The organism is Wolbachia endosymbiont (group A) of Cydia amplana, from assembly GCF_964028495.1.
Lineage (GTDB): Bacteria > Pseudomonadota > Alphaproteobacteria > Rickettsiales > Anaplasmataceae > Wolbachia > Wolbachia pipientis.
In genome coordinates this window covers 1-57,671 of sequence record NZ_OZ034792.1, presented here as the reverse complement: position 1 = coordinate 57,671, position 57,671 = coordinate 1, and the positions used below count along the sequence as shown (strand labels likewise).

Below are 57,671 nucleotides of genomic sequence, written 5' to 3'. Positions count from 1 at the left end.
ACTTTTTTTAAGATCACTTTTTTAACAATTTATCACGTGCCGCATTTAGCTTTTGCGCAAAATATTCCGAGCCTCCCTTATCTGGGTGAACTAATTTCATTAAATTTTGATATGCTTTATTGATTTCATTTTGACTTGCCTCAGGATTCAGCCCCAGTATCTTTAATGCTTCATCCTTGGACATGTTATCACCAGTGTAATTTTCAGTATAACTTCTACTGCTACTAAATTCGTTCAAAAACTTACTCAATATAGAGTTCATCATGAAACTCATATTATTTTTTTTTGTCAGGAAAAGAAAAAATATAACAACGCTAGGCAAGACAAATGTAACTACTATGAATATCAAAAAAAGGAAAAAGATGAATGACATGTATATTTTTTTATCATTTTATGATTAAATAGTAACAATTATAATCGTCATGGTAAATAACATGTTCATTCAGATTGAAGAAACACCTAATCCAAACACACTGAAATTTCTCCCTGGATTTGCAATTCTAAACGAAGGAGAAACGGCTGATTTTTCAAATGCAAATGAGATAAAAAATTCTAAACTAGCAGCAAATCTTTTTCAAATAGAACATGTGGTAAGAGTGTTTTTTGGTCATGATTTTATTTCAGTAACAAAATTGGGTGAAATTAATTGGGATACATTAAAAGTAGAAATTTTAACTAAAATCATGGATCACTTTACTTCAGGTGGAAAAGCGCTAAATAAAGAAGGAGTGAATGATAATAACATACCAAATGAGGAATTTTTTGATGAAAGTGATATAGAAATTGTAAATAGAATAAAAGAATTGATGGAAAGTTATATCAAACCTGCAGTTGCTCAAGATGGTGGCGATATCAAATTTCGTGGCTATAAAGATGGAATAGTTTATGTTGAATTACAAGGAGCTTGCTCTGGATGCCCAAGTGCTGCAATTACTTTAAAGCAAGGAGTGCAGAATATGCTGAGCTACCACATACCAGAGGTTGCAGGTATAGAGACCACACTATGACTAATCAAACAGTTAGAGGAACGAAAGACCTTCTATTTGATGAGTGGTATAAGTTTAAATACATTCAGCAAACAGCAAATAGAATCTCAAGTCTATACGGCTTTTTGCCCGCCCAAACTCCAATATTTGAGTACACGGAGGTTTTTACAAAAACTTTAGGTGATAGCTCAGATATCATCACTAAAGAGATGTATAGCTTCAATGATAAAGGGGGAAAGAGCATAACTTTACGTCCTGAGTTCACTGCAGCGATTGTCAGGCTATTAATTGAAAAAAAACTGCAAACGCCGATAAAATTATTTTCAACAGGGCCTGCATTTCGCTATGAAAGACCGCAAAAGGGAAGACAAAGGCAATTTCATCAGATAAATTTTGAGGTTTTTGGCATAGAAGATCCAAAAGCCGATGTTGAATTGATATCACTCGCTCAGCACTTACTAACTGAATTTGGCATCAATAAAAATGTAAAGCTGGAAATCAACTCTTTAGGTGATGGTGAGACAATAACTAAGTATAGAGAAGCTTTGATCTTATACTTTACAAAGTATCAAAATGATCTATCAGAAGATAGCAAAAATAGGTTGATCAAAAATCCACTCAGAATACTAGATTCTAAGGATGAGAAAGATAGATTAATAATCTCTGATGCGCCTAAAATCAGCAATTATTATACGAAAGAGTCCTCAGATTTCTTTGAACAAATACTAAATGGATTAACAATTCTTGATATACCTTATACCGTAAACAATAAACTAGTTCGAGGTTTGGATTATTATTGCCACACAGTGTTTGAGTTTGTTACAGAGGATTTAGGTGCACAAGGGGCAGTTTTTGCCGGTGGAAGATACGATAATTTAGTATCTTCAGTAGGTGGAAAACACACTCCAGCAATAGGATTTGCAGGGGGTATTGAGCGCATAATGGAGTTAATCAATTATTCTCCGAAAGAAGAGCGACCTATTTACCTAATTCCAATCGGTAGAGAGGCTGAAAAACATGCTTTAACACTTGCAAATGAATTGCGCAGAAATAGTTTATATGTAAGTTACGAACACAGTGGAACAGTTAAAAATCGCATGAAGAAAGCAAGTCAAGCAAATGCTAAAATTGTATTGATCTTTGGGAATGATGAGTTAAACAACAATACTGTTAAAGTAAAAAATATGGATACAGGTGAAGAAAAAATAATTGCTCGCGATAACACAATAGAAAACATCTAATTAGGAGCAATGCAAATGTTTTTCTCAGTCAGCTATAGAAGAAAATTCGTCTGCACAAGAATTTTTCATAGCATTCAATGTATCATAATCTGTAAAATCTAATTTTACTGGTGTGATAGTAATAAATCCTTCTTTTATTTTATTTATACTACCACTGCCTGAGTGCTCTCGAGACCAATTTAAGCTAAAAGAGCCATTCGAATTTTCAGTAAAAATTAAATCCCCATCAATGTTATATTCACCTTGTTCAGCAAATTCTACTCCTTTTACTTTTTCCGTAGCAGGAAAATTTACACTCATCACTATGTTTTTAGGCCAACCAACCTTAACTAGCTTGGCAATAACCTTTGGTGCAAAAACCTTTGTATTGTGCCAGTCTATTTTATCATGATAAACTTGGCTCAGTGCAATAGAAGGTATAGACCTTGCAGCACCTTCCATTACAGCACCAATTGTTCCTGAATAACAAATATCGTCCCCAACATTTGATCCAATATTTACTCCGGACAATATTAAGTCTGGTTTTTTATTCATAACTTTATTTAGCGCAATAATGACACAATCTGCAGGAGTACCAGACACACTAAATTCCCTTTCACTATGTTGGTTTATTCCAATAGATTGTTTCACTGGATAATCAAGAGATCTTGCAGCCCCGCTTCTATCAGTATCTGGTGCCACTATCCATATTTCTGACGCAAAATTCCGTGCAATCTCTTTGAGTAATTTTATTCCTTCACTTCCAAAACCATCATCGTTTGTTATTAATATTATCATATACAATACTCAGCTATACAGCTCCAAATTATGTAAACCACTGGCTGTAAATAAACTCATGAGGCTTTAAGTTTCTTTGCATAACTACGAACTGTAACAAAGAACCTGCTGTAAATCAATAGATTTCTTGCACAGGCCATAACTGTCATTACAATAGAAACGAAAAAACTTGCTTGACAAACTCCGCCAGCCCCCTTATTATAGTGTTAAGGGTATTTATGACTCAAAACTTGTTTTTGACCTGCAGGCTCAATGACAAAATTCAGTAAAAACTCAGGGTATTTTTTGGCGGATTACATAAAATTATAGCGGCTGCATGTCTTTTAAAATTTTTCTACATTCAGCCAAATCGCGCTTATTTTAAGCGTTAGCACATTATTACAGCGCCACTTACAGTAATAGAGAGTCAAAACTCGCACTACGGGGCTTCTTTTGCCTTTTTTTTCATTTGGTAAATTTCTTAATGTTTGTAGCTAAACGACAACCGTCATCCCGCTGCTTGTTAGCGGGATCTCTTGTTAGCGCCGCGGCGGTATGACGGTTCGTGGCGGCGTGACGATAAGCTCGTCATCCCGCTGCTTGTTAGCGGGATCTAGAGATACCGCGAATGAATCGCGGTATGACGTAGGACTGCTGTCATTCCAGTGCTTGGCACTGGAATCCAGCCTTTCTGCAATCTCATCGAAAATGTTGTAACCACTTTCTGTGCTAGTTTGCTTGCCCACAAGCAAACTTTCCTGGATCCCAGTGTCTGGGCACTGGGATGACACCCTTTTGGATAGAAACCAGTGTCTGGGCACTGGAATGACACCGAAGGGGCTACTGCTGTCTTGGATGGAAACCAGTGTCAGCTACTTTCATGACACCCTGACCTCGTCATCCCGCTACTTGTTAGCGGGATCTAGAGATACCGCGAATGAATCGCGGTATGACGGTTCGCGGTGGCATGACGTAGGACTGCTGTCATTCCAGTCTGGAATCCAAAAAAAAGGATGACACCTCTGGGCGCTGGGATGACAGGAGAAGGAGGCTACTTTCATGACACCATTCTTTTTTCTGGATCCAAGTAGTCAAGCTACTCGGATGACACCCCACTGGTGGCCCACACTACAATGTTCGTACAGTTATGAAATGAATCGCGGTATGACGTGTTGCTTGGGTCAGCTATAGTATTTCTTAAAATTAATAATAAATTTCTTGGCTAGCAAGAAGCTGTAAATTTTTTTGCGAGACCTAAGCCGCTTTTGATATAGCTAAAGGTTTACTGATGATTTGTCTCATTCCACTACCTGCTGACTTACTTTCTGCTTAGCATATCCATCAAATCAGATTCTTTGAGTTTACTATGGTCAACTTTACTGAACTTATTTACCATAGAGCTCATTTGATTATACTGCTTAATTAGAAGATTAATGTCAGTTACAGTTGTTCCGGACCCCTTAGAAATTCTAAGTCTTCTTTTGCCATTTAAAATATCTGGATTTTGCCTTTCTTTTTCAGTCATTGAGTTTATGATGGCTATATATTTTTTCACTTTATTGTCATCTGGCACACTGCTACTTAGCTTTTTTGTAAATGAACTAGGAATGAATTTCATTATGTTGCTAATGCCATCCATTTTACTCAGAGTTTTTAACATTCCCACTAGGTCGTTTAGGTCGAATTTACCTTTTTTCACTTTCTTTTGTAACTTATCAATTTCTTCCTGACCAACAATCTCAGCAGCTTTTTCAACCAATGAGACAACATCACCCATGCTAAGTATTCTTTTTGCAATTCTATCTGGATAAAAATCATCGAGGTCACTTAATTTTTCACCACAAGCAATAAATTTAATTGGACAATCGGCGATCATTTTCATAGAAAGAGCAGCACCACCACGTGCATCACCATCAACACGGGTAAGAATAATGCCGGTTACACCTATTACCTCATTGAATGATTTGGCAATGTTGACCGCATCCTGGCCTATCATTGCGTCGGCTACTAAAATAACTTCTGCAGGTGAAGCTATTTCCTTTACGGCTTTCAACTCATTCATCATATTATTGTCAATATGAAGCCTGCCTGCGGTATCTAGTATTAATACATCACAATTATCGTTCTTTGCTGTTGCTAGTGCCCTTTTTGTAATTGTAATGGGCTTCTCGTCTATTACTACAGGTAAAGTTTGCACATCTATTTGTTTACCTAGCACTTCAAGTTGTTTTTGGGCAGCCGGCCTATAAATGTCTAAAGAGGCAAGCATCACTTTTTTCTTTTGCTTTTTTAGCTTTAAAGCAAGCTTTCCTGAGGTGGTTGTTTTACCTGCACCTTGTAAGCCCACCATCATAATCACAGCAGGGGGTTTAACTGCTAGATTTAAGTCACTTTTCTCTGATCCGAGAACTGCAACTAAATTATCCTGCACAATTTTAATTATCATTTGTGCTGGAGAAACACTTTTTATGACTTTTTCCCCAATCACTTTATCTTTAATGTCATTGATGAATTTTTTTGCAACTTCAAGTGAAACGTCAGCTTCAATTAAGGCTATGCGTATTTCACGCATGGCAAGATTAAAATCATCTTCAGAAATGATCGACTTTCCTCTTAGTTTACTAAATACAGAATTTAAACTTTCGGTTAACGACTTAAACATAATAGCATTAGTAGAATACTCATTAAAAAGAGAGAAGAAGCTGAAACAAAACTCACTGAGTTATAACCCAGCACTTCCTTAAGTTTAGTAATATTATCAAAGTATAAACTAGTAAGTGAATTAGTCAAGTTTTGCAGTACGTTGGCAGACATTTCTCTCACTTTAAAGACCAATTGATTGAACAGCAAGATAATATAGGGTATGAAAGCTCTAAAAATCCAATCAACATCCATTTTAAAATTTATTCTCGGGTAAAATAACTTGCGTAAAAGAATGAACAATAAAGTGGTACATAATAACAAATTAAATTGCGACAAAATATTTTTTGTGTTGTACACAAAATCGAAAATCGAAGGTTTATTGTAAATAGGTAAGTAAGGGTTGCCAGCAATTACGCATATAAATGCTAAAATAATCATAGTCATTTTGCCTCCCCTCTCTGCTAAAGGTTTTGACTTACTTTTTGCAATAAATATGTAGTAAAGAAACTTGAGCCCCACGCTTAAATAAAGCAGTAAATTTAGAATCTTGTATAAGTTTTTATACACTTCTAAATTAGCACCACTTGCTTCAATCTCGGCTGTAATGTATGATTTGCTAATAAATCCAGCGGTTCCAGGAAATGCAGCCATTGTAAGTATTGCGATTATAGCACACATGCCTTCCACTGACATCAGTTTGCCTACTCCATTAAAACTAATTGTTTTTGTTCGTGAAATAATCGAATTGCTGACTACAAACAATAATGATTGATAAACAAGAGAGAAGATTATATGCAGTATCAAAATTGGTATTGCCTTTTCCGAAGGGCTGAGTAAACCTCCTGCAATAATCAGCAAGCCCATTTGTCCTACAACGTTATAGCATAAAAATCTACGAATATTTTGCTCGAGAGAAGCAAATATAATGCTGTAAATTGCAGTGATGGTGCCTACAAGCGCTAATATTTCAGTACAATCTTGCCATAGGTTATAAGTGTGTAAAAGCATCACTAAAAAAGAGACTTTAGTGGTAAATAAAGAGAGATATGTGGTGCCATGTAGCGATGCAGCAGGATATGCATCAACAACCCAAAATGAAAAAGGAAAACAAGCGCAGTTTATCAATAAACCCAAAATTATCAGGTTAGTGCTTTGAAGTGCCAATCCTGCTATTAATATAACTCCAACGAAAAAGTGTACACAAGCGTACCTTATTGCAGGTCCACTATCTCTACAGCTAGCTGCGATAATAAAAAATGCACTGATGGTCATTAATTCACAGAATATTATAACCAATATCATATGTTCAGATAAAACTGCATAAAGTGAACTAATAGTGTAAGCAGCAAAAGATAGCATCTCTGAAAAAGTCAAATTTTGTGCTGGTAGAACAGCTAAAAATGCAACTGATAAAAAAGATATTAGTATGGTACGAAAAGATAAATCAAAATCTAGAATTGGGAGAGACCAATTTACTGCAATGCTCAAATTTTCAGGTAATTTTAGGACTATAACTATTAATACAGTCAGTAGAAGTAACAGTGACGATTTATAAAGTTGCACAATAATTAAAACCAATATGGTTTATGCTATCTCAATATATGAATAAAATCAATTTGCATATTAACCACTAATTAAACTAATTATCATATAATTATATCAGAGTTTAGAGGGTTATAGAGAAACCGGTCAGATTAGGTTTTTAATCTAATCTGACCGATAGCTTTAATAGTGAGGTAAGCTTTAATATAGCACTCCTAATTCATAACGCTACACTCGTGCATAATTTATTTTTAATTTGTGCACGAGCGTTAGTAAATTATTTACTTTTTGAAATAAAATTTGACATCACTTTAATATTGAGACTTAGTAAACCTCAGTAGGTCTGCCAGTTGGGCCCATAAGAATTATTTGCTCGCCTTCTCTTAAGTGTCTGCATAAATTAGTGGAGCCGCCGATTTCCAGCACAATAGTGGAAATAATTCCTTTTTTTTTGTCTACTTCAGTGCCGGTTACGGCTATACCTTCCATAGCAAGGTTTGTATTATTGGCTTTTCTGCCATTGGTTTCAAAATTTTGCAATCTAAAGAATTGCCCAGGCTTAAAATTCTTTGCCGCAAGTGGTGCTTTGATCACTATTTCCACAACTTTGTCTGTTAAATATTGAACTTTTATAACCTTTGCAGTGAATTGCTCTTTGATTCTATTAAATAATTCTTTATTAGCCAGGTCTTCAACACTTGGCCACGCATTTTTTTTCTGGCCCACAACATCACACACTGGAATGACAGAAACGAAGCTATTAACTCTATTCAAAAGCTGGGAAATAATAGGGTAGCCGTTCTTAGCACTTGCCATAGCTTTCACAACGCTGCCGCTATACGAAGGATGAAGATCACCAAAAAAGCTGATTGTTTTATTGCCTTGCTTATACACTAATATTCTATCTTTATTTTGCATTTTTGGAGAAAATATTGGATCTATTTCTTTTCCCAATGAATTCAATTGAGTAAAATACCCATTACTTAATTTAAAATGCTTTTTATCTTCTGTTGCAATAACTGTATTTGGCTCAGTACCTGCTGCTATAAAAATAGAACGTGCTTTTATACGTTTGATTTCGCCGGATTTTGTGTCTATCAGTTTTATTAATTCAGCATGGTTATATTTATCCGTCACAACTTCAACTGGCTCTAAGTTTTCAATAAAGTAAATCCCTTCTGATAATGCGTTTTGCACCTCTTCGCTATTTAATCGATAACTTGGTGAATCTTTTAGCTCTTTTCTATATATAACTTTCACTCCCCCGAGGCTCTGCATTAACTCTAATATTTTTATTTCTCTATTCTCTTTTTTTGCTAACTTTTGCTTTTCTCGGATCAATTGTGCGTGCGATATAAACTCATTCGCAATTTCGCGCTCTTCTTCTGTCCAATCTTTTTCAACACAGTCCTTTCCATACTTATCAACTAATATCTCATAACGAAGAAGAAATTTTTCTACTTGAATTGGATAATACGCTAAAGCTTCAGTGGCAGTGTCAATCGCAGTAAGCCCCGCACCTATGACAACTATCGGCATACGAACTTGCAGATTTGCTATAGAATCGAATTTAAGAGCGCCAGTCAGTTGTAACGACATCAGAAAATCAGATGCCATGCGTACTCCACGAGCTAGTATGTTTTTTATTTTGATCATTCGTGGCTTACCAGAGCCAAGTGCTAGGGCGATGTGATCAAAACCCAAGTTGAACGCGTCATCAGCATTAATCGTGCCACCAAAACGAATGCCTCCATAAAGTACGAAATTCTCACGTCTTTCCAGCAGTAATCTAATAATCTTTAAGTAATTCTTATCCCACCGAGAAGTAATACCATATTCTGCCACCCCACCAAACCCTCCTGCCATGCGTTCACTCAATTTTTCGTGTTTGAAATCTTTAATTAGCTGGAAATTATCGATCAAAGGCTCAATTTTTAGTCCATCAATGGCAATAACGTTATGCCCATCATTCAACAAATGATGAGCTAAATTAAAACCAGCAGGACCAAGGCCTACAACTAGAACGTTTTTTCCAGTGTTTCCTCTTGGCAATGAACGCTGAAAATTTAAAGGATTCCAACGGCTGAGCAGAGAATATATTTCAAATCCGTACGGTAAACTGAGCACATCATCCAGAATCCTTGTTTCAATTGCTGGCACATTTACGGGTTCTTGTTTTTGATATATGCACGAATTCATGCAGTCATTGCATATTCTGTGCCCAGTGGCTGCGCATAATGGGTTATCTATCATCACAATTGCAAGACTTGCTATGCTGTACCCTTCGCTTTTCACCAGATTCATTTCTGATATTTTCTGCTCTAGTGGGCAGCCGTGCAGTTCAACTTTTAGTGGAGATTGTTTAAAAGTATTGTCGTTATTAATTAGCCCCTTTGAGCAGCTGTCCTTACTTTGCTTATGACAAAATATGCAGTAGTGAGCATTATCTAGTGCTTTATTCAAACTCACCTTTTTGCTTGTTAGATCAAAACCGTATCGTCTTTTTACTTCATTTGAATACAGCACTTCAACTTTGTCCACTTCTTTTTTAGAAAATGGTATGAGGTTTTCGTGGTCGATTTTTTTATGAATACTGAATAATATACTCTGTTTATTTTTTACTCTCCACACTGCATATTGTGCTGCAAGTTCTATTTCTTCTTTGTGATTTTCTTTATCTTCAAACCAATGCATCACCTGCTCAGCAAAATTTTTTTCTGTTGTTGGCAAAGTGAGAAAATGACTTAGTTTGTTAGTAATATCTATATTCGCCACATTAGTGTATTTCTTCAATGCATAGCGTTGGACAAATAACCTTTTGCATTTATATATTACAGCAAAGTCGTTGTGCTTTTTCTTTAGCTCCTCTATTTCTTTTTCAACATTGAAAAGTTTTGCAATAAATTCATCAAGTAAATATGAGAGGTCTACTATTAACTGACTATCTGTCATCCAAGTAGCTGACCGTCCTTCTTGTTTTCTAGATCCCAGTGTCAAGCACTGGGATGACGGGGGGTGACACTGGGATGATGGGAGGTGACACTGGGATGACATCGAAGAAGAAGCTGCTTTTTCTCTTGCTTCAATTAATGAACAAAACAAGCTCTCATCACATGATTTGATATAATTCAAAAATGTCTCATCTAATTTTATTAATCCATTGCGAGTATATAGATTCGAAAATGAGATTTTGAAATTCAGCTTCATTGCTATACTATACAGTGTACATGCTGTTTCTTACAGATGAAGATTTTATTTATTTTGCAATACTGCTGAGATTGTTGCTTCTGCAACTTTTTCTTCGCTAACAGATGCAATACACCTAAATTTGTGTACACCTAAACACACACTTTGAATGTTAGCTTGAAGAATCAATGTGTCCCCTGGAGTAACTGGCTTTCTGAATTTTGCATTTTCAATGGATCTCAAGTAAACAACTTTATTTTCTATTGTTTCTTTACCTAGAACACATATAGCAGATGCCTGAGCTAGAGATTCAATTATCAAGACTCCTGGCATTATCGGATGACCAGGGAAGTGGCCAATAAAAAATGGCTCATTGAAAGTCACATTTTTGATTGCTTTTATACTTTTACCAGGATCACACTCTATAACTCTATCTACTAAGAGAAACGGATAAGAATGTGGTAATATTTTTATAATATCACTGATATTAAATTGCATAAGCCTACTCAATGCCTTTCAAAGCAAATTCAGGTATTTTCTTGTTTATATTGTTTAATACCACATCTGATAAATCAACTTCATCCATGGAGTATAAAACTTGGTTCTTTTTTGAAATAAATAGTACCAAATCTATGTTGTTTTTTTCTGCCGTTTTTTTAGCGACTTCTTTTATCTTGTTAAAAACACTCTCTACTGCGTCTCTATAGCTTTCTTCTAAATGTAACATTTTTTTAGCGTAATTATCTCTAGTATTTACAGTGTGCTTATTAAACTGTTCTGTCTTTTCTTTTTTTGCTTCTTCTGACAAAAGTTCAAATTCTTCTTTTGATGGCTTAAGTTTTTCTAACTCACTTTCAAATTCTTGTTGTAATCTAGAATTCTGCTCCTTTATTTGTTGTTGTATGTTTTGCAGAGCAAGAGATTCATTGATAACTTTATCACTATCAATAATGGCAGCCTTTGTGTTCTGAGGTTGATATCCTACAAACTTATACCCCACAAATAAGGAAATAATTAAGGCAATAACTGATATAAATAACTGTATATATTTCATTCAAATCCCCGCTTCAATAGAAAATTTAACATTTGGTGATGGTATTATATCATAAGATTCCTTTACTAAAGGAAACCCGAAATCCAATCTAAGTCTACCAAAACGAGAAAGCATTGAAAAGCCAAAACCTGGTGACACTCTCACAAGCTTGCTATCATAGTATTTCCCTTCATACTTCTTATTTTTATCATCTAAGCCAAAAAGTGTCGCATAGTCAACAAATAGTGAGCCTTTGATACCAGCATAGTCATATAGTTTTGGTAGAGGAAAATCCACTTGCTGTGTTAGATTAAAATAAGTTTTGCCTCCTAATGAGCTTTTATTTTTGTCTTCTGCTCTTGGTCCAATACCGGAAAGGTCAAACCCTCTAATCTCATTACCCCCTTTAAAAAAGTGCTGGCCAATGTTTAGATTTTCATCAGTATAAGAAAAAATATGACCTGCCGCCATCTTAAAGCGTAGAGTTATATCATCGTCAATTTTGCTTAATATAGGGTGCGTATAAAAAGATAAGAATTCAGATTTTAGGAAATTCACGTTTCCTCCCAATCCTGAAATATCCTGACTTAAGCGCAGTAAATACCCTTCTTTTGGAGTATAGAGGTTATCCAGTTTATTATGTGCCAACGTGTATCCCACTGATGAAATCTGATGTTCACCTTTTCGGTCCAGTATTATTTCAGAGATATCGGTGTCTTGTCCACCCTTATTATCCATGTGTATATGATTATACTTATAAGAATAGCGAAGGGAATTAGTTAAGTTCTCTGTGACTTTATATGATAACTTTGTAAAAAATCCCATATCGCAACTATCAAAAGTAGTGTTTGGCTTATCTTGTTTTTCGTAAAATACGTCTACACCTAGTGACGTATCAGAATCATTAAAATTATTTTCAACAAACTCTAAATCAGTAGAAAATACGTATTGACTTTTTTCAAGAGCAAAAGAGAGCTCTTTTCCAGTACCAAATAAATTACGGTCTTTGAGGTCAATTTTAATCAATGCTCCACCAGGAAGAGACACACCGCCTCCCAAATACAACGAAGTAGTGTTTTTTTCTTTAACATTTAAGTCAAGATTTACTGTATTGTCATTAACTGCGTAACTATTTACTTTCACTGTTTCAAAAAAATCACTACTCATTAGTTTTTTACGTGACTTTTGAATCTCAGATATATTGTACGCATCACCTTCTGCTACACTTAGCTTACTTCTGATCACTTTATCTAAAGTGCGATCGTTACCATCAATTGTAATTTGATTTATATAAATCTTTTTACCCGGCAGCACTCTGTAGGTTACATCTACAACGTTGTCACGTTGTGCATACTCTGGATTAACTTTTGCAAATATATATCCTTTTTCATTTAAATATTTGTTTATTTTTTCTACTGTATTATTAATTTTAACTCTATTAAATATCTTATCGTTTTCCTCTGTTATAAAATCCAATATTTCTTCTTTTAGGCTCAAATCCTGAATTTCAGTTTCAATATTAACCTCATTATTTCCAAACAAATACTGCTGTCCTTCGTCAATCAAAAAAGTTAACTCTGTTTGATTGTTATTATCAACCTCAACAATTGGTTGAATATTATTTTGAATATATCCCTTAGACGAATAAAAACGATCGAGCAATTCTGTGTTAATCAATAGATATTGCGGTGAATAATGATTTTCGCCTTTAAAAATGGCTCTAAATAACTTACTAAATATGTCATTACTATGTCTTTTAATAACTTGCTCTAGCTCATTTTCAGAAAAGTTTTTATTGCCTATAAATCTTATATCCTTAATTTTAGAGGTTTTGCCTTCTTTTATTTTGAAAATTAGATTGACCCTATTACTATCGAGCTTCTCCAACTCATATTCAATTTTAACGCCAACCTTACCGTTATTTCTATAAGTAGTGATTAAATTCATTAAATCGTTTTGCAATTTTGTTTCAGTGAAAATAGTTAGCGATTTTGACTGAATCACATTATTTAGTAACTCTTTGCTATTAAATAACTTATTACCCTTTAATATTATCTTGTTAATTAGTGGATTTTCTTGAATTTTTATTACCAAATTTTTTTTATCATCTATGTAAGCATTAACACTAGCAAATAACTTTGTTTTATATAGATCTTTTATAATTGAGTCTATATCATCGTCGTTTATATAATCACCAGATTTTAGTTTTATATAGAACCCTATTGTCTGGTTGCTTACCCTCTCATTACCAATACATTTGACATCTTTCACCTGCACTTTTTCCGCAGTTCCTAAAGCAACAAGCAGGGCAGGAAAAGAAATAAAAACCACTACCAGTATATAAAATAGCTTTTTCATATTTTATTTCAAAAAAGATCCCTAATATCATTTGACATTCCAGTTGCCATAAGCAAAAACAACACTAAAGCACCAAAAATAGCTGCATATTTTTGACATTTCAAGCTTAAATCCCTACGTATAACCGCTTCTATGATATAATGAAATAAATGCCCACCATCTAGCAGTGGTATTGGCAGCAAGTTAATTGCAGCTAAATTAGCTGAAATGATTGCCATAAAATATAGAACCATAATAAATCCCTTTTTAGCTAATTGTCCTGAATATTTTGCGATTTTTATTGGTCCACCTATTTCATTGATACTCCTTTTACCAACAATAATGTGAAAGAGAGCTTTGATCGTTAAGCACATAGTGTGGTAAGTTTCACTTACTGATAAGCTCACAGCCCCAAGAAAAGACGACTGCTTTAATGTATTGACTGAAATAATCCCTATAGTTTCTCTTTCTATTGTGTTGCCAAAAACGTCTTTGTCCTTGGTTATTAATGGAGTTAAACTGGTCCTGTGCTTCTCATTATTTCTGCTATACTCAATCTCCATTCTTGTTTTAGGATTCGACATTATCACACGTGAAATATCTTCAAAGTATTTTATTTTATGCTCATTGATTTGTGTAATAGTGTCACCTGGCAACAAACCAGCTTGCTTAGCTGCACTACCTTCGATTACATTTTCAATCACCGGTGGAGTGCGATAATAACCTGCTATGCTAAAGAATATTGTAAAAGCTATAACAGCAAATACCATGTTTGCAAAAGGCCCTGCAAAAACTACTGCTGCTTTTTTATGACGCGGTTTTGTATGAAATGAATACAATTTTTCTTCTTCCGTTAATTCTTGTTGATCAGCTGGGACACTCGCTGCATTAGTATCTCCTAGCATTTTAACATAACCACCCAATGGAACAGCGCTTAATTTCCATCTAGTTCCAGACTTATCGTTAAAACCAAAAATTTCAGGACCAAAACCTATGGAAAAAGATTCAACTTTAACTTTGCATGCTTTGGCAACAACATAATGCCCATATTCATGCACGAATACTATGACAGAAATTATTAAAGAAAATGATAAAAAATAATATATTCCATCGCTAAATTGATGGATAAGATTAGAAATTAATTCCACCTGTATATTTAGATCTTAACAAAATGTTAAGTATATTAAAATGCGCCTCGCTTGACAAGTATTTAGTTTAACTTTTAAATTAAAAAAAGTTTAATTGTAATGACAGATACCTCACTACTCAGAAGAAAATTAATATATAGAAGCTGGCATAGGGGTTGCAAAGAAACCGATATACTTTTAGGGCATTTCGCATTGAAATATCTTGATAAATTTTCCTTAAGCGAACTAATCGAATACGAAAAAATAGTTGATCTTGATGATTACGAATTATATTGTTACATAACTCGTAAGACAAACCTCCCTCCTGGCTTGAATAGTCAGATAGTCAATTTAATTGCTTGCTTTATTGAAGCTAATCCTTTATGCACTCAAGATTAGTGATAATCTTATTTACCTTATCTAGTACCTCAGTATATTCTATTCTTTTCTCGTTTCTATACTTTTCGCGCTCTTGATTTACTTCATCTAATCGCTTTGTTAATTCTAAAATTTTATCCTCAAGAATTAGTGCTGCAAGTAAGAAATTTAATGCATCCGAACCCTTACCTCCAGTTTTTTGAGATACAGAACTAACTAACTTGTCAAAACTATTAGCAAGGCGTAATAAATGATTCCCCTTCCCACTTTCGCAAGATATTTTATATGTGTTATTACGTATAACTATTTCTACTACTTGCATATGGTGCTAAAAATTTCTATCGTACAGTATAAACTCAAACCCCTACTTTCATCTTATTTATGGTATAAATTTTTATTCATTTATCAAATCAGATAATTTTTTACTGCTACGAAAATATGTTTTAAAGTATTGATTCTTTGTAAACTTCTGTAACATTAAATGGCTTGTTTCTTTCAAGTTATAACTTCTAACTGAAAAAGAACCAAACCCCCTAATTTCAACTCTATTATGATGTTTCAATGTGCTTGAAAGTATCCCAAAAAATCTATCAACTATAGCTGCTATAACAATCTTATCTAAAAAAGGATGTCTTTTTGCTACCCTCGCTATTATATCAGACTTTGTTGCCATTTATATGAAGCCAAAATAAGTAAACCTTATCACTTAGCAGATAATGCTATGTTATATTCTTCAACACCCAATACTTCAACTTCTATTTTTTCTGATATAGAGAATTTTTTATTCTCTGGTAAATGCTCTTGATCTATTAGAAGGGTTACATCGTTCTCAACTTCAACGACTAGTCCATTATCTTCTCTCTTACCTACAATAACCTGTATTTTATCACCTACCTTAACTTTCTTTATCAGTTCTTCAAGAGGATCATACTCTATTTGTTTTATTCCAAGATAAGTTCTTGCCCGATTCACGTTAGCCCTTATTACTTTTGCTTCTATTTTATCACCTACATTATACTTCTTTATCTCATCTGAACCATTTTTAGACCAACTAAAATCTTTCACATATATTGTCCCTTCTACGTTCTCATCTATTTCAGAATCACCGAAAGCAACAGATACATATGAGCCGGTATTATTCTTCACTTCACCAGAAACAATAGAACCAGGAGGATATTTATTGATAAATACTTGCCAAGGGTTGTCTACACACCTTTTCATGCTTAAACTCATCCTACTCTTAGCAATGTCAATACTGAGAATTTTTACATATACTTCTTGTCCCCTTGTTACGAGACTACTAACTGGTAAATTACTCTTAACCCAAGTTATTTCTGACGAGTGCACTAAACCTTCAATTCCAGGTCTAAGCTCAACAAATAATCCATAATCTTCTATGCTTGTTACATAACCCTTATTCACACTATCAACTGGATATTTTGACTCTGCATCTTGCCAAGGGCTATCTTCTAGCTGCTTCACACCCAAGGAAATTTTAGCATTTTCCTTATCTATTTTTATAATTTTAACTTTTATAGTCTGACCACAAGTAAAAACTGCAGACGGATGACTTACCCTACTCCAAGAGATATCTGTAATATGTAACAATCCATCTATAACTCCCACTACATCTGATTCATGAATACCGACAAATACACCGTAATGAGTGATACTTTTTATTTTCCCTTCTATTATATCGCCTTCATTTAAAGATTCTAAAAATTTAATTTTTTCACCAGCGTGCAATTTTTCTAACACCAGCTTTCTTGATACTACAATATTGCCCTGCTTCTTATCCATTTTAAGCACGATGAACTTTTGTTCAGTTTCAATAAGGTGCTTCGCATCTTTTACTTGCTTCAAATCCACATGACTCAGCGGTAAAAAAGCGCTTATTCCGTCACCAAGATCAACAATAAAGCCACATTTAATTGAGCGTTTAATAACTCCGCTTACTTCAGCCCTTGTAACTGTATCTTCTTCCAACTTATTCCATTTTTCGTCCCTAATTGCTTTTTCACGACTAAGAACAACATTACCATGATAATCTTCAATTCTTTCCACATAAACTCTGATTTTCGAGCCAATAATGACCTCATCATTACAACCGAGTTCCTTGATCAGAATTCTCCCGTCAGATTTTAAACCAATATCAACCACAACGTCGTTAGGGTTTATTCTTGTAATTACACCTTCTACCACATCTCCTTCTTTAATTTTGTTAACAAAAGAATCTTCAAACAAGGTATTATCTTGATCCTCAAATTGGCCTTGACATATCTCTTCTATAAATTTGTTTGATGATAGCTTTCTGATAGTAACCGGTAGATTTACGACTGGATTATTATTATTCATACCTTTAACTTAAACTTTATTAGAACTCATATATTATATAATATTAACAATTATTGACAAGTAATTTTTCATTAACTCATTTCGAGAATTGTTTAAGCTATATAAAATATAGTGAGAAAATTATATATGTATCAAGAATATGCTATTTAAGAATAGCAAGTGGATTAGATCGTTCTCCAGAAGGTCCAGGCTAAAACCTGATGTTGATGAAATATTGGAAAAATATTCTATTCAAAACAGCAAGGAATCTATAGAGAAAATTGTAAATTCACAAAAAAGAATATGGGTAGAAATAGGCTTTGGCAACGGTGAAAATATGCTTTACCAGGTGCTCAATGAACCTGATCTATTATTTATAGGATGTGAGCCCTACTTAAAGGGGGTTTCTCGCTTGCTGACAAACATAGAAATACAGAACATAAAAAATATTTTAATGTGGACAGAAGATGCAAGAGAATTGATTGCAAATTTTCCTGATAACAGTGTTGAAAGATTCTTTATTCTCTTTCCAGATCCATGGCCAAAAAGAAGTCACAATAAAAGACGATTAATTAATACGGAATTTTTAAATTTATTAGCAAAAAAAATACTTATAACAGGGGAAATATTCATTGCAACCGATCATCAGGACTATGCAGAGTGGATAGCATCACATATAAAGCAGTGTAACTCTTTAATCTATAGGGAAGACGATTTCACAAGTTATACTCTTACAAAATACCACAGAAGAGCGCTCAAAGATCAGCGTAAAGTGAGGTTCTTTAAAGTAAGTGTTATTAATAATTTGCAGACTATGGATCAATAGAGTTTTTGCATATCTCTTTTACGTTAACTATAGATTAAAAATAATAAAAAAAGAGGGAGAAATAGAGTAAATTCCTTTAACTACTTCTCCTTATGAAGGAATAGACTTCTTGCATAACCCAAACTAAGTAGAAAAAAGGTATCATCCAAGTAGCCCCTTTCTCGTCATGCCGCTGCGAATCGTCATACCGCCGCGGCGCTAACACGTAGCGGGATGATGAGGCTTATCGTCATGCCACCGCGAACCGTCATACCGTCACGGTATCTCTTAGCCGCTAACAAGTAGCGGGATGACGGTTGTCAGGTTAGCTGTTATCCCAGTTTTTGACACTGGGATGACAACGAAGGGCTACTTGGATGACAGGGAAGGATGCTGAAATGAAGGTTTTTCAAATTGTCGATAAACCTAAATCTATAATAACTATTTGCCTTTTTTCTAGGTTATGCAAGAAGTCTACTGAATAACAGTAAGATTTTTCAATCCTGTTCCACAGCAAATTTTAGTGCCATGTGAGTAGTTACAGTGCTGTTAACAATCAAAATAACAAAAACTAAGATGGTGATTAGTAGTGTATAAATATTCAAGGATAAATTTTCAAATTGAGTTAGCATTTTAAAATACACAAAGGTTGGCATTATCATTGGCAAAACAAGAATTTGCGATACTCCTGATGCTAAGTTGTTTTGACCAATCATCAATGCATTTCCAGTAGCTGAAATATTAGTGATTATCAGCGTATTAAATAATAAAGACACTCCAACTGCTATTGAGTGTTCAATACTATTGCCTAGAATTGCAAAGCTGAATATGGAAGAAATTACTGAAATCGGTAACCCAAATAATAACCAGTGAGCGAAAATTTTATAAGCAACTATAAGCCTAGAAGAGAGTGGCTGTACAAAGATTTGCTCTAATATTCCATCATGATAATCAGATGTAAACAAATTATTTGTAGAAATCTGCAAAACAAATGTAGCACATATCCATGTTAATGTTAACATAACTTCTTGTTTATTGTTGTTTTTAAGTGTAAATGAAGATAAACTTAACATTATGATAAAAATACATACTATATAGGTAAAGTTCTTATCATCTATTGCTAATTTTTTTACTGAGTCGATCATACTAGGCTTTTAAATGTTTATTATAAATTATAGTGTTTACTTTGAGGTAGTATAATTTTTTGTTCATAAATTATATAGGTTTTATTATTTTTTTGATAATGCAATTATGGAAAAGTTACCAAAAATAAAGTCACCAGAAGATTACACTCCTTCAGAAGATGAAGAATATATGAGCGTAAAACAACTGGAATACTTCAGCTTAAAGTTACAATCAATACTCGCTGAGTTAGAGAAACAAGAACTAGAAGATAATAGTATTGATACATACTATTCTGATGAAGATAGTGGAAACGAGGAATTAATCAAGCGTCAAAAAGATAGAAAAGAAAAAATTAAGGAGGCGTTAGAAAAAATAAAATTAGGCACTTATGGTTACTGCGATGGAACAGGAGAAGAAATAGGAGTCGAAAGACTTAAAGCTAATCCGCTTGCTATATATTGTATTGAAGAGCAAGAGAGAGTAGAAAAAGAAAAGAACGTGTACAACATTAACGATTAATTTACACATAAGTGGTGAGCCCATTGGACTTCAAGAGGAGCAAGAGGCGCTGAAGTATGTTATGCTATAAAGAAAGTGGAAAATTGGACATTCTCAACTTGACTCCTGCAGATTAAAAATTAAGTTGTATCCGTTCAGGCAATGGCGTCAACTTAAGGAAAAATATCAGCGATAGTGTATAAAATTTCTCTCTAAATTTTTTATCATTAAATTATCCAAAGAGTGCAAGGGACAGCACTTTTGTTTCTGTTTTATTTCAACAAAGAAGTCTAAAATGTGTCCTTTTTAGGTGAAATATGCAAAAAGGAAAAAACCTTATTCTACAAATTAAAAATATAATATACTCGAAAACTTTTCAGAAAATCCATTGTGTTGAGTTTTACACGAACAAGAAAACTTCCTTTTTCGACAGTATTTTCTATGATTTTAAAGTTAGTTAAAAAAAGTTTGGGAATAGAATGTGAACTTATGGAGCCATTGACATGTACCCTCAAAGCAAGCTTTTTCTAAAGCAAGGTATAAGATTTGCCATACAGGCTTTCAAGAATTTAAGCATCCAAACAGCCTATCAGGATGAACCTGAGTTGGAGAGGCTATAGACTTATTGCAGCAGATGGTTCTGGTATGAGATTACCCAGCTCTGGGGAAATTGTATCCGAGTTTGAACCAAATGGAACAACAGGCACCATTGGCAATTTGTTTGTTGATTTGTGTACTTCGCTAATTTGTAGTGCTCGTCTTGCAGCTTGGAATATAGGTGAACAAACGTTGGCGGCAGAGCAATTACCCGAAGTTATCACTCAAATGCGTTTATTAAATCAAGAGAAATTATTATTTATCTATGATCGTCTTCAGTAAAATTCATTCAGCAGCATTATGATTTGGAAGTAGATTTTATTTTTCGCTTGCAAAAAAGAAATTATAGTAAGCTATGGGAACGCTGGCGAATTAGATTTTGATTTTATATTAGAAAATGAAAAGCTAAAAAATAAAATGAAAGGACAGAAAGTAAGAGTTATAGTGCTGACATTAGCCAACTGAGAAACAGAGTTTTTGACCGAGACTTTGGAGCAAAGCTTATGTGTTAAGGTGGCACATAGAGGAGTGCTATAAACGACTCAAAGTAGGAGCAGAGTTAGAGAATTTTTCTGGAGAGGCTGTATTACAAGAATTTTGGGCAAACTTGGTCATGTGCAATATATTATCGCTTCATATATGTGATGCACAAGGGCCTTGGAACCCAGATCAAATTACTGAGTATCGTTTAAATTTTTCAGTTTTATTTGGTGTAATGAGGCAGAAACTCTATCAGGTACTTATTGCGCCAAAAAACTTTCAAGCCCTTTTTAAGTATACGCGCTAAAGTTAAAATCCGACCGGGACAGCCGCAATAAAGTAGATAAGCCTAAACGCCATCATGTCTTTAGGAGAGTTTGCTAATGAAAGTTCTTAAGTTGACGCCATTGACTGTTCCGATTCGTTATATGACATAAGAGCATCATATATTTCATGCAATGTATTTGAGATGTTTTTTTCCATATGTTGATTAATATGCCCATATATTGTCGTCTCTTCCGAACACTCTGTATCTTTATGTATATGATTTTGTTGCTTTAATTCTTCTCTATCTACACTCTCTATTTGCTCTGACACTAGCATAACTACCCCATATTTTACATAACGAAATAAAAAAATTCTAACTGTAGTATGCTTATATAATCTACGAAGTCAATAGTTAAATTGAAAAGTTTCGGTTATAATTTACTTCATATAGAACATGCCCTTGAATTATGCTAAAAATCGCCATAGTAGGCCTACCAAATGCTGGAAAATCGACCCTATTCAACAGATTAGTAGGAAGAAAAGCAGCAGTAGTGAGTAACATTCCAGGAGTGACAAGGGATAGGCGAGAGGGAATGGGGAGAATTAGCGATTTGGAGTTTAAAGTTATAGATACAGGAGGATGGAACGACCAAACTAATTTTTCACTACAAGTTATTGAACAAATCGAATTTTCTTTATCCAATTCAAACATAATTTTCTTTCTTGTTGATGCAAAAGTGCAAAATGAGCGAAATGAAGAGTTTGCAAAGTGGCTGAAGAGAAAAATAAATAAACCTGTAATACTAGTAGCAAATAAATGCGAGAGTCATAAATCCGAAAATGTTGATTATTTGCAGTTTTTTGATTTTCTTGGCCCGGTGTATATCTCTGCCGAGCATAATCTTGGCATGGTTGATCTTTATGATGCATTAGCTGGTGTTATTGAAAATTTTAACGAGAACACTGAGTTACCTAACAATGAACTGAGTAGGCTGAGGATCGCGATCATCGGCCGTCCGAATGTTGGAAAATCAACTTTTTTAAATGGTTTACTTGCAGAAAACAGACTAATAACAAGTTCAGAGCCAGGTACCACACGTGATTCTGTGGATATTACATATGATCATGATGGAGAGTTAATTACTCTAATTGACACTGCCGGAATCCGCAGAAAGGCGAATGTTGTAGATGGCTTAGAATCAAGATTTGTTGAGAAAAGCATGGAATCAATCAAGCGCTCTCATGTGGTAGTTTTAATGCTAGACTCCCTAGTTGGTATTGAGCAGCAGGATTTATCAATTGGTGAAGCTGCAATTAAGGGAGGGAAAGGGATTATTGTTGTTTTAAATAAGTGGGATTTAATAGGTAAGGATGACAGAAGCAGGTTAATAAAATTTGTCAAACAACAGGAAGTAACCAGGTTATTCTTGGAAGTGCCAACTATAACAATTTCTGCGTTAAAAGGCATGCGCTGCGGTGATGTGATAGATAAGTGTCTTGAAGTGAGTGAATCCTTGAACAAGAAGATCAGCACTGCAAAACTGAATAAGTGGCTCATAGATGCTGTAGAAAAACATTCTCACCCTCTTGTAAAAGGCAAAGCAGTTAAAATGAAGTATATCGCTCAAATTGGTACTAAACCTCCAGCTTTTTCTTTGATATGTAACATACCTGAAAGTGTTGATGAAAGTTACAAACGCTATTTAATTAACGATCTCAGAAAAAATTTCTTTGCAGACGGTGTGCCAGTTAGATTGCTTTTGAAAAAAAATAAAAATCCCTATGTAAAATGAATACTCTGCTTTATACTTTCAGGGATAATTTACTTAAAGTTATGTGTAATAATTCCAGAATTCCTGCAATCTTTCTGCTGTCGAGTGCCGCTGCTCTAATTTTTGCATATGTGCTAGAATATTTTTTCAACATGCTGCCATGCAAGTTATGTACATACGAGCGAATAGTTTACTATATCGCCGGATTACTTGCAGTAGCGTGCATGCTTAAAGACAACAAAATTCTAATCTATGCAATGTTTTGCAGCTACCTCATAGGTGCAGTAATATCTTTTTATCATATAGGTCTTGAACTCCACTTATTTCATGATGTTTTAGGTTGTACAGAGCAAGCAAGTGGTAACGTTAGTATAGAAGAGCTCAGAAATAATCTACTAAATCCTAATTACTCTCCATCTTGTGACAGACCTCATTACGTTCTAGGTGTTTCCTTAGCAACATGGAATCTAATTTATCTCATAGTAGCTCTGTTCGTATCAGGTAAGGTGTATTGTGGAGAAAGAAAGAAATCTAAATAATTTAAGGTACAGCAACAATCAGTTCTTGCAACAGGCAATTAGAGTAGATCACGCTGGAGAATATGGAGCTATTTGCATTTATTCTGGTCAAAAATTTATTCTTAAGAAATCTTCTATAATCAATGAAATAATTGAAATGGAAGAGCAGGAAAAAAAGCATTTTCACTATTTTAATGAGAAAATCAAAGAGCAAAAAGTTCGTCCTACTGTTTTGTTGCCTGTTTGGCGTGTTTTAGGAGTGTCGCTTGGCGTTGCAACTGCCATTATGGGCAAAAAAGCTGCTATGGCTTGCACTGCTGCAGTTGAAGAAGTTATCGGGGAGCACTACAAAGAGCAAGTTTCACATTTAGAAGATGGGGAATTAAGAGAAACTATAAGTAAATTTCGCGACGAGGAGTTAGAGCACAAAGATATTGCAATTCAGCACAATGCTGAAAGCGCATTTGGCTACAACATTTTATCATCATTCATAAAAACAGGCTGCAAAACTGCTATTTACTTGTCTAAGTTAATTTAACTAAGCAGCTTTCTTAAAGTGTTTTAAATGTTCTGATAACAACAGAAACCAGGAAGGAATTCAAGTGTAACAATTATTTTATAACTATATTTACATATCACCATTATTAATAAATAATTAGTATTTGTAAATTAAATACATCTAAAGTATAGACTGCAAAGGAGGCAAAAGTGCGTTTTAATTTAGAAGAGGGAAATGCTCTTATGTAATACCTGCCACAGGTTCACAACTGTACGAACATTCATTTTTGAAGGTAAATTGCACAGCAAATGGTGTCATTCCAGTCTGGAATCCAGAAATTTTGCTTATAACTGAGCTGATAAGCTAAAGGTAATTGTCTTACACTAAAACAAACGTTTTTAATTAAGTTGCATAGAACCAGTGTCTGGGCACTGGTATGACACCCCACTGGTGGTCCAAACTACAACGTTCGTACAGTTGTGGATTCCAGACGGCTTTGTTGCATCACACTTTATGAGATGGTGATTTATGGTAAATTCATGTAACTATCTCAAATTTAGCCATACCAATATCAGTGAATTTATTAAGCAAATAGCATTTGATTAGCAGTTCTTTTTCTCGATTTATCTCAGATTTATTCCTAAAACTAAATCCGAATATTTGCTTTAATCTTGAGAAAAACCCTTCAATATAAGATCTTTTCCCATAATTTACTTCTTTTTTCCATTCTTTCATGCCATCTTCACCGTATAATTTTATTAACCTAATAGCAGCATTCCTGTCAGACATATAATCTATTTCTGGATGTTCTGCCGCATTGTTTATTGGTGGAATTTTTGTCTTTATATCATATTCGTTACACAACTTATAAAACTTGTGCCTATCACATGCTCTATCTGCATATAGTGCTTTTATGGCATGCTGAAAATCAACTTCTTTTAGCAAATCACAAGCTCCATAGTGATCAGAGTAGACACCGTTACTGTATTTTACAGCTATGGCTTTTTTGTTGTTTATATTCAACATTACGTGCAATTTTCTCGTTTGCTCATAGCCACGATATTTTCTGTCAGTGCTATTTTCCTTGCTGTGACCAGGAGTGTTGTTGTATATACTAATTCCTGTACTGTCTATAGCAATTTCGATATCTTCCATATTATTTTCTGCAATCATTTATCTTAATATTAAGTTTCTTAAACCTTCTTGATGCTTGTGAATAGCTGATAACTGCCAAATCTCTTCCTATTTGTTGCAAATACCCTTTTATAAACCCGACTGTTTGTCTTAAACCAATTCTAAAGAAACTGACGATTATATGCACCAAAATCACAACTTTATCACTATAAATATAGTTGCCGCCCTGCATTTTTGGACAATTCTCGTACCAATTTTCTATGGCGTCATTGATATAACAAAAAATGCTTCCTCTTTCTTGGAGAAATTTGTTATATTCATGGCAGTTACTGACTCTCATTTTTTGTGGCATATTTTTTCTTCAACAGTTAAATGGCTATTTATAATGAATTTTGTCAGTAACTGCCAGTTCTTTTCACTTGAGCGATGCAACAAAGCCCACTGGGATCAGGAATTTTATTAAGTTGGTAAGCATAAAAGTAGCCGTTTTATGTTAAAACACAACGTTCTTGATGAGATTACGGCAAGGCTGGATTCCAGACTGGAATGACATCGTTTACTATGTGCCATATTGCAATGTTCGTACAGTTGTGGAATGAATTGCGGTATGACATAGGGCTGTGCTAGCTATAGGCGCATTATATAAAGAAGTCTAGTATTAGAAAAAAAATACTTACACTAAAAGAAACTTCAGTAGTAAATTCAAAAAGGAAGTTTAAATCCAGGTGGTAAACCCATCATACCTGCGAGATCAGAAGTTGCATTTGCCATATCTTCTTCTGCTTTTTTAACGGCATCATTAAACGCTGCTGTTACTAAATCCTCTACTATATCTTTTTCCTCATTTCTCATAAGTTCTAAGTCTATGTTCACCTTTTTAGCTTTATAGCTACCTATTTTTATGACTTCCACTAATACAGAAACTTTGCCACCACCAGAAATACCTTGAAACTCTTTTCCAATATATTTTTCTTGAGCTTCTGCAAGCTTTTTTTGCATCTCTTGCGCTTGTTTCATTATTTGACTAAAATCCACAACTTACTCCTTATTTTCTATATTAACTACTTTTGCACCTTTAAACATGTCAAGTATATCCTTGACTGCAGGTGCATAATTTAAATTACTCACTTCCCTGTTTATATAACCCGTATCAACTGTAATAACCCACTCCTGCTGAGTTGCCTGGTTTAAGTAATTTTTTAAATCATTGCAAAAATTACTGTCCAACTTAGATACAGCTTTTAATTTTAAATACCCAGGTTTACAATCTATTAATTGTAGATTATTACACAGTTGTTTGTAAAGATAAATTTGGTTACTCCGCCTTAATAGTTGCAAAATCTTATCAAAATCGTAATTTTGTTGTTTATTTTCCACATGGATCCCAGTGTCACGCACTGGGATGACAGAGTGGGGTTGTTGTTTACTTTCCACATATTTTTTTGGATCTGAGTAGTCAGCTACTTGGATGACAGAGGGGGAAGGTGCAACAGGTCTGCCCTGTCTATTTCCTTGCTCTACATTTTGTGAAAGAACTTTTTTGATCACCTGTTCTGGAGAAGGTAGATCAGAGAGATAGCAAAGACTAATTAGCATCATTTCAGCAGCAACATCGTTGCATGTTGAAGTTTTTATATCTTGAATACCTTTAAGCAACACCTTCCACAATCTTGAAAAAAATATTAAAGATCTCTTTATACTTAAATCTTTTATCCTATTCTTTTCATACTCTGTAACTGCACTATCAATCTCTTTCGTAATTAAAAAACGGCATACTAACTGAATTGTTTGCAATAGACCTTCAAAAATACTAAGTGGGTTTGCTGTTTTTATCGCCTTGTCAAACACTGATAGAGCTTTCTGTAAATCACCTTCTAATATTGCCCCTAATAGATCAAATATAATATCTTTATCCACTAGGCCAAGTATGTCTGTCACATTTTTAGTGGATATTGCACCATCTTTGCTATATAGCACTGCTTGATTCATCAAAAACAAGGCGTTACGCATTGAATTTCCAGAGTGTCGTGCAATTAATTCTAATGCTCCCTTTTCAATAGAATAACTCTCTTTTTGTGCAACATCATTTAAACGTTCCACTATTTTAGCTACAGGAATGTTGTGTAAATCAAATCTTTGACAACGTGCAATAATAGTTATCGGTATCTTTTTTATTTCCGTAGTTGCTAAAATGAATTTTACACTAGATGGTGGCTCTTCTAGGGTTTTAAGTAATGCGTTAAATGCACTGCTGGATAACATATGTACTTCATCTATAATGTAGACTTTGAATTTAGAGCTTATAGGTGAATAGCAAATATCTCCCAGGATTACTTTAATATCGTCAATGCTAGTGTGACTTGCTGCATCGATTTCAATCACATCTGGATGGCTTGAATTTTTTATTGCTAGACAATTTTCACATGATCCGCAAGGTTCAAAAATTGGCCCCAGGGAACAATTCAAACATAAAGCTATTATCCTTGCAGTGGTGGTTTTACCAACTCCACTACTACCAGAGAGCAGTATAGATTGTGGGATTTTGTTTAAAATAAAAGCATTTTCTAATACACGCACTAATATATCTTGACCTACTAGATCTTTAAAGCTACTAGGACGATGTTTTAATGCTATATTCACAGCTTCGGATAAAACAAATAATGAAGTAGGTATGCAACCCAAAAAGGTTCTGATATGGCTGCTTCATTTCTGATCTGACCAAATTACAGAGTTTTTGCCTGCATACCTTATAAAATATTATACTTTTTTTTTTATTTAGCAAGGTATATCCTATATTAGTCTTATAATTTATATGTTAGACCTCTTGCAACATTACTTTGGAGTAAACAACTGTTACCTAAAATACTCTTCTCTTGTCATCCCAACTTGGATCCAGAGAAAAAAGATGTGGATTTCAGTGTCACACACTGGAATAACAACCTATAGGTACTGGGATAAGAAAAGAGGAATATTATGATTTTATATCATTTTCCTCTTTGTCCATTTTCACGAAAAGTTAGAGCCCTTCTCAAAGAAAAAAAGTTGGGCTGTGATCTAGTGTATGAAAATCCGTGGGAAAAACGGAATGAATTTATGGAGATCAATCCAACCGGGCAAGTACCAGTATTAATAGATAATAACTTTGTAATAGCGGATAGTAATGCCATTTGTGAATATATAGAAGAAACTTACAATAGCGACGTCAAATTATTTGGTTCATCCACTATTATTAAGTCTAAAATACGCGCTCTAATCAATTGGTTCGATAACAAATTTTACAATGAAGTTACTAAGTATATTATGAATGAAAAAGTAATTACTAACCGCAGCCCTGATTCTAGGTTTATCTATGCAGCTCAGCATAATCTGCTTTGCCATATAGAATATGTTGAACACTTAATTAACAAGAACATTTGGCTTGCAACCGATAAGTTCACTTTGGCTGATATTACTTTAGCATCGCATATTTCTGTAATAGACTATGTAAGTAGTTTTCCATGGGAAAAAAGTAAAATTTTAAAAGAATGGTACTCCATTGTTAAATCAAAGCCTTGTTTTCGTGAGATATTATTAGAGAGGATTTCTGGTTTAATCCCTCCTAAACATTATGCTGACCTTGATTTTTAACTTATGTTAGCTTTAAAGCTACAGTCATTCCTTCATCAGTTGGAATCAATATAGAGAAATATTTTTTTTCATCTGATAATCTATTATTAAACTCCCTCATAGCATGCCATGATTTTTCTGATACTTCTTTTGGAGGCGATTCTAAAAATACTGTGTTAAACAATAGAGTGTTATCTGCAACGATTAGCCCATCTTGTTTAATGTATGACTCTGCCCAATCTAAATATTTAGGATAACCACCTTTATCAGCATCGATAAATATCATGTCAAATGGTGCTTTTGCTGATAATTCATTAAGTTTTTCCAATGCATTGCCTTCTATTAGAGTAATTTTATCACTCAGATTAAAAGCACTAAAATTTTTTTTTGCTATTCTTGAGTATTGAGGGTTATTTTCTATTGTATATATGTGACCATCTTCCAGTAGAGCTTTTGCCATGCAAATCGACGAATAACCGTATAACGTGCCAATCTCAACAATACTTTTGATTTTATGGATTTTTATAAATAAACTTAATAGCTTTCCTTCTTCATGGCCGATCTGAATATGTTGCTTTTTTTCAAGAATACAATATTCTTCTATTGTTTTAAATTCTTTTGCAAATAGATTTCTTATGTATGACAATTTTATACTAAAATTATTACGCATAGATTATAAATTAGGGAAGCTTAATTCATACACAATTTATAAATATAATAATATAGTTTGAAATAATAAAAACATTTATTTTAAGTTATTATTTCATAGTATAAAATTTTAAGTGACAAGAATTATTATATATTGTACTATAGTTAACTAGTATAATAAGCAGTTGATTATTGTGCTGGAATTAAAGAGATTGTTTATGCGCATTTCTCTTTATTAAAATATAATTTTTATAATCAATTAGAGGGGGTTATATGTCTTATACTATTGCTAGCGAAGTTGAAACGTTAAACAAAAAATCTAACAAGAATGAAGGGGTTATGTTACTAAATAATCCAGCTTATCGTGAAAAGTATAAAGAACGTTTTGATGAAGCTCAGAGAAAAGTTATGGATATGGTTCAGTTTTATGATGGAACAATAGTATTAATAGAGAATAAAATTGCTATGTATTACTACGCTTGGCACAGTAAAAAAAGAGAATTTGAGCGTAAAAAACAACAAACAGTCGTAAAAAACAATGACCCAGCATAGAGTCTTTTATACGGTAAGCTACAGTGGTATTACTTCACTATAGCTTTTCCATATAATTTATCTATTACATCAGTGAGGTATTTCAGCTCTTTATACCCTTCATGTTTAACTTTATTATGCTCTATATATGACTTACCATCGTTAAGCTTGATGAAAAATATTGGGGTAGCTGTGATACCAAGTTTATTAATTGCCAGTGATTTATCATTTATGATTTTATCCATAATTTTCTTATCATTAATGCATTGGTTAAATGCATCTTGCTTTAAGTTGCTTAGTGCAGCAATTCTTTGTAGTAAAGTCAAATCACTTAAATTGTAGTAATTCCACGAATCTATTGAGTTAAAAACAGCTTTGTTAAAATTAAAGTAGTCTTCTTGTTTTTCGTAGCAATGACTTAGCATTGCAGCCTTTAGCCCTCTGTAATCCAAAGGAAAATGACGAAATATATATAACATCTTACCTGTGTCTATATATTTCTCTTTTATTTTAGGAAAAACATTCTTATGAAAAAGAGAGCAGTGATAGCAAGTTAATGAAGCATATTCTATCATTAGAATTGGTGCTTTTGGATCTCCTAATAATTTATCATCGGGTAATAGTGATAGTAACTCCTTTGATGTTATTTCATTAGTTTCTTTTTGAATATGTTGGTTAACAACTGCATAAGAATTAACACTTATAAAAATTGATAAAAGCAATAGTCTAAAAATCATTACGATATAAATACTTAACTTACTAAAAAAATTATATATTTATATAAATAGTGTCAAGGTAACTTTTGTTTAGCAAGGCTTTCAGCCCTGTCTTTAAATGCAGCAATTATTTTACTTTGTGTATATTTATATACTGAGTTTAATAGGGTTGAAAATGAGTTGGACTTAAACTTAAACTCTATATAAAACTTTACCATAGTTTTATTTTCATCTATGGGAATGAATTGCCATTTATTGCATAGATGTTTAAATATTCCATTTGATGATACAGCTTTTATCCAACCTTCGTTTGTTCTACTTGGAGAAAGAAAGGTTACCTCTGATGTATATCTTCCTTTAATTCCATGAAAAGCTGCTAGAAGGTCCACAACCATTTGATTGTCAATTTTTTCTTTTATATAAACGGCTTTGCACCAAGGAACAAAATCAGGATACCTTTCAACATCAATTACAATTTGGAATACTTCATTAGGCGAACATAGGAAGGTACCTTGTTCTCTGTATTGATGAAGCATAAATTTAGTACCAATCAAAAAAGGATCCGTATCTACCGTCAGCCTTAGTAGATTCCTGAGACCTGAAGTTAAGGTGGGCATCGCATATTAGTTTCAACGAAACCAGCAGAGGCAATTCCCTTCTCTAGAAATTATCGCTCGGGAAATTTAACTTAACTCATAACGCATAGCACAGACCCCTACTTGAATTATAGATGATTTACACAGGGCATGTCTATAGGTATATTAAAGTCAGTAATTGTTATTTAATCTTTATTAAACTTTGCATTTTAAGTATATCTTATGAATATTACTAAAGTTTTAATCATTATTGTTTTTATTGTAATTTCTTCAAGTGCTTACACTAATTGTACAGATCACAAAATTTTTGTGCATACTATGAAACAACAAGTAGACAGCATATCTACAAAAGGAAATAGAAAAAACCTAGAGCATGTACACGAAAAGCTTCAGGAGGTCATTCAGAATAATGTTAACCTCAAAGAAATATCTCGATTTGTCATGGGAAAATATTGGGTTTTGACTACCCGGAAGGAAAGGGAAGATTTCTTAAGAGAGTATGAAGTGTATCTTACACGTTTGTGCGTTAAAATTTTATCTAAATACATGAGTAATAGTGAAATGATCATAATGAGTACAAAAGCAGTTGACGATGAAACTTGCTTAATTGGCACAAGGTTCTCTTACGGTGATGAAGAATTTACAAATATTGATTTTAAAGTTACTAAAAATCACAGTTCTTTCTTGATAAGTGATGTTGTAATGAGTGGAATAAGTATTGCTATTAATCAACGTTCTCAATTTAGTGAGAAGATTGACACGCATGGCATAGCAAGTGTGATAGGTGAATTAAAATGTAACAATAATCTATGATATATATGCCTCATTGGCCTAAGCCACTTGGTAGCAGGCCGAATGATTTTTCTCTTGATCGCATAAAAAGCTTTCTTAGTAAACTAGATAATCCCGAGAAAAAAGTGCCTCCCGTAATTCATATAGCTGGAACTAATGGGAAAGGCTCAACACTAGCATTTATAAGATATATAATGCAAGCAGCAGGGTATAAGGTACACGCATACACTTCTCCACATTTGGTGAATTTTAATGAAAGAATAGTTATTGCAGGCAGTTATATCGACGATAATGAATTATATAGCTTGTTAGAAGAATGCCGTGCCGTAATTGCAGAACAACCTATCACTCTGTTTGAAGCTGCAATTATTGCAGCTTTTTTAGCTTTTTCTCGTCACAAAGCCGATATAACTTTAATTGAAGTGGGTATGGGTGGAAGACTTGATACAACAAATGTTATAGATAGTCCGATTTTAACAATAATTACTTCCATTGCACTTGATCATACGGAATATCTTGGCCCTACTATAGAAATTATAGCAGGTGAAAAGGCTGGAATAATGAAACCTAATGTTCCTTGCGTGATAGCACCACAAGAAAAATCTATAATGAACACGCTAGAATACCACGCAATAAATAAGAAATCTCCCTTATATAGAGGAGGTTTTGAATGGAATTGCAAAAAAAAGAACAACAAAATGGTTTTCCAATCAGCTATTCAATCAATAGAATTTCCTTTGCCGTCTTTAAAGGGTGATCACCAAATAATCAATGCAGGCAATGCTATTGCAGCATGTAGCATTTTGAGTGGAAAATATGGATTTGATATTGGAGAAGAGGATATCACTTCAGGTTTACAGTGCACTTATTGGCCTGCACGACTGGAGCGTATAAAAGAGGGCAATTTAATTTCTTTACTACCAAAAGATTGGCAATTATTTTTAGATGGTGCGCACAATAATGATGGTGCTAGAGTACTATTTCAGTGGGTAAAAGATAATTTTGCTGAAGGTATCTATATAATTTTTGGTGTTACTCGTAACAGAAATGTGGAAGAGTTCTTAGAGCACTTAAAGCCATATATCAAGCTACTATGTGCGGTTTGTGTTAAGTCTGAGCCCAAAGCAACAAATACAAACTTGATTAGGGAAAAAGCCAATAACATAGGAATAAAAGCAATTGAGTGTGAGTCAATTGGCGATGCAATATCAAATCACATATTAAAAGCCTCTATCCAAAACGTCAAAACCATACTAATCTGTGGCTCATTGTTCCTAGCTAGAGACTTCGCTATGGAGAATAGCTAACTTTGATGATATTAACTGACCGATGGGGAAATAACTTTGATTGCTCATAGTACTGCTTGGCTTTTCGTTATCGACTTCTATAAACTGATCATCACCTTTAAATTGCTCCTCAATTGAATTTATAGCTGTCTTTTTGAGAATATAATTACTTGCAGCATTTAAAATAGGTGAAGTAACAATTAAAAGCGTGAATGGTAATGAAAGTAATAAGCCGGATAACATCATAGAGTTAGTTATACCAAAGCCGTTGGCAACTAAATCTAATCCCACACCGAAAAACATTAAAGATGTACAGATTGTGTTGCTCAAAATAACTGAATTTTTTAGCCACTTTAATTTAGTCCTATCACTCTTTGAAAAATTTTCGCATTCTTGGTCAAAGTTAAACAATAATAAAATATTAGTCTGATGATTAAACTCTTTCCCATTTCTAGTATAAATGCTCTTAACAGCTAGACTCAAAATAGATCCTGCTAACAAGGGAGCAAGAAAACCTACTGCTATTGGTACATTAGAAGAAATACCATTAATTATTAAAAATGCAATTGATGTGAAGGATACTAAAAGAACTCCTAAGAGATTTGAATAAGAAGAATATTTTACATAAGCAGTTACATTATTGTTAATTGACTGCTGCTTATTATAGAGTTTATTTCTGCACTTATCATCTAAGTATTTTTGCAATTCTTCATAACTGCGACTCCACAACTTACCGCGTAATTCTTTTATTAAATTATTTCTTTTATTGAGACCTTTCTCCAATGGCTCTATTATAAATTCTTCAAAAAATGGCTTATTTAATGCAATAACCTTAAATTTCTCCTCCGCTTCTTTATTGTTTGGGTTTTTATCTGAGTGATATTTTAACGATAATTTACGGTATTGTTGACTAAGCTTTTTCTTAATATTCTTAATGTCAGAATTTACCACATCCTCCTTTTGAATATTAAATGTTAAAAACAACTGCTTTAAAGCGTGGTACTCATTTTCATTCAAAACATTTCTAGCCACATTACACCTACAAATTAACTAACTATTAACGTTCTATAATATACATATTTCCAAACTATGTCAATTATTTCATAAATATCTTTGGTAAAAATTATTTCTGTTATGACTAGCATGATAAGTGTATGAAGCGACTAAAATTGTCATTACAGCGCTTAGTGTACGACAGTGCTCCAACATTTAGGGTTGCAGTTTTCATGGCAGATCTGAGTAGCTGACCCATCTAAGAGTTGTCATTCAAGTAGCTGACACTGGAATGGCTTTGTTGCATCGCACCTTATACGGTAGTAATTTACAATAAATTCATGTAGCCATTTCGAATTTAGTCATTTCAGTGTTGGCTACTTGGATGACACCACCTGCTATGCTGCAAATTGCAACGTTCGTACACTAAAGTATAGTGTGTTACTAACGAAGGCAAACAAATATCTGCTTTATGAAAACGTTAATATTTTTCATTGAAATAATACATAAATACTAGAAAAACCTTGGCAGGTTATTCGCGTTTGATTATCATAGAGAATTATATAAATTAATAAATGATCTATGGCAAGTAACCCAGAAGAAAGAAATAGTGATAAACAAAAAGCGCTAGATAACGCAATAAGCCAGATTGAAAAAGCATTCGGTAAAGGTGCAATAATGAAGTTGAAGCAAAACCCTGTAGAAAAAATAGACACAATATCCACAGGATCAATTGCGCTTGATTCGGCTCTAGGTGTTGGAGGTCTGCCAAAAGGGCGTATAATTGAAATATTTGGCCCCGAGAGTTCTGGTAAAACCACTCTTGCCTTGCACGTGATTGCTGAAGCACAAAAAAAAGGAGGATCATGCGCATTTATCGATGCAGAACATGCATTGGATGTCTTATATGCTCGTAAACTTGGGGTAAGCACTGATGATTTAGTGATTTCACAACCAGACACTGGAGAGCAGGCGTTGCATATTGTTGAGTATTTAGTGTGTTCTGGTGCGGTTGATGTGATAGTTATTGACTCTGTCGCAGCATTAACTCCAAGAGCTGAAATTGAAGGTGATATGGGTGATCAACATATGGGGCTGCAAGCAAGGCTTCTAAGTCATGGGCTACGGAAACTAACCTCTGCCGTTTCAAAAGCGAACTGTATATTGATATTTATTAATCAAATTCGTATGAAAATAGGAGTAGTGTATGGAAATCCTGAAACTACCACGGGTGGAAATGCATTAAAATTCTATACTTCTGTAAGGCTTGATATAAGAAAAGTTGGTGTAATAAAAGACAAAGAAAATATTACAGGTAATGAAACAAGAGTTAAAGTTGTAAAAAATAAAGTTGCTCCTCCATTTAGAGAAGCGAAATTTGATATAATGTACAATGAAGGTATATCAAAACTCGGAGAAATAATAGATATGGGAGCAAAGCTTGGTGTGCTTGAAAAAGCAGGCGCTTACTATTCATATAACAACACACGTCTTGGGCAAGGAAGAGAGAATGTAAAAACTTACCTAAAAACAAACAAAGAAGTCGCAAATGAAATAGAAACGAAAATCAGAGATTTACTCAGAAATCATGATAATTCTATCATAATAGACGAGGATAGTGAGCAACTTTTAGAAGAATCAGTTTTCTGATCTAAACTTAGGCATTAGATTTTGTGTTGGACGGGTTGTTACAGTATGACGGTAATTCTATGTGCTAATATAACAATCTGTAATGTTACCTTGTATCAAAAAGACTTTGCTGAAGCAGTTAAAAAAAGCTTTTCATGAGAAATTATAAATGATAAATTGTTAACAATAGGTTATTGTTAATAAGATTATGTGTTTTGGTTTACCTAATATAAACAGGGAAGGTTATTCATTTATAGTAGTTTCCTTTATAGTAACGTGTATAGCATTCTCTATATCTTGGGGGTTTGGCGTTACGTGCTTGTTTCCGACATTATTGTGTACTTATTTCTTTCGTGATCCAGCAAGAGCTGTGCCAAACAATAAGAATCTTATATTAAGTCCTGCTGATGGTGTGATTTCAAAAATTGAAGAAGTTAATTATCCTTTATCAGCAGAAAACGGAGAGGAGAAGAAGTTTACGCTTGTTAGCATATTTTTAAGTGTTTTGAACGTCCATGTGAACCGTATACCAATATCTGGTACGATAAAGGAAATGAGTTATAAAAAAGGCAAGTTTGTATCCGCAATGAGCAATAGGTCTAGTAATGAAAATGAAAAGCAGGTTATTGTAATTGAATACGAAAAGGGGAAAGAAATTATTGTGGAGCAAATAGCTGGATTAATTGCACGTCGTATCGTTTGTAATTTAGGAATATCCCAGAACGTAAAAGCAGGTGAAAGGTTTGGAATTATAAGGTTTGGCAGTAGAGTGAATATCTATGTTCCTGCTGATACAGAAGTCAGAGTTTCAGAAGGGCAAACTGTTATTGGTGGTGAAACAATTATAGCAAACTTAAATAAGGAAAACGTTCAAGAGAAGCTTACTTTTGACGTTATATGAATAACGATGGAAGTAACAGTAGATTCTTACCTATTACTAAATTATTCCCAAACTTTATAACTTTATTGGGTTTATGTTCTGGTCTCACTTCACTTAAATTTACATTTAATGAACAATGGGAATTCTCAGTAATTTTTATCATCATTGCAGCAATAATAGATGGAATGGATGGCAGAATAGCTAGAATTCTAAAATCAACTAGCGATTTTGGAGCCCAGCTTGATTCTTTTGCAGATTTTCTAAATTTTGGTGCAGCGCCTGCATTTCTTTTGTATTTTTGGAAGCTAAACGAAATCAAAGTCATAGGTTGGATTTTAGTAATGATATACGTAATCTGCATATCAATAAGACTTGCAAGATTTAATGTTTCGCTACACTCAGAACAACCATACTGGGAAAAATTTTTCTTTTCTGGTGTTCCAGCTCCAGTGTGTGCTTTACTTTCTTTGTTACCAATAATTATTACCTTTCAATCTCATGAGAGTGAATACTTACTTCTCATAGAGCGATTTTTTAACACAAGAAACGTAGCTTGTTACTTTCTGGCCATTTCATTTTTTTCGATAAGTCACATTCCAACTTTCTCTGCAAAATATATTTATATTCCCAAAAGCCTATCCTATATATTTGTGTCATTTTTTGGAGTACTTATTGTATTTTTCATCAGTAAGCCCTGGATGACTCTACCAATTTTAGGTATAGTGTATACACTTACTATTCCAATAAGCATCGGGTTTTACATATATTTTACATATAAAACTCGTTAGCTAACAAAAAATAGAAAACTGCATGATTTTGAAGATAAGTGAACTATTAAATTCATTTCTGTATATAAAGATATTCAACATTCCATTTATAATTATTTGGGTAATTGCAACTGGAATCTTTTGTACTGCCCAGTTCAAATTCATTAACTTTAGGTTACTTAAATATGGAATACAGACGCTATTCAATCTAAAGTGTAATAACAGCAACAATGGCATAATCACTCATATTCAAGCGTTTGCAACAGTAATTTCAGGAACAGTTGGTCTTGGAACAATATCAGGAGTTGCAATAGCTATCACAATAGGGGGCCCAAGTGCAGTTTTTTGGATGGTAATTACCGGAATACTTGGTATGTCGATAAAGTTTGCCGAGGTGGTGCTTGCATTTACTTATCGCTCTGAAAATACAACTGGCGGGGCTTTTTATTACATGAAGTACGGGCTTGCAAAAATTGGATTTGCAAAAACTGGTAGATTTCTTGCCTTCACTTATGCGATTATGCTACTTATTGCAATGATTTTGGGCGGTATACCATTTCAAGCAAATCAAATAGCAGCACTATCAAATAACCTCCTAGAATACAACGCATCCATTATTATATCCCTGCTTGTCTTTATTGTAATATTGGGAGGAATAAAGCGCATTGCTTTCGTTTCAACGAGCTTAGCACCAATTATGATAGTGCTATATGTGGGTATGTGTATATATTTAATTTATGTAAACGGAAGTAATTTGCTGAATGCTCTATCCATAATATTCCAAGATATCTTCAATAAATCAGCTATAGGAAGCGGAGTATTGAGCGGATTAATAGCCGGAGTGAGAAGATCAGTGTTTGCTAACGAAGCAGGTACCGGAACAGCAGCTATAGCACATTCAGCTGTAAAAGAAGAAGATCCAATTAAAGTTGGGTGCGTTGCAATGATTGCACCACTTATAGACACAATATTAATCTCATTTTTGACTGGTATTGTGATAATTATCACTGGTATGCATAGCACTGATAACGTGGGTGATATTACACTAATTAGTTCGATATTTTCAACAGCTTTGCCCTTGTTCAGCAAGTTAGTTTTTCCGCTAATGATGTTTTCCTTTGCATTTTCCACAATAATAGCTTATTGTTACTACTGTGAAGTTGCTTTGCTGTATTTATTTGGTAGTAAAAAAATACTGATACCGTTCCAAATTCTTATAGTGGTTTCAGTGTATATCAGTTGTATGTCAAAGAATATAGAATTTATATCTTATCTAGGTGAGAGTTTGTTTATGTGCCTTATGATTCCAAATGCTGTTGCAATATATCTACTGAGAAGGGAAGTCTTGAGTACAATAGATTCCTATTACAATTCTAAAAGGTATTAAACATGACTTATAGATTACTTTGTATGGTGTTATTTTGTCTATTGTTTAATGATGCGCATGCTGCTTCAGGTTTTTACGAAAGTTATGACGCTGTGTTGAATGGAATAAATAACTTCATGAATGAAGTGCTGTTTTTCAAGATCCTTTACGTGCCATTTATAATCCTTCTACTAGTTTTTGGTTATGTGTTTCTAACATTACGTTTTGGATTTCTCAACATAAGAATGTTTAAGCATGCATTTGCTATTTTATGTGGAAAATATGACACGAATCACCATGATGGTCATATTACGCATTTTCAGGCATTTATGACTGCACTTTCAAGCACAGTAGGCCTTGGAACTGTTGCTGGAGTCGCAATTGCAGTTTCAATGGGAGGGCCAGGAGCGGTGCCTTGGATGATGATTACAGGTTTTTTTGGTATGTCAGCAAAATTTGCTGAGGTAACGTTGGCGTTTAGACATAGAACAGAAGATCAGGACCAATTGTTTAGTGGTCCCTTTCAGTATATAAGGAATGGTCTGGAGGAATTTGGATTTAAAAAACTTGGTATTGTGCTGGCTGCCATGTATGCAGTATTCTTTGTATTATCAGGTCTTGGTGGAAGTGTAGCGTTTCAAACCAACCAAATGGTTTCCATATTATCTGGCTATTCAAGTTGGGTAGATGGTCACTCTTGGTTTCTTTCTTCCATAATCTCTGCGCTGCTTGCTCTAGTGATTATTGGTGGAATTAAAAGGATAGCTAGAGTATCTTCTGCACTAGTGCCTATTATGTCACTTATATATATCTTTAGTTGTATTATTATTATTGCATTTAATATTCATAACCTTGGTTATACGTTGAAAATATTATTTTCCTCTATGATAGATTTCAATGCTGTTGGCGGAGGGATGGTAGGAGCATTTGTTGCTGGAATTCAAAGGGCAATCTTTGCCAGCGAAGCGGGTGTTGGTTCTGCTTCAATTACTCATGCAACAACTAAAGATGAAGAACCAGTAAGAACAGGGCTTGTTGCAATGATAGAGCCGTGTTTTGATACAATGCTCATTTGCTGTTTAACTGGAATAACGATAGTAATAACAGGTGCATACCAAACAGGTGTTGGTGAGGGAATATTAATTACTCAAAAGGCATTTGAGACAGTTTCTCCATGGTTTCCTATCCTTCTAACAGTAGCTGCTCCTTTGTTTGCATTTTCTTCGGTAATTTCATTTGTATATTGTTGTGAAATGGGGTGGCTATATTTATTCGGTGCAAAAAGTATAGTGATATACCGCATAGCGGTAATAATTGTGGCGTTTTTCTCTGGCCTTTCTAAAGATATAATGGTTATTGCCAATATCGGTGGAACTTTGTTCTCTTGTTTAGCTTTGATCAACATGACAGCGCTTATACTGTTTAGCAATCAGATTAACGATGAAGTTCAGTGCTACCTAAAAAGGCTGAGGAATAATAAAATTAATTAAATTTTGGCATATGAAGGTACAACAACAGATGTCATTTCAGTACCATCTTCTTGTTACCTCAGAACTCTCTCTTGTCATCCCAGTGCGTGACACTGGGATCCAGTCTATTTCATCATGGACATTATTTTTAAGATATGCTCCTAGAATCCGTTGTCAACTGCATAATTTGCAAATACTTTTATATCTGGATTCCAGTGTCAAGCACTGGAATGACACCCTTCTGGTACTCAGATGATACGAAAAGAAACGCTGGAACGACGTCGTTCAAGGCAACAAATTGCCTTCAAATTACAACAACTGTGGATATGATGGAGAGGTACGTAATCCTTATACTATCCTACATACTCGGTTCAATACCGTTTAGCTTAATCATTACAAGAATAAAAGGGATAAACTTAAGAGAAATAGGTTCAGGTAATATTGGTGCTACAAACGTTGCAAGAACAGGAAATAAATTTCTTGCTGCTTTGGCATTACTTCTGGATTCCTTTAAGGGATTTATTGCCGTTTATATAGCACAACAATTTTTTGATGATAATCTTTGTATATACATATCTGCAATTTTAGCAGTTTTAGGACACATGTTTCCTGTATGGCTAAAATTCAGTGGAGGAAAGGGCGTTGCAACCACTCTAGGGATACTGATAGCATTTAACATTGATATTACTTTAGTATTCGTAATAATTTGGATAATAGTCTTTCTTGCCTTTAGATACTCTTCCCTTGCTTCACTCAGTGCTACTTCAACGGCTGTAGCATGGTCCTTTTTTTTTCAGAGGAATTTGTTCTTAACATTACTAATTATAGGAGCACTAGTTTTCTTAAAGCACCACAGAAATATTGTGAATCTTCTGCAAGGTAAGGAAAATAAATTTTTATAAGCATGCTGACTCTGCTGCTATATTACTAACAGATACTTCATGCGAGAAACGACTTGAGACTACTTCCTCTACTTCTTTTATCATTTCTTCCATGCTTTTTCCACTTTTCTTACATGCATCATCAAGTGCTAATTTTAGCTTACGTATATCATTCTCTTCTAGCATCTTATTCATTTCTTTTTTCGTTATCTCTAATTTTTTTAGTAAGATGTTCTCCATTATCTCTCTTTCATCACCTTTATACTGGCTACTTAGTCTGCTATACGCAATGCAACACTTCTTTTCTCGTGGCAAGGCTGACAGATTTTGCAATGTAGCATCTACTTGAACTTCTATAGGGTTAACTTTCCTAGCCTTTTCAACAGCTTCTGACCTAAATTTCTCGACTTCTCCTATTATTATTTTGCTAGCTATTCTTTTAGCTTCATCCACAGATGAATCCTTGAGAGAAAAATCTGTCTTGAGTAAATTTTGGTTTAAAAGCTCTAGAAAAACTTTTTCTTTTATATCAGCACAACATCTTGTGTTTGTTTCTTGTGCAATATAAAAAGATAAGCGCTCATCCAAGAATTCTACTAACTTTATAGAACTAATATCTTTCATTAACATCAGCACAATTTGTTCACTATATTGAGAAGTGAAACTCAATAATTTTCTCATTAAAGGAATACTTACTTCTGAAATAAAATTATCAACTATCTTCTGACTTTCATCGTTAGGGTCATTCTGAGCTTTGTACCAAGCCTTAAGAATTTCTTTACTGTTTTTTTTGTTTTTTAACCTGTCTAACATGAACTTACGTGCTTCATTTTTTGCCTCTGAAATTGATATTTGCTGCGGAGCAGTAAATCTAATTTCTGGATCAGGATGAATACCCTCTAGTGTGCTTAACATTCTGTAGACAATACCGGTAAAACAGGTGTTAGGGATTCGCTCTTTTCTAGAGAAAGTTTGGCTATCAAGCAAATTTGTAATTAACGCGTCTTTTTTATTTTTTACAGCTTCTCTGTCTCCATCATTGCAGGCTTTCAGAACTAAAAGTAAAATCTGTCCACCTGTAAAGCCGGAGCTATGCTTTTGATCATCTTTGCAAAAGTCATTTAAAAATGTAATTACTCTTCCTTTATCCTCATCACTAAATTGACGATAATTAAGTTCATTTAAATCATTTATATATTCAATAAATTGCTTAAATTCTCTATCATTAATAACGTCTTCGGATACTTTTTCACCATACTTATCTTTTAATTTATCAATATTTTTAATGATATCATCATTTAATTGATGGGGCAGTAAATGTTCAAGCTTAACATCAAAACTATTAACCATACCACGTAAATTCTCTTTTATACCCTCCAAAAAGAAATTTATAGAAGCTTTAAGCAGCGTAAATGGGTTAAAATCTTTTGGTCTCAGTTCACTCTGCAATAAAACCAATAGCATTGTAAGTGGTATAGTTCCCAGTAACGAAATAAGCAAAAAAGTGGTAGTGAAAGTTAGATATGTTATAAAAGCAGAAAACAAGAGGAAGGCTGCTACCTTGATTGTATTGTTCTTAAAAAATATTTCCCAATATTCCCTTTTGCTCATCTTTTGCTGTTTTGCCGTTTTTATTTCTTTGTAGATATAAAGAGTTTTAATTTCAGACCTGAAGAATATAGTACCAAGAGAAAAAAGAACATTAACGGGATTAGTGATAATGCTTAAAGAAACAAAAGTTGCAAAATAACTAACAAACTTTAGCCTGCTAGATTCCTTTGAAGGAAATTGTATTTGAGAAATACCTATCATAGCTTACCTTCAACATCATTACACTTTAGTAATAGCATAATAATTTAAAACGTCAATGTTTAAGTATCTTATTATCCGCACATTCATCATACTCGATTTCAACTGTAGAGTGTGCTATTTCGAACTTATCTAGCAATATTTTTTTTATTTCATATAAAACATTGGTGTGCTGCACATTTTGCTTTATTTTAGCATGCATGGTAATTATAAAATAATTATCAGACAGCGACCATGTATGTATGTGGTGCACATCTATCACTTCAGGTAATTCTGATGTGATCTTACTTTTTATCTCTTCAGCAGATATACCCTCAGGTGTACCTTCAAGGAGTATATGGCAAGAATTCTTTAGAATTTTGTAGCCACTATTTAGAATTATCACACTAACAAATACTGATAAGATTGGATCTACTATTTGCCATCCAGTAAGCATGATAATTATGGATGCAAGTATAGCAGCTACAGAACCTAAGATATCTCCTATAACGTGTAGTACAGCACTTTTTATGTTTATATTGCTCTCGCATTTACTATGTAATATAAAAAAGACTATGATATTAGAGATCAGGCCAAGTGTAGCAATTATTAACATTACTTTCCACTCAACATTGACTGGAAAAATAAACCTTTTTATTGACTCAATTATAATGATTACTGCAATGAGGAATAGAGTTAAACCATTAACAAATGCTGCAATTATCTGCAACCGATGATACCCGTATGATCTCTGCAAATCGGATTTCTTAGCTGAAAACCTATGTGCTAACCAGCTTAAAACCAAGGCAAAGAGGTCAGTGAGCATATGCCCTGCATCTGATAATAGAGCAAGCGAATGTGAAATTATTCCACCTACTATTTCCATAAACATTGTTATCGCAACTATTATTATGGAATAGATTAAGCGCTTGGACTGCGCTGCTGAGTGTTTACCGTTATGCACTGCTGTCATATAAAATCTTTTCATGAACAAAAACGTGGGTAACACTGGGTTCGAACCAGCGACCGCTTGCACGTCAAGCAAGTGCTCTACCAACTGAGCTAATTACCCATCGTGGTTTTAGTATAGTGCTTTGGTGGAATGAAAGTCAATAAACCACTTTGCTTTTGTCCTTGTCCAATGTGATTCCGAAATATAGCTGTATAGAATTTCAGCCATATTCTAAATTTTACATATTAAGTTAACTATCTATACTTTATTTATTAAGATATAAATTATATTAATACAGGAATTTACGTTTTTTTTAGGGAAATTACTTTATGCTTGATATTTGAAGAGTTAATAAATTATAGGTTAGAATCATGGCAATCAATCAACAAGTAAATAAAAATATAACTAAAGAAGAATACTTCAACAATAACGGCAAAGGGTTTAATTCGCCACATGTTATAGAAGTTGAAGATTTAAATATTAAAGTAGAGGTTTATTCTCACAATTTAAGAGCAAGTAAAGTTGCTAACATTGAAAGTGAGATAAGAGAAACAGCTACTAGTTTTAAAGATACATTCAAGTTAGAACGCGGCAGTTCAGAACAAACATTTAAAATTTACATGTTTGATGACAAGGATGATTACACTCACCTTGGTGGAAGCGAGCGTTTCGGTTCTTACCTTGGAGACGAAGGTGGTAAATGTTACTACAAAGGGAAAGCTGATGTTTTTACTGAAATGTACGTCTACCAGCAAGGTGGCGTTCATAATCTTCAGCATGAATTTGCACATGGTTTAACTTACTTGGCTACAGGAGGCAAATCTTTACCTACAGTATTAATGGAAGGAATTGCAGATTACTTTGAGCATCATTCAGATCATAAATTCAATTCTCAAGGATCAAGTATTGACAAGACCGAAGCTGCAAATTTGGATTTAGATAAAATTTTAAGTTTAGAATACTCAAAGGACAGCGAAGCAAATAGCCTAGTTTATAAAACAGGTCATGCGTTGATAATGTACTTACAGGAAAAAGATCCTAGTTTATTAAGAGACTACCTAGATGCTTTACGTCAAGGTAACTCAGATGAGTCAAAAAGTTTCTTGAAAGACATAAAAGGACACGATACTGACTTCAAAAGTTGGCTTGCTGAGAATGATACAGAAACTGCAATGGAACATCTCAACGCTTTGCAAGTTACAAAAGGAGATTTCATAGCAACTGGTCAAGAAATAGTGGGTGGAGAAATTAAAAACGTATCCTACTATAAAGCAAATATAGAAAAAATGGATGGAGAAAACGTTGGAAGTTTTTCTCCTGTAGAACACGTTGCATTTTATGATGTTGCTCGTGCTATAAATAGGGCAACAAATGATACACTTGATATATCAAAGGAATATCATTTCCTCAAGGTAGTAAAAACTTCCGATGGACAAGATAAACTAACTTACTCTGACCAACAAGGTAATGAGTACCGAAACAGTCTAGAGTATAAAAATCAGGCTTTTAGAATGCTATCAAAGTATGATGAAAATTTAAAGAAAGCTTATGATGATGCATTAAAAAATCTGGATGAGCAGAGGCAAATGGAATATCCCAAGATAAATAAAGAATATAGCGAAGGGAAGATTTCTTACGAAGAGTATTCAGACAAATATTATTCAATTCCCTCCAAATATGAGGAATTAAAAAGTACCTTACTTGATGAAACCATAAACACTGGCTTAGAACAAGTAAAAGCGACTAAGAACATCGATGTAGAAAAGATGTTAGAAGAGATGATCAATATCGATTCAAACTTGATAAGAGGTACAAATCATATTGATCTACAAGAAGGTAAGATTTTTTCTATGCAAGCTCATGGTCAAGGAGATATGGGTGCACTGTCTATATATGACGGAAATACAAAGCTTGGAGAATTATTGAGCGAATCAGGATTTTTTAAGCAAGTTGAAGGCCAAACTAAAGAAACTTTCGTTTTTGAGGATATATTACACAACTTAAATGTTTCATACGAAGGCGGTGCTTACATGGCAGTTACAAAAGAAAATGGTCATTATAAAGCTTCCCTAATAGATGGCAGAACAGTTGAACGCGATGAATACTTTGATGAAGCGCATTTACATGAAAATGAATTGTTGCATCCTAGCACTGGACACATCCAAAAAGATTTAGATTCTCTGCTTCTTAGAGGTACCAAAATTTTGAATCATCAGGATTCAGAACATGCACAATATTCTGATGAGCAAAAGGCAAATGGAGTAATCGTGGAAAAAGGAAAATTACTGGATAATAAGGGAACAGATAGGACAGACGATGATGTATATGAAGCTGTCGTAAAGCAAGGAGACGAGCGCTTACATGAATTTAAAAATATGGGCTTTTATATTACCGAGAAAGGTGATCTATTTATTCATGACCATGGAGCAAATGTAAGGTTTCAACTACCACAAAGTATTACTCATCTAAAATTAGTGGAAAAAGACGGAGCATATAAGCTTGTTCCGGTGACAAAAGATGGTAATGAACATCCAATAGGTATGCCAAATATATCAGATGAATATAGATACATAGATCCAATATTTGCACATGAATATGAAAAGAGAGATTATTCCCATAAACATGTAAATGTGGGCCTTATAAACTTAGAGAAATATGGCTCTGGCAAACTTTTTGCTATAAAGTACGACCCAAATGATTACCACATACAAAGAAACTCTAGCGGTGAAATAGTTAGAATAAAAGATCAAACATATTTCACTAAAGTAAAATTGTTTGATGGCGACGAAGAAATTGGAATGTTATCTAATAACTTCCATAACTTCAAAGGTAAAATATTCTTTTCTGCTGACTACAACTACAGTTATAACGATTTCCTAGCATCTGTTTCTCCTCAAGTTGAAATTGAGGATATGGGAAATGGAAGTAAAAAAATAACTTTCGATCAAGGTAGTGGTGATATCGGTGATACTAATAGAGGCTACACGGACTATCAGAGAATATATACAAAAACCGAAAGTCCAAAAGGGCAAGTAAGTGAAACTAAGACAGAAGTTCATAGTACTACTAATGTTGTTGCACAAGCTGCTGAAGAGAAAACTGCATCAAACGACAATAGTGAAATGCAGTCTGACCAGCCACAAATTCCAACAAGGGCAAAAAGGTCAGCTTCAGTGGAGGAGAAAGAGCAAGAACAGGTAGTATTAAAAGACACAATTCTCAAAATAGAAAAGAGCTACGAGCAGGACTCAGAAGGGAAGCATAAGGCAAATGTAACGATAGATTATAATGATGTAAAAGCCTTATATGATAGAGCGGAAGGAGCAGAAAAGCAATCTGTGTTAGATTTTTGGAACAAACTGCACACATCAGAATACAAGGTTGGTGCTTTGCCGGAAGACAAATACTATTTTGAAAAAGGCAAATTCGTAATCCACGATAGTGATACGAAAAAGCTTATAGTGTTACCTGAAGATAAGGTGTCCATCAAGATAATGAAGGATGGTGATAGTTATAGTTTAGCTATATCAAGTGGTAATGGCAAAGTAATAAGCAGCATTAGTAAAATAGATAATCCAAATTACGAATTGCTGTCAGATTCAAGTCATTTCAATTCAGAGGAGCAAGATAATATTGTATTATCAGATCAACATCACGAATATAATCTTTATCTAGAGAATGGTTTTGTGAAAATGTTCGATTGCGCAAGCGATCACATTTATCACGACCACAACTCGGCCTATATCTAATACATACAAGGAGGGCAGTGCCCTCTTCTTGTCATTCCAGTGTCAAGCACTGCCGTCTTGGATGGAAACCAGCGTCACGCCCTGGAATGACAGGGTTTGTCATCCGAGTAGCCCCTTCGGTGTCATCCCAGTGCCCAGACACTGGGATGGCTTTGTTGCATCGCTACTTATGAAAGGCTAACTATAGTTAGGATTATAAGCAACCTATTGAAAATCTTGTTTTTTTGCAATCAATCTGATCAAATTTAAGAATAGTAATTTGTTATTTATATTAATAAATTTAATTCTATTGAAAATAGCTAAAGCATTGAAATTCTTGAATTTTAGCCAGATTAGTGAGTGGTAGTGAAATTTCTTTTACTCAAATTTAGGTATTCACTGACCGTTCTTGTTATAAATACCAGAATAATAAGCTACTGATATTCCCTATCTTTTTTATCTTTAATCCATCATAGCTAGCGATGCAACAAAGCCCACTGGGATCCAGAAAACTTAACTTTAAATAAGTGGCTGCATAATAAAGGCTGGATTCCAGACTGGAATGACATCATCTGCTACACACTTGAATGACAAGAGAAGAATTCTGAAACAACAAGTTTCAAGGAAATCTTATGTAAAATCTAACATTAACGAAAATTATACTATTTTCATGCATGCTATGGTTTTTGTAATTAATGGAGGGTGATATGGCATTGAGTGAAAAATTGAGTACAATAGATACAATAGAAAACCTTGCAACTAACAAAGATTTTTTAGGAAAATTGATAGTGGAACTCAATAAAGGTGCTAATGATAAAGGTATATATACTAAAAAAGGTGTGGATGATGAGTTGAGAAAGAAAGCTAATACTGCAGATGTTTACACTAAAAGAAATGTAAATGATGAGTTGGCAAAAAAAGCTGACAAGAATTACGTCGATGCTGAGCTAGGAGAGAAAGCTGGTGCAGCTGATCTAGCCAACAAAGCTAATACTGCAGATGTTTACACTAAAACTGATGCAGATACTGCTTTTGTCAAAGCTACAGAGCTTAAAACAAAAGCTGCAGCAAAAGATGTCGTGGATGCTATAATTGCTTCTACTGATTTTACCGATAAAGTATACACTAAAACTGATGCAGATACTGCGTTTGTTAAAACTGCAGATCTTGCAACAAAAGTTGCAAAAAAAGCTGTTGTGGATGCTTTAATACCAGAATTAGCAAAAGGTGCTGATGATAAAGGTATCTATACCAAAAAAGGTGTTGATGATGCATTTGTTAAAACTTTAGGACTTACAGATACGCTAAAAACAGAAGTAGTAAAACAGCCTGTTGTGGATGCTATAACTGCTTCTCCTGATTTTACAAATAAGGTATATATTAAAGCTGCTCCAGCCGATGAAGTTTACACTAAAACTGCTGCAGAGACTGCTTTTGTTAAAGCTACAGAGCTTAAAACAAAAGCTGCAGCGAAAGATGTCGTGAATGCTATATTTGATGCAAAAGACGGCGACAAATCAATTTTAGTGGATAAATTAGGAGGATTTCTTGATGCTACTGACACAGCGTATGGTGACAAAAATGATCAAACAGCAAAGGTGTTCTTAGGAGGTAAAGGGCTAAAAGGGGAGACAGGAGCCACTGGTCCTAAAGGAGCAGATGGTAAAAGTCCAACAGCTGCTGAAATAGCTGCTGAGAAAGCCTTACAAGAGCATGTAACAAAGATAAACATACAAAGTCCAGAATTTAAAAGAGCTGTGCAAGAGGAAATGTCACAACCGTATTTTGAGCCTCCAACAAGTGATGATGCTGCACTTAATTGGACTTGGTAATACAGCTTAGATCCAAGTAGTCACGCTACTTGGATGACGTCATATGGTCCTCTGATGACGGAAAAAGGACTCGGATAACACCCTACAATGTCATTCCAGCGCGTGACGCTGGAATCCAGCCTTTTCATAATCATTAAAATGTTGTATTTTAACATAAAACGGCTACTTTTATGCTTACCAACTTAATAAAATTCCTGGATCCCAGTGTCTGGGCACTGGGATGACACCCTACTAGCAGAAGTTACTCTCAAATGTTTGTTCATGTTAGCTACAAACATTAAGAAATTTACCAAACGAAAAAAGGCAAAAGAAGCCCTAGTCATTGTCTATTTTCAGTATTGGCGTTTTTTAAGTCTTAAACACTGCAATTTAGCTGCTTTTAAATGCAACTCATCTTAGTTTAAATGTTTAAGAAATTTACTAAGCAGAAAAAAAGGCAAAAGAAATCCCGTATTAGCTAGTTGTCACTCTCTAATCCTGCAAATTGGCGTGCTATACTGTCTTAAACGCTTTATAAGCGCGTTTCAGCTTATATAGGTAAAAACCCAGAAATGTTGTGAAGACGTAGGGTGCGCATAGTGCAAAAAATTAAAAATAAGACGCCAATTACGTAATACTGTTGTCGTTTAATCTGCACAGATTGAAGATAAATGAATACCTTCAGTTTCATGATAAGAGGGCTGGCGAAGGGTGTCAAGTAAGTTTTTTCGTTTCTACCAGCTACTTGGATGACACCACATAAATTAATAAATAGGAAAATTACTACAAATCCTTTCAACTTTAGCTTTTACTGCTTTTTCGACACTTGAGCTATTTCCGCTGATTAATCCTTGAATTACTTCATTTATTAGACCAGCTATCTCTTTAAAATTTTCTGCCTCAAGTCCGCGTGTTGTCTCAGCAGCGGTGCCAAAACGGAGCCCTGAAGTGATGGTCGGCTTTGCTGTATCAAATGGTACAGAGTTTTTATTACAGGTAATACCGGCTCTCTCAAGGCTATCTACAACGTCTTTTCCAGTTAATTTCTGCGATCTTAAGTCAACTAGCACTATATGAGAGTCAGTGCCACCGGTTATAATGTCAAGTCCATGCTTTTGCAATTCTTGAGCCAGCACTTTCGCATTTTCCACGACTTTCTTGCTATAAGTCTTAAACTCTGGTGCTAATGCTTCTTTAAATGCAACAGCTTTTGCAGCTATCACATGCATAAGTGGCCCGCCCTGCAATCCTGGAAAAACTGCAGATTGAATTTTTTTGTGTAATGCTTCATCATTGGTCATCACTATTCCACCACGAGGACCACGCAAAGTTTTGTGAGTTGTGGAAGTCATAACATGTGCATATTCAGCAGGGGATGGATATTCGCCCGCTGCAATAAGCCCTGCATAGTGAGCAATGTCTGCAAGTAAATAAGCACCAACTTTATCTGCAATTTCGCGAAAGCGTTTGAAGTCCATTTTTCTCGGATAAGCAGAAGCACCAGCTATGATCAATTTCGGTTTATGCTCCAGCGCCAGCTTTTCTATCTCATCCATATCCAGCAAGTAAGTGTCTTTATTCACTGTATATTGAACTGACTTAAACCATTTACCAGAAAGGCTTGGTGCCGCACCATGAGTTAGATGCCCACCGCAATTCAGTGACAATCCAAGTATCGTATCACCTGGAGCAAGTAGTGAAGCAAACACTGCTTGATTCGCCTGAGAACCAGAGTGAGGTTGAACGTTTGCAAATTTTACACCAAACAACTTACAAAGTCTCTCTATAGCCAGACTTTCAATTTTGTCCACATGCTCACAACCACAGTAATATCTTTTACCTGGATAACCTTCTGCGTATTTATTAGTCAGAAAAGAGCCTTGTGCCTCCATTACCGCTTTGCTTGCAAAATTTTCTGATGCAATTAATTGCAATTGTGATTTTTGGCGTTGTAATTCTTTTTCTATAGACTGATAAACCTCGTTATCAAAAGACTTTAAACTATTTTTAGAGCCACAGATTTTTTTTAAAACACTCATCATAGATCAAACCTCGCTTTAATTTTAAGATGCACAAGCAATTTTAAGACTGCTTATCCTGCTTTTTTAACCATAAGAGCCCAAAAACAGCTATCAGCAAACATACAGGAATAATAGATGTTGCTTTTATCAGCAATTCAGCACTATACACAGGATTTCCTTGTATCACTGTCCTATCCCAACACAAATCTATTATTTTTGCGATCCCAGTGTGAAAAAAATAGCCAAAAACCATGACTATCATATTTGACACAGCTGTAGTTAATCCTATTAAGTTATTATTTACATAACTTAATGCTTTGTACAGTGTTACTATTTGATATCCAGAAGCGAAACCTATAACAAGAAGTGCAGGCAATACAATATACAATCCGCCAGCCTGTGTAAAAAGTAAAAGGAAACTAGCAATCATTGCAAAGGAACAGACAATAATAACTTCATAATGTCTATTTGGATATTTTTCTAATATGTGAGCAAAAGAGAGCAATCCAGCTGCAAATCCTACATATATAACAGAAGAAATTGAAGACGCTAGATCACCGGCCATTTGATATACCTCACATAAAAAAGCTTTTGTCCAAGCATCAGCAAAACCTTCTAGTGGACCTACCATTAAGCCACCAAAAAAACTAATTAGAATGATATATTTATTGAAAAGCACAGTTTTTAGATCCTTCATGCTAATTTTTTCTTTTCGAAAGTTGTAAGCATTGTAAGGAATAACTAAAAATAAAGATAAAGCGAGTAAGAAACCAAACCCTGAAAGAATATAAATTACATAATTCCAACCAAACTCATCAAGCAAAAGTTCTATTGGTAGACCACCATATATTGCCCCTAATAGCCCTATAATAACAGATATGCTTGCCATTTTTGCTGATTTTTCTCGCGAAAAATACATACTGGCAACTTTAAATACTCCTATTACTGACGCAGACGAGCCAATCCCAACAATTATTCTACCTAATACTGAATAATACCACTCATCAAAGCACACAAGAGGTAATGTTCCAATAGACACCAAGACAGCACAAATAGGTAAAACAATTTTTGGACCGAATCTATCAAAACAAAGACCAACAGGGATATGAACTAGTGTAAATCCCACATAGTAGAGACCATTAAATTGCCCTAAATCTGCAATGCTTATATTAAATTTTGTTATTAATACAGGCGCAATTATGTTTGGCATGACACGTAACACATACTGGTATGCATAGAAAAGAGATACTATCAACCATACAAAAAAATTACTTTTCGACATACCTACCACCTAATAAAACCCAATTACAATTAAAACAAAAATATCAAAGTAAAATAAAGTATTATATTTCATAATAACAAGAGCCTTAAATTAGTACATCTAACGATTTTATCATACGAGCCTTCGATAAATTATCTACTTATTACAATCAACTTCTCTAAAATCTTTATTTTTTAACCATAAGAGCCCAAAAACAGCCACCAGCAAACATACAGGAATAACTGATGTTGCTTTTATCAGCAATTCAGCACCATACACAGGATTTCCTTGTATTATTGTTCTATCCCAACACAAATCTACTATTTTTGCGATCCCAGTGTGAAAAAAATAGCCAAAAACCATAACTATCATGTTTGACACAGCTGTAGCCAGGCCTACTAAGTTATTATTTACATAACTTATCGCTTTGTAAATGGTAACCACCTGATATCCAGATGTGAAGCCAATAATAAAAAGCGTAGGTAATACAACATACAAGCCACCAATCTGAGTAAAAAGCAAAAGAAAACTAGCGATCATTGCAAATGAGCATGCAATTATTACTTCATAATGCTTATTTTTATATTTTTCCAATAAATAAGCCAAAGAGAATGATCCTATTAACATTCCTATCAATATTACGGAAGAGAGAGAAGATGCCAAGTCTTCATTCATTTTATATACTTCAAAAAAGAATGCTTTCACCCAACCATCGGCAAAACCTTGCATTGGACCGACCATGAGTCCACCAAAAAAGCTAATTAGAATAATATGCTTGTTGAAAAGTATGTTTTTTAAGTCTCTAATGCTAACTTTTTCCTGTTGAGCATTGCTTTCAGGCGTTACTAAGAACAGCAACAGAGCAAGTAAACACCCAAATGCTGAGAATGTATAGATAACATAATTCCAGCCAAATTTATCGAGTAAGAAGTCTAAAGGTAACCCGCCACATATCCCTCCCAAAATTCCTATAATTATAGATAAGCTGGCCATTCTTGCTGATTTTTCTTGCGCAAAATACATGCTTGCAACTTTAAAAAGTCCAATTGCTGAAGCGGATGACCCAATTCCAACGACTATTCTGCCAAGTATTGAATAATACCACTCATCAAAGCATATAAGTGGTAATGTTCCGGTAAATGTTAAGATAATACAAATAGGCAAAACAAATTTTGGCCCGAATTTGTCAAGAGCAAGACCAATAGGTATGTGAGCCAGCGTATAGCCTACATAGTATAACCCACCAAACTGGCCAACATCTGTAATACTTATGTTAAATTTTGTTATCAATTCAGGCGCAATTATGTTTGGAATTACGCGTAATATATATTGGTATGCATAAAACAGTGACGCCAACAACCAGATTAAAAAATTCCTCTGCAATACTTTACCCCAAAGCTAGTGTTATAGATACTCTGTTTATAGAAAACAATATTTTTATGAATACTTATTTTAATTTACCGGAATTTTATACAGTTGAACTCATAACCAACATAAGTAGTTTATGCATTAACTAAATTTTCCAGGTTCAAGTTTGGATGATGGAAAAAGTTCACTTTTTCTATTTTTAAAAGAGACCTTTTATTTTACTTATAATTTTTTCTACCATATCTACAACTGGCTCATGAATAAGGTATATAAAAAAAATTACACCACAAATGATAAGTATATTTATGATTTTACCCTTATTCATCTTTATCTTGAGCTTCACTTTTGTTACAAGATCCATTTTATTTATGTTTTTATTTCATGCTGACAATTATATCTTAAATACCATAATTTTCAGTAAAATTTGACTTCAGAAGTATTCTATTAATTCAATATTAACCTTTTTATGTGTAAAATAGTTAATATAATATTAAAGCAGGCTGATGAATATAAGCACGATAGATAATACGCTGCAAAATTACATAACAAAATACATTGAACAAACATTCGCTACACACGTGCTAGGCAATAGATACGACAAATTGTATAGGAAACTTCTAAGTGGTATAGAAGAGATAATAAAGCTTGCTGTAAATGAAGCAAAACACTACGATGAAAATTTAGAAGATCTATATAACGATTCAAGATTTAATAAGAAATTTATTCAAGCTGTTGCTAAACATCAGGTGTTGGAATTTTTAAATACTTATCCGAAAAGAAAAGAAATTGTTGCAGAATTTTACAATGAACATCACATTAACGAAAGTGATTTAAAGACTCTGGAAAAGGGGAAAGATTTAGTAAATAAAATAAATAACATTAACTTACTGCAACAAAATGAAAAAAATGAGGAATTCAATATTAGAAAGACACTTGCTCAATCAATAAAAATGCCTTCCATAGAAAAACACAAATTAGAGCATTCAAGATAACCTTAGTGAATATTTTTGACGCGGTGAAATGGGTAATTAATGGATAGTCTATTTCATTTTAACTCCTGGCACGCTTTAGTAATACTATCACATCCAATTTCTAATTGTTCCTGAGAGGTTGCATAAGAAATTCTGATAAAATTTTCTAGACCAAATGCAATTCCTGGAACCACAGCAACCAAATGATCTCCCAGTAAGTATTCAGTAAAATCTAAATCATTATTTATTATCTTACCACTTTTTGTGCTTTTACTGAGCAATCCTTCACATGAGACAAATAAATAAAACGCACCTTGTGGAACAGACGCTGATAATCCCGGGACAGAATTTAGCTCTTTCACCATAAAATCTCTACGACTCTTAAAAATCCTTGTTCTTTCTTTCAAAAAACTATGATCACCGTTTAATGCTGCTGCTGCTGCTGCTTGTGCTATCGAATTTGGATTAGAAGTGCTTTGAGACTGCAGCGTAGAGATAGCTTTTACCACATCACTTCTACCTGCAATATACCCTATTCTCCAGCCTGTCATTGCATAGGCTTTTGATACTCCATTGACTACAAAAACTCTATCATAAAGCTTCGGCTCAACCTGAGCGATAGTAAAAAACTTTTCGTCGTATATTATATGCTCATAAATATCATCTGTAACGACATTCATATGTGGATATTCAAGCAATATTTGTGCTATGTCTTTCAATTCATCACATGTGTACACAGCTCCTGCAGGGTTGTTCGGTGAGTTAAGAATTAACCATTTAGTTTTTTTAGTTATCCTGCTTTTCAATAATTCCGCTGTCAGTTTAAAATTTTGTTTGCATTCTACTACAACTGGCAAGCCGCCAAAAAGACTTACCATATCAACATATGAAACCCAATAAGGAGCTGGAATAATAACTTCATCTCCAGAGTTAATTGTTGCCATGAACAAATTGAATAACACCTGCTTAGCACCTGTACCAACACAGATTTGGTTAAGCGTGTACTCGAGGTTATTATCCTTTCTTAACTTATTAATTATTGCTTCTTTCAGCTCACGCGTTCCATCAACAGCAGTATATTTAGTCTTACCTTCACTTATTGCTTGAATAGCTGCTTTTTTTATATGATCTGGAGTATCAAAATCCGGTTCTCCTGCAGCTAAAACACAGATCTTTTTTCCTTCATTTTTCAACTTATTTGCCTTATCAGTTACAGCAATCGTAGGTGATGGTTTTATTAGGAACATTCTTTTTGCAAGGTCTGACATATTTTACTGAAGCTAAATTTAAATGATAAACCCCGTACAACAAAAAAGCTAGGAATTTTGTGTATTGTATTAGTAGCTTTTTACCAGGTTTACCAACGCAGCAATATTTTCAACTGGAGTATCAGGGAGTACTCCATGTCCGAGATTAAATATGAAGGGTAAATCTCTAAAGCAATCTATTATACGTTTTGCTTCTTTGATTGCTTCCGTTTTATTATAGGCTAAAAGATTAGGATCAAGGTTTCCTTGTAGAGGGATGTTTAGATTCGCTTTCGCCCATTTTATTGGAACATTATAATCTATACTTACTGCAGATACACCTGTTTGTTCGCAGTAATCTTTATAAAGATTTCCAGCAGACCTTGGAAAACCTATTATTGGAAAATCAGAAAATCTATCCTTTATTGCCAAGATAATTCTCTTTGTTGGTTCGATAACATATTCTTTAAACAATGGTTCCGATAACGCACCAGCATTACTGTCAAATAGCTGAATAACATCTGCTCCAAATTCTATCTGTTTAATTAGATAAATAATCGTTACTTCCGTTATTCGTTCAATTATTTCCTTCAAACACGAAGGATAAAAATTTAATACTTTGGAAAAAGTTTTGCTGCTCCCACCTTCTATGATGTATGAGGCTACTGTCCATGGTCCACCAGCAAATCCTATGAGAGATTTTTCTTTTGGTAATTGGCTTCTGACTTTTTTTATAGCGTTTAGAATTGGTAAGGTTTTAGTTTCAATTTCTTGTGGACCCTTCAATTCCTTAGGACTTTCCACGGGTTTTATTATTGGACCTACACCGCGTACGAAATTCACGTCACAACCCAAAACATCAGCTATTATTAAAATGTCTGAAAAAATTATCGCCGCATCCATGTCAAATCTTGTCACCGGCTGTAACGTCAATTCTGTCACTAAATCTGTGTTGTAGCATATCTCCATAAAATTATTCATATTTTCTACTGCTTTGCGGTACTCAGGAAGAGACCTGCCAGCCTGACGCATTAGCCAGATAGGCACTCTTCCACCCGGCTCATTTCTCTTAATAATTTTCGCTATTGTTGTTTTGCCGCTTTCCA

Annotated in this window: 51 protein-coding genes, 1 tRNA gene, 2 other RNA genes and 1 pseudogene; 23 read left to right on the top strand and 32 right to left on the bottom strand. The window is 34.2% G+C overall.

Translation table 11 applies throughout. From position 1 onward, the window contains the following. Window positions 1-13 precede the first annotated feature (13 nt). Window positions 14-265 carry a J domain-containing protein gene (locus ABWU40_RS00275; RefSeq protein ID WP_223823149.1) on the bottom strand — a complete coding sequence of 84 codons (252 nt, stop codon included), beginning with the start codon at window positions 263-265 and terminating at the stop codon, window positions 14-16. A 169-nt stretch (window positions 266-434) separates the two neighbouring features. Here ABWU40_RS00275 and ABWU40_RS00270 point away from each other — a divergent pair, with 169 nt between their 5' ends. Beyond that, a complete protein-coding gene (locus ABWU40_RS00270) occupies window positions 435-1,007 on the top strand; it encodes a NifU family protein (RefSeq protein WP_353279414.1) in 573 nt (190 codons plus the stop codon). Next, window positions 1,004-2,227, top strand: a complete 1,224-nt coding sequence (gene hisS / locus ABWU40_RS00265) for a histidine--tRNA ligase (RefSeq protein ID WP_015589368.1) — start codon at window positions 1,004-1,006, stop codon at window positions 2,225-2,227. Before ABWU40_RS00270 ends, hisS begins: the two co-directional genes overlap by 4 nt. 24 nt (window positions 2,228-2,251) lie before the next feature. On the opposite strand, the gene surE is transcribed toward hisS, so the two are convergent. The 8 genes from surE to rseP form a co-directional block, all read right to left on the bottom strand. Next, window positions 2,252-3,004, bottom strand: a complete 753-nt coding sequence (surE, locus tag ABWU40_RS00260; RefSeq protein ID WP_015589369.1) for a 5'/3'-nucleotidase SurE — start codon at window positions 3,002-3,004, stop codon at window positions 2,252-2,254. A gap of 1,297 nt (window positions 3,005-4,301) precedes the next feature. After that, entirely contained in the window at window positions 4,302-5,645 is a 1,344-nt protein-coding gene (gene ffh / locus ABWU40_RS00255; protein ID WP_141457276.1) for a signal recognition particle protein, read from the bottom strand. Then, window positions 5,630-7,189: a proton-conducting transporter membrane subunit gene (locus ABWU40_RS00250; RefSeq protein WP_015589371.1), complete on the bottom strand. Its 1,560-nt coding sequence runs from the start codon at window positions 7,187-7,189 to the stop codon at window positions 5,630-5,632. Before ABWU40_RS00250 ends, ffh begins: the two co-directional genes overlap by 16 nt. A gap of 303 nt (window positions 7,190-7,492) precedes the next feature. Further along, window positions 7,493-10,375, bottom strand: a complete 2,883-nt coding sequence (locus tag ABWU40_RS00245; RefSeq protein WP_141457273.1) for an FAD-dependent oxidoreductase — start codon at window positions 10,373-10,375, stop codon at window positions 7,493-7,495. A gap of 45 nt (window positions 10,376-10,420) precedes the next feature. Further along, a complete protein-coding gene (fabZ, locus tag ABWU40_RS00240; protein ID WP_006279640.1) occupies window positions 10,421-10,852 on the bottom strand; it encodes a 3-hydroxyacyl-ACP dehydratase FabZ in 432 nt (143 codons plus the stop codon). A gap of 4 nt (window positions 10,853-10,856) precedes the next feature. Further along, window positions 10,857-11,408 (bottom strand): OmpH family outer membrane protein, encoded by a 552-nt coding sequence (locus ABWU40_RS00235; protein WP_077188197.1) that lies wholly within the window; start codon window positions 11,406-11,408, stop codon window positions 10,857-10,859. Then, window positions 11,409-13,745 carry an outer membrane protein assembly factor BamA gene (bamA, locus tag ABWU40_RS00230; protein WP_265039304.1) on the bottom strand — a complete coding sequence of 779 codons (2,337 nt, stop codon included), beginning with the start codon at window positions 13,743-13,745 and terminating at the stop codon, window positions 11,409-11,411. It lies immediately after the preceding gene. A gap of 8 nt (window positions 13,746-13,753) precedes the next feature. Continuing rightward, the gene (gene rseP / locus ABWU40_RS00225; RefSeq protein WP_353279188.1) at window positions 13,754-14,872 is read right to left on the bottom strand and encodes an RIP metalloprotease RseP; all 1,119 of its coding nucleotides are present in this window, start codon (window positions 14,870-14,872) and stop codon (window positions 13,754-13,756) included. Between the two features lie 99 nt (window positions 14,873-14,971). On the opposite strand from rseP, the gene ABWU40_RS00220 reads away from it, so the two are divergent. Next, entirely contained in the window at window positions 14,972-15,250 is a 279-nt protein-coding gene (locus tag ABWU40_RS00220; protein ID WP_006279484.1) for a succinate dehydrogenase assembly factor 2, read from the top strand. Here the strand turns inward: ABWU40_RS00220 and ABWU40_RS00215 are convergent. From ABWU40_RS00215 to ABWU40_RS00205, 3 genes are all read right to left on the bottom strand, one after another. Then, complete coding sequence (locus ABWU40_RS00215) at window positions 15,225-15,551, bottom strand: cell division protein ZapA (protein ID WP_010082086.1); 327 nt, start codon at window positions 15,549-15,551, stop codon at window positions 15,225-15,227. The two genes, ABWU40_RS00220 and ABWU40_RS00215, sit on opposite strands and share 26 nt — an antisense overlap. A gap of 72 nt (window positions 15,552-15,623) precedes the next feature. Beyond that, the gene (locus ABWU40_RS00210) at window positions 15,624-15,902 is read right to left on the bottom strand and encodes an HU family DNA-binding protein (RefSeq protein ID WP_010963035.1); all 279 of its coding nucleotides are present in this window, start codon (window positions 15,900-15,902) and stop codon (window positions 15,624-15,626) included. Between the two features lie 29 nt (window positions 15,903-15,931). Further along, window positions 15,932-17,584: a 30S ribosomal protein S1 gene (locus tag ABWU40_RS00205; RefSeq protein WP_015589375.1), complete on the bottom strand. Its 1,653-nt coding sequence runs from the start codon at window positions 17,582-17,584 to the stop codon at window positions 15,932-15,934. A gap of 139 nt (window positions 17,585-17,723) precedes the next feature. Between ABWU40_RS00205 and trmB the strand changes: the two genes are divergently transcribed. Next, window positions 17,724-18,389 (top strand): tRNA (guanosine(46)-N7)-methyltransferase TrmB, encoded by a 666-nt coding sequence (gene trmB, locus ABWU40_RS00200; protein WP_012673367.1) that lies wholly within the window; start codon window positions 17,724-17,726, stop codon window positions 18,387-18,389. Window positions 18,390-18,865: 476 nt separating this feature from the next. On the opposite strand, the gene ABWU40_RS00195 is transcribed toward trmB, so the two are convergent. Further along, window positions 18,866-19,513 carry a heme exporter protein CcmB gene (locus ABWU40_RS00195; protein WP_353279187.1) on the bottom strand — a complete coding sequence of 216 codons (648 nt, stop codon included), beginning with the start codon at window positions 19,511-19,513 and terminating at the stop codon, window positions 18,866-18,868. A 106-nt stretch (window positions 19,514-19,619) separates the two neighbouring features. Here ABWU40_RS00195 and ABWU40_RS00190 point away from each other — a divergent pair, with 106 nt between their 5' ends. Both ABWU40_RS00190 and ABWU40_RS00185 read left to right on the top strand, forming a co-directional pair. After that, a complete protein-coding gene (locus tag ABWU40_RS00190; RefSeq protein WP_141457267.1) occupies window positions 19,620-20,012 on the top strand; it encodes a TraR/DksA family transcriptional regulator in 393 nt (130 codons plus the stop codon). 296 nt (window positions 20,013-20,308) lie between these two features. Then, window positions 20,309-21,452: pseudogene (locus ABWU40_RS00185) on the top strand (transposase). Between the two features lie 9 nt (window positions 21,453-21,461). On the opposite strand, the gene ABWU40_RS00180 reads toward ABWU40_RS00185, so the two are convergent. Next, entirely contained in the window at window positions 21,462-21,671 is a 210-nt protein-coding gene (locus ABWU40_RS00180; protein ID WP_141457265.1) for a hypothetical protein, read from the bottom strand. 131 nt (window positions 21,672-21,802) lie between these two features. Here ABWU40_RS00180 and der point away from each other — a divergent pair, with 131 nt between their 5' ends. Genes der through ABWU40_RS00165 form a run of 3 tightly spaced genes read left to right on the top strand, consistent with a single transcriptional unit; the run spans window position 21,803 to window position 24,163 of the window. After that, on the top strand, window positions 21,803-23,128 hold the full coding sequence (gene der, locus ABWU40_RS00175) for a ribosome biogenesis GTPase Der (protein ID WP_141457263.1): 1,326 nt from the start codon (window positions 21,803-21,805) through the stop codon (window positions 23,126-23,128). Next, on the top strand, window positions 23,125-23,646 hold the full coding sequence (locus tag ABWU40_RS00170; protein ID WP_015589379.1) for a disulfide bond formation protein B: 522 nt from the start codon (window positions 23,125-23,127) through the stop codon (window positions 23,644-23,646). Before der ends, ABWU40_RS00170 begins: the two co-directional genes overlap by 4 nt. Further along, window positions 23,621-24,163 (top strand): demethoxyubiquinone hydroxylase family protein, encoded by a 543-nt coding sequence (locus tag ABWU40_RS00165; protein WP_006279362.1) that lies wholly within the window; start codon window positions 23,621-23,623, stop codon window positions 24,161-24,163. Before ABWU40_RS00170 ends, ABWU40_RS00165 begins: the two co-directional genes overlap by 26 nt. A 498-nt stretch (window positions 24,164-24,661) precedes the next feature. Here ABWU40_RS00165 and ABWU40_RS00160 read toward each other — a convergent pair whose 3' ends face one another. The 5 genes from ABWU40_RS00160 to ffs form a co-directional block, all read right to left on the bottom strand. After that, window positions 24,662-25,297: a transposase gene (locus ABWU40_RS00160; protein ID WP_081600764.1), complete on the bottom strand. Its 636-nt coding sequence runs from the start codon at window positions 25,295-25,297 to the stop codon at window positions 24,662-24,664. Beyond that, complete coding sequence (locus ABWU40_RS00155; RefSeq protein WP_141456678.1) at window positions 25,281-25,610, bottom strand: transposase; 330 nt, start codon at window positions 25,608-25,610, stop codon at window positions 25,281-25,283. Before ABWU40_RS00155 ends, ABWU40_RS00160 begins: the two co-directional genes overlap by 17 nt. Before the next feature lie 350 nt (window positions 25,611-25,960). Beyond that, window positions 25,961-26,275 carry a YbaB/EbfC family nucleoid-associated protein gene (locus ABWU40_RS00150; RefSeq protein ID WP_041573540.1) on the bottom strand — a complete coding sequence of 105 codons (315 nt, stop codon included), beginning with the start codon at window positions 26,273-26,275 and terminating at the stop codon, window positions 25,961-25,963. A 21-nt stretch (window positions 26,276-26,296) separates the two neighbouring features. Continuing rightward, window positions 26,297-27,898 (bottom strand): DNA polymerase III subunit gamma/tau, encoded by a 1,602-nt coding sequence (gene dnaX, locus ABWU40_RS00145; RefSeq protein ID WP_141457288.1) that lies wholly within the window; start codon window positions 27,896-27,898, stop codon window positions 26,297-26,299. Window positions 27,899-27,919: 21 nt separating this feature from the next. Further along, window positions 27,920-28,009, bottom strand: an RNA gene (gene ffs / locus ABWU40_RS00140) — signal recognition particle sRNA small type. A gap of 222 nt (window positions 28,010-28,231) precedes the next feature. Between ffs and ABWU40_RS00135 the strand changes: the two genes are divergently transcribed. Beyond that, the gene (locus tag ABWU40_RS00135) at window positions 28,232-28,885 is read left to right on the top strand and encodes a glutathione S-transferase family protein (RefSeq protein ID WP_141457290.1); all 654 of its coding nucleotides are present in this window, start codon (window positions 28,232-28,234) and stop codon (window positions 28,883-28,885) included. A 1-nt stretch (window position 28,886) separates the two neighbouring features. Here the strand turns inward: ABWU40_RS00135 and ABWU40_RS00130 are convergent, their stop codons facing one another. Further along, complete coding sequence (locus tag ABWU40_RS00130) at window positions 28,887-29,534, bottom strand: O-methyltransferase (RefSeq protein ID WP_015589357.1); 648 nt, start codon at window positions 29,532-29,534, stop codon at window positions 28,887-28,889. Between the two features lie 251 nt (window positions 29,535-29,785). Between ABWU40_RS00130 and ABWU40_RS00125 the strand changes: the two genes are divergently transcribed. Then, entirely contained in the window at window positions 29,786-30,064 is a 279-nt protein-coding gene (locus ABWU40_RS00125; RefSeq protein ID WP_353279186.1) for a DUF2671 domain-containing protein, read from the top strand. Between the two features lie 29 nt (window positions 30,065-30,093). On the opposite strand, the gene ABWU40_RS00120 is transcribed toward ABWU40_RS00125, so the two are convergent. The 3 genes from ABWU40_RS00120 to ssrS form a co-directional block, all read right to left on the bottom strand. Next, entirely contained in the window at window positions 30,094-30,780 is a 687-nt protein-coding gene (locus ABWU40_RS00120) for a DsbA family protein (RefSeq protein WP_015589356.1), read from the bottom strand. A 53-nt stretch (window positions 30,781-30,833) separates the two neighbouring features. Continuing rightward, window positions 30,834-31,295 (bottom strand): type II toxin-antitoxin system RatA family toxin, encoded by a 462-nt coding sequence (locus ABWU40_RS00115; protein WP_041573611.1) that lies wholly within the window; start codon window positions 31,293-31,295, stop codon window positions 30,834-30,836. 19 nt (window positions 31,296-31,314) lie between these two features. Next, window positions 31,315-31,476: non-coding RNA, 6S RNA (ssrS, locus tag ABWU40_RS00110), on the bottom strand. Between the two features lie 101 nt (window positions 31,477-31,577). On the opposite strand from ssrS, the gene ABWU40_RS00105 reads away from it, so the two are divergent. Next, on the top strand, window positions 31,578-32,168 hold the full coding sequence (locus ABWU40_RS00105) for a phospholipid-binding protein MlaC (protein WP_015589354.1): 591 nt from the start codon (window positions 31,578-31,580) through the stop codon (window positions 32,166-32,168). Continuing rightward, on the top strand, window positions 32,165-33,454 hold the full coding sequence (locus ABWU40_RS00100; protein ID WP_141457292.1) for a bifunctional folylpolyglutamate synthase/dihydrofolate synthase: 1,290 nt from the start codon (window positions 32,165-32,167) through the stop codon (window positions 33,452-33,454). Before ABWU40_RS00105 ends, ABWU40_RS00100 begins: the two co-directional genes overlap by 4 nt. Here ABWU40_RS00100 and ABWU40_RS00095 read toward each other — a convergent pair. Then, window positions 33,422-34,384 (bottom strand): J domain-containing protein, encoded by a 963-nt coding sequence (locus tag ABWU40_RS00095; protein ID WP_077188321.1) that lies wholly within the window; start codon window positions 34,382-34,384, stop codon window positions 33,422-33,424. The genes ABWU40_RS00100 and ABWU40_RS00095 overlap by 33 nt on opposite strands. Window positions 34,385-35,008: 624 nt before the next feature. On the opposite strand from ABWU40_RS00095, the gene recA reads away from it, so the two are divergent. The 6 genes from recA (at window position 35,009) to plsY (ending at window position 41,439) form a co-directional block, all read left to right on the top strand. Continuing rightward, window positions 35,009-36,076 (top strand): recombinase RecA, encoded by a 1,068-nt coding sequence (gene recA / locus ABWU40_RS00090; protein WP_010963008.1) that lies wholly within the window; start codon window positions 35,009-35,011, stop codon window positions 36,074-36,076. Between the two features lie 187 nt (window positions 36,077-36,263). Beyond that, on the top strand, window positions 36,264-36,956 hold the full coding sequence (locus ABWU40_RS00085) for a phosphatidylserine decarboxylase (protein ID WP_007548750.1): 693 nt from the start codon (window positions 36,264-36,266) through the stop codon (window positions 36,954-36,956). Next, complete coding sequence (locus tag ABWU40_RS00080) at window positions 36,953-37,723, top strand: CDP-alcohol phosphatidyltransferase family protein (RefSeq protein WP_015589351.1); 771 nt, start codon at window positions 36,953-36,955, stop codon at window positions 37,721-37,723. The genes ABWU40_RS00085 and ABWU40_RS00080 overlap by 4 nt, the downstream gene beginning before the upstream one ends. A gap of 22 nt (window positions 37,724-37,745) precedes the next feature. Then, window positions 37,746-39,089, top strand: coding sequence for an alanine/glycine:cation symporter family protein (locus ABWU40_RS00075; protein WP_141457294.1), 1,344 nt, complete (start codon window positions 37,746-37,748; stop codon window positions 39,087-39,089). Between the two features lie 2 nt (window positions 39,090-39,091). Then, on the top strand, window positions 39,092-40,558 hold the full coding sequence (locus ABWU40_RS00070; RefSeq protein ID WP_353279185.1) for an alanine/glycine:cation symporter family protein: 1,467 nt from the start codon (window positions 39,092-39,094) through the stop codon (window positions 40,556-40,558). A 308-nt stretch (window positions 40,559-40,866) separates the two neighbouring features. Further along, a complete protein-coding gene (plsY, locus tag ABWU40_RS00065) occupies window positions 40,867-41,439 on the top strand; it encodes a glycerol-3-phosphate 1-O-acyltransferase PlsY (RefSeq protein ID WP_015589348.1) in 573 nt (190 codons plus the stop codon). Here plsY and ABWU40_RS00060 read toward each other — a convergent pair. The 3 genes from ABWU40_RS00060 to ABWU40_RS00050 form a co-directional block, all read right to left on the bottom strand. After that, on the bottom strand, window positions 41,434-43,230 hold the full coding sequence (locus ABWU40_RS00060; protein ID WP_015589347.1) for a hypothetical protein: 1,797 nt from the start codon (window positions 43,228-43,230) through the stop codon (window positions 41,434-41,436). The two genes, plsY and ABWU40_RS00060, sit on opposite strands and share 6 nt — an antisense overlap. Before the next feature lie 52 nt (window positions 43,231-43,282). Then, window positions 43,283-44,179, bottom strand: a complete 897-nt coding sequence (locus ABWU40_RS00055) for a cation diffusion facilitator family transporter (protein WP_015589346.1) — start codon at window positions 44,177-44,179, stop codon at window positions 43,283-43,285. A gap of 26 nt (window positions 44,180-44,205) precedes the next feature. After that, window positions 44,206-44,278, bottom strand: a tRNA-Val gene (locus ABWU40_RS00050). Between the two features lie 251 nt (window positions 44,279-44,529). On the opposite strand from ABWU40_RS00050, the gene ABWU40_RS00045 reads away from it, so the two are divergent. The 3 genes from ABWU40_RS00045 (at window position 44,530) to ABWU40_RS00035 (ending at window position 49,718) form a co-directional block, all read left to right on the top strand. Then, window positions 44,530-47,907, top strand: coding sequence for a peptidase M2 (locus tag ABWU40_RS00045; RefSeq protein WP_353279184.1), 3,378 nt, complete (start codon window positions 44,530-44,532; stop codon window positions 47,905-47,907). Between the two features lie 17 nt (window positions 47,908-47,924). Beyond that, window positions 47,925-48,080, top strand: a complete 156-nt coding sequence (locus tag ABWU40_RS00040; RefSeq protein WP_153296799.1) for a hypothetical protein — start codon at window positions 47,925-47,927, stop codon at window positions 48,078-48,080. 513 nt (window positions 48,081-48,593) lie between these two features. Beyond that, entirely contained in the window at window positions 48,594-49,718 is a 1,125-nt protein-coding gene (locus ABWU40_RS00035) for a collagen-like protein (RefSeq protein ID WP_353279183.1), read from the top strand. Window positions 49,719-50,461: 743 nt separating this feature from the next. Here ABWU40_RS00035 and glyA read toward each other — a convergent pair. From glyA to ABWU40_RS00020, 3 genes are all read right to left on the bottom strand, one after another. Continuing rightward, complete coding sequence (glyA, locus tag ABWU40_RS00030; RefSeq protein WP_015589344.1) at window positions 50,462-51,739, bottom strand: serine hydroxymethyltransferase; 1,278 nt, start codon at window positions 51,737-51,739, stop codon at window positions 50,462-50,464. 40 nt (window positions 51,740-51,779) lie between these two features. After that, window positions 51,780-53,000 (bottom strand): MFS transporter, encoded by a 1,221-nt coding sequence (locus ABWU40_RS00025; RefSeq protein WP_141457298.1) that lies wholly within the window; start codon window positions 52,998-53,000, stop codon window positions 51,780-51,782. Window positions 53,001-53,135: 135 nt separating this feature from the next. Then, on the bottom strand, window positions 53,136-54,362 hold the full coding sequence (locus ABWU40_RS00020; RefSeq protein ID WP_353279182.1) for an MFS transporter: 1,227 nt from the start codon (window positions 54,360-54,362) through the stop codon (window positions 53,136-53,138). Between the two features lie 488 nt (window positions 54,363-54,850). Here ABWU40_RS00020 and ABWU40_RS00015 point away from each other — a divergent pair, with 488 nt between their 5' ends. Further along, entirely contained in the window at window positions 54,851-55,339 is a 489-nt protein-coding gene (locus tag ABWU40_RS00015; RefSeq protein WP_015589341.1) for a hypothetical protein, read from the top strand. 53 nt (window positions 55,340-55,392) lie between these two features. Here the strand turns inward: ABWU40_RS00015 and ABWU40_RS00010 are convergent, their stop codons facing one another. Continuing rightward, complete coding sequence (locus tag ABWU40_RS00010; protein WP_015589340.1) at window positions 55,393-56,586, bottom strand: pyridoxal phosphate-dependent aminotransferase; 1,194 nt, start codon at window positions 56,584-56,586, stop codon at window positions 55,393-55,395. A 69-nt stretch (window positions 56,587-56,655) separates the two neighbouring features. Next, window positions 56,656-57,597 carry a uroporphyrinogen decarboxylase gene (hemE, locus tag ABWU40_RS00005; protein WP_410529792.1) on the bottom strand — a complete coding sequence of 314 codons (942 nt, stop codon included), beginning with the start codon at window positions 57,595-57,597 and terminating at the stop codon, window positions 56,656-56,658. Window positions 57,598-57,671 lie beyond the last annotated feature (74 nt).

Excerpts from the sequence above, each read along its gene's own strand:
- ABWU40_RS00275 (WP_223823149.1), bottom strand. The coding sequence starts at position 265 with ATGATGAACTCTATATTGAGTAAGTTTTTGAACGAATTTAGTAGCAGT.
- ABWU40_RS00270 (WP_353279414.1), top strand. The coding sequence starts at position 435 with ATGTTCATTCAGATTGAAGAAACACCTAATCCAAACACACTGAAATTT.
- hisS (WP_015589368.1), top strand. The coding sequence starts at position 1,004 with ATGACTAATCAAACAGTTAGAGGAACGAAAGACCTTCTATTTGATGAG.
- surE (WP_015589369.1), bottom strand. The coding sequence starts at position 3,004 with ATGATAATATTAATAACAAACGATGATGGTTTTGGAAGTGAAGGAATA.
- ffh (WP_141457276.1), bottom strand. The coding sequence starts at position 5,645 with ATGTTTAAGTCGTTAACCGAAAGTTTAAATTCTGTATTTAGTAAACTA.
- ABWU40_RS00245 (WP_141457273.1), bottom strand. The coding sequence starts at position 10,375 with ATGAAGCTGAATTTCAAAATCTCATTTTCGAATCTATATACTCGCAAT.
- fabZ (WP_006279640.1), bottom strand. The coding sequence starts at position 10,852 with ATGCAATTTAATATCAGTGATATTATAAAAATATTACCACATTCTTAT.
- ABWU40_RS00235 (WP_077188197.1), bottom strand. The coding sequence starts at position 11,408 with ATGAAATATATACAGTTATTTATATCAGTTATTGCCTTAATTATTTCC.
- bamA (WP_265039304.1), bottom strand. The coding sequence starts at position 13,745 with ATGAAAAAGCTATTTTATATACTGGTAGTGGTTTTTATTTCTTTTCCT.
- ABWU40_RS00220 (WP_006279484.1), top strand. The coding sequence starts at position 14,972 with ATGACAGATACCTCACTACTCAGAAGAAAATTAATATATAGAAGCTGG.
- ABWU40_RS00215 (WP_010082086.1), bottom strand. The coding sequence starts at position 15,551 with ATGCAAGTAGTAGAAATAGTTATACGTAATAACACATATAAAATATCT.
- ABWU40_RS00210 (WP_010963035.1), bottom strand. The coding sequence starts at position 15,902 with ATGGCAACAAAGTCTGATATAATAGCGAGGGTAGCAAAAAGACATCCT.
- ABWU40_RS00205 (WP_015589375.1), bottom strand. The coding sequence starts at position 17,584 with ATGAATAATAATAATCCAGTCGTAAATCTACCGGTTACTATCAGAAAG.
- trmB (WP_012673367.1), top strand. The coding sequence starts at position 17,724 with ATGCTATTTAAGAATAGCAAGTGGATTAGATCGTTCTCCAGAAGGTCC.
- ABWU40_RS00195 (WP_353279187.1), bottom strand. The coding sequence starts at position 19,513 with ATGATCGACTCAGTAAAAAAATTAGCAATAGATGATAAGAACTTTACC.
- ABWU40_RS00190 (WP_141457267.1), top strand. The coding sequence starts at position 19,620 with ATGGAAAAGTTACCAAAAATAAAGTCACCAGAAGATTACACTCCTTCA.
- ABWU40_RS00180 (WP_141457265.1), bottom strand. The coding sequence starts at position 21,671 with ATGCTAGTGTCAGAGCAAATAGAGAGTGTAGATAGAGAAGAATTAAAG.
- der (WP_141457263.1), top strand. The coding sequence starts at position 21,803 with ATGCTAAAAATCGCCATAGTAGGCCTACCAAATGCTGGAAAATCGACC.
- ABWU40_RS00170 (WP_015589379.1), top strand. The coding sequence starts at position 23,125 with ATGAATACTCTGCTTTATACTTTCAGGGATAATTTACTTAAAGTTATG.
- ABWU40_RS00160 (WP_081600764.1), bottom strand. The coding sequence starts at position 25,297 with ATGATTGCAGAAAATAATATGGAAGATATCGAAATTGCTATAGACAGT.
- ABWU40_RS00155 (WP_141456678.1), bottom strand. The coding sequence starts at position 25,610 with ATGCCACAAAAAATGAGAGTCAGTAACTGCCATGAATATAACAAATTT.
- ABWU40_RS00150 (WP_041573540.1), bottom strand. The coding sequence starts at position 26,275 with ATGAAACAAGCGCAAGAGATGCAAAAAAAGCTTGCAGAAGCTCAAGAA.
- ABWU40_RS00135 (WP_141457290.1), top strand. The coding sequence starts at position 28,232 with ATGATTTTATATCATTTTCCTCTTTGTCCATTTTCACGAAAAGTTAGA.
- ABWU40_RS00130 (WP_015589357.1), bottom strand. The coding sequence starts at position 29,534 with ATGCGTAATAATTTTAGTATAAAATTGTCATACATAAGAAATCTATTT.
- ABWU40_RS00125 (WP_353279186.1), top strand. The coding sequence starts at position 29,786 with ATGTCTTATACTATTGCTAGCGAAGTTGAAACGTTAAACAAAAAATCT.
- ABWU40_RS00120 (WP_015589356.1), bottom strand. The coding sequence starts at position 30,780 with ATGATTTTTAGACTATTGCTTTTATCAATTTTTATAAGTGTTAATTCT.
- ABWU40_RS00115 (WP_041573611.1), bottom strand. The coding sequence starts at position 31,295 with ATGCTTCATCAATACAGAGAACAAGGTACCTTCCTATGTTCGCCTAAT.
- ABWU40_RS00105 (WP_015589354.1), top strand. The coding sequence starts at position 31,578 with ATGAATATTACTAAAGTTTTAATCATTATTGTTTTTATTGTAATTTCT.
- ABWU40_RS00100 (WP_141457292.1), top strand. The coding sequence starts at position 32,165 with ATGATATATATGCCTCATTGGCCTAAGCCACTTGGTAGCAGGCCGAAT.
- recA (WP_010963008.1), top strand. The coding sequence starts at position 35,009 with ATGGCAAGTAACCCAGAAGAAAGAAATAGTGATAAACAAAAAGCGCTA.
- ABWU40_RS00085 (WP_007548750.1), top strand. The coding sequence starts at position 36,264 with ATGTGTTTTGGTTTACCTAATATAAACAGGGAAGGTTATTCATTTATA.
- ABWU40_RS00080 (WP_015589351.1), top strand. The coding sequence starts at position 36,953 with ATGAATAACGATGGAAGTAACAGTAGATTCTTACCTATTACTAAATTA.
- ABWU40_RS00075 (WP_141457294.1), top strand. The coding sequence starts at position 37,746 with ATGATTTTGAAGATAAGTGAACTATTAAATTCATTTCTGTATATAAAG.
- ABWU40_RS00070 (WP_353279185.1), top strand. The coding sequence starts at position 39,092 with ATGACTTATAGATTACTTTGTATGGTGTTATTTTGTCTATTGTTTAAT.
- plsY (WP_015589348.1), top strand. The coding sequence starts at position 40,867 with ATGGAGAGGTACGTAATCCTTATACTATCCTACATACTCGGTTCAATA.
- ABWU40_RS00060 (WP_015589347.1), bottom strand. The coding sequence starts at position 43,230 with ATGATAGGTATTTCTCAAATACAATTTCCTTCAAAGGAATCTAGCAGG.
- ABWU40_RS00055 (WP_015589346.1), bottom strand. The coding sequence starts at position 44,179 with ATGACAGCAGTGCATAACGGTAAACACTCAGCAGCGCAGTCCAAGCGC.
- ABWU40_RS00045 (WP_353279184.1), top strand. The coding sequence starts at position 44,530 with ATGGCAATCAATCAACAAGTAAATAAAAATATAACTAAAGAAGAATAC.
- ABWU40_RS00035 (WP_353279183.1), top strand. The coding sequence starts at position 48,594 with ATGGCATTGAGTGAAAAATTGAGTACAATAGATACAATAGAAAACCTT.
- glyA (WP_015589344.1), bottom strand. The coding sequence starts at position 51,739 with ATGATGAGTGTTTTAAAAAAAATCTGTGGCTCTAAAAATAGTTTAAAG.
- ABWU40_RS00025 (WP_141457298.1), bottom strand. The coding sequence starts at position 53,000 with ATGTCGAAAAGTAATTTTTTTGTATGGTTGATAGTATCTCTTTTCTAT.
- ABWU40_RS00015 (WP_015589341.1), top strand. The coding sequence starts at position 54,851 with ATGAATATAAGCACGATAGATAATACGCTGCAAAATTACATAACAAAA.
- ABWU40_RS00010 (WP_015589340.1), bottom strand. The coding sequence starts at position 56,586 with ATGTCAGACCTTGCAAAAAGAATGTTCCTAATAAAACCATCACCTACG.
- hemE (WP_410529792.1), bottom strand. The coding sequence starts at position 57,597 with ATGCGTCAGGCTGGCAGGTCTCTTCCTGAGTACCGCAAAGCAGTAGAA.